General features: G+C 70.7%; 50 protein-coding genes (2 of these 50 running past the window's edge). 29 read left to right on the plus strand and 21 right to left on the minus strand.

Annotation, left to right across the window (positions count from 1 at the left end):
- The 3 genes from hmgA to ACIREI_RS17515 form a co-directional block, all read left to right on the plus strand.
- On the plus strand, window positions 1–1,120 hold the 3' portion of the coding sequence (gene hmgA / locus ACIREI_RS17505; protein WP_403333516.1) for a homogentisate 1,2-dioxygenase. The gene continues 218 nt to the left of window position 1, outside the view; only the last 1,120 of its 1,338 coding nucleotides appear in the window; its start codon lies off the left edge, out of view; it ends in the stop codon at window positions 1,118–1,120.
- Window positions 1,121–1,203: 83 nt separating this feature from the next.
- On the plus strand, window positions 1,204–1,953 hold the full coding sequence (locus ACIREI_RS17510; RefSeq protein WP_403333518.1) for a GntR family transcriptional regulator: 750 nt from the start codon (window positions 1,204–1,206) through the stop codon (window positions 1,951–1,953).
- Between the two features lie 26 nt (window positions 1,954–1,979).
- The gene (locus ACIREI_RS17515; protein ID WP_403333520.1) at window positions 1,980–3,128 is read left to right on the plus strand and encodes a type ISP restriction/modification enzyme; all 1,149 of its coding nucleotides are present in this window, start codon (window positions 1,980–1,982) and stop codon (window positions 3,126–3,128) included.
- Window positions 3,129–3,176: 48 nt separating this feature from the next.
- Here the strand turns inward: ACIREI_RS17515 and ACIREI_RS17520 are convergent, their stop codons facing one another.
- Window positions 3,177–3,890: a TetR/AcrR family transcriptional regulator C-terminal domain-containing protein gene (locus tag ACIREI_RS17520; RefSeq protein ID WP_403333522.1), complete on the minus strand. Its 714-nt coding sequence runs from the start codon at window positions 3,888–3,890 to the stop codon at window positions 3,177–3,179.
- 63 nt (window positions 3,891–3,953) lie between these two features.
- Here ACIREI_RS17520 and ACIREI_RS17525 point away from each other — a divergent pair, with 63 nt between their 5' ends.
- Entirely contained in the window at window positions 3,954–4,934 is a 981-nt protein-coding gene (locus tag ACIREI_RS17525) for an ATP-binding cassette domain-containing protein (protein WP_403333524.1), read from the plus strand.
- Entirely contained in the window at window positions 4,931–5,713 is a 783-nt protein-coding gene (locus ACIREI_RS17530) for an ABC transporter permease (RefSeq protein ID WP_403333526.1), read from the plus strand. The genes ACIREI_RS17525 and ACIREI_RS17530 overlap by 4 nt, the downstream gene beginning before the upstream one ends.
- 179 nt (window positions 5,714–5,892) lie before the next feature.
- Here ACIREI_RS17530 and ACIREI_RS17535 read toward each other — a convergent pair whose 3' ends face one another.
- The 3 genes from ACIREI_RS17535 to ACIREI_RS17545 all read right to left on the minus strand — a co-directional run bounded on the left by ACIREI_RS17535 (window position 5,893) and on the right by ACIREI_RS17545 (window position 7,646).
- Entirely contained in the window at window positions 5,893–6,162 is a 270-nt protein-coding gene (locus ACIREI_RS17535; protein WP_062701605.1) for a hypothetical protein, read from the minus strand.
- A 126-nt stretch (window positions 6,163–6,288) separates the two neighbouring features.
- Window positions 6,289–7,107, minus strand: a complete 819-nt coding sequence (locus ACIREI_RS17540; protein ID WP_403333528.1) for an anti-sigma factor domain-containing protein — start codon at window positions 7,105–7,107, stop codon at window positions 6,289–6,291.
- The gene (locus tag ACIREI_RS17545) at window positions 7,104–7,646 is read right to left on the minus strand and encodes a sigma-70 family RNA polymerase sigma factor (protein ID WP_403333530.1); all 543 of its coding nucleotides are present in this window, start codon (window positions 7,644–7,646) and stop codon (window positions 7,104–7,106) included. The genes ACIREI_RS17540 and ACIREI_RS17545 overlap by 4 nt, the downstream gene beginning before the upstream one ends.
- 229 nt (window positions 7,647–7,875) lie before the next feature.
- Between ACIREI_RS17545 and ACIREI_RS17550 the strand changes: the two genes are divergently transcribed.
- The 4 genes from ACIREI_RS17550 (at window position 7,876) to ACIREI_RS17565 (ending at window position 14,639) form a co-directional block, all read left to right on the plus strand.
- A complete protein-coding gene (locus ACIREI_RS17550) occupies window positions 7,876–9,414 on the plus strand; it encodes a DUF4331 domain-containing protein (protein ID WP_403333532.1) in 1,539 nt (512 codons plus the stop codon).
- Window positions 9,415–9,594: 180 nt separating this feature from the next.
- A complete protein-coding gene (locus ACIREI_RS17555; RefSeq protein WP_403333534.1) occupies window positions 9,595–11,211 on the plus strand; it encodes a tetratricopeptide repeat protein in 1,617 nt (538 codons plus the stop codon).
- Complete coding sequence (locus ACIREI_RS17560) at window positions 11,208–12,947, plus strand: nickel transporter (protein WP_403333536.1); 1,740 nt, start codon at window positions 11,208–11,210, stop codon at window positions 12,945–12,947. The genes ACIREI_RS17555 and ACIREI_RS17560 overlap by 4 nt, the downstream gene beginning before the upstream one ends.
- 63 nt (window positions 12,948–13,010) lie before the next feature.
- A complete protein-coding gene (locus ACIREI_RS17565) occupies window positions 13,011–14,639 on the plus strand; it encodes a protein kinase (protein ID WP_403333538.1) in 1,629 nt (542 codons plus the stop codon).
- 21 nt (window positions 14,640–14,660) lie between these two features.
- Here ACIREI_RS17565 and ACIREI_RS17570 read toward each other — a convergent pair whose 3' ends face one another.
- The gene (locus tag ACIREI_RS17570; RefSeq protein WP_403333540.1) at window positions 14,661–15,470 is read right to left on the minus strand and encodes an SGNH/GDSL hydrolase family protein; all 810 of its coding nucleotides are present in this window, start codon (window positions 15,468–15,470) and stop codon (window positions 14,661–14,663) included.
- Window positions 15,471–15,784: 314 nt separating this feature from the next.
- Between ACIREI_RS17570 and ACIREI_RS17575 the strand changes: the two genes are divergently transcribed.
- The 7 genes from ACIREI_RS17575 (at window position 15,785) to ACIREI_RS17605 (ending at window position 25,568) form a co-directional block, all read left to right on the plus strand.
- Entirely contained in the window at window positions 15,785–16,990 is a 1,206-nt protein-coding gene (locus ACIREI_RS17575; RefSeq protein WP_403333542.1) for a S8 family peptidase, read from the plus strand.
- A 228-nt stretch (window positions 16,991–17,218) separates the two neighbouring features.
- Window positions 17,219–17,596: a hypothetical protein gene (locus ACIREI_RS17580; RefSeq protein WP_403333544.1), complete on the plus strand. Its 378-nt coding sequence runs from the start codon at window positions 17,219–17,221 to the stop codon at window positions 17,594–17,596.
- A gap of 1 nt (window position 17,597) precedes the next feature.
- Entirely contained in the window at window positions 17,598–18,689 is a 1,092-nt protein-coding gene (locus ACIREI_RS17585) for a GNAT family N-acetyltransferase (RefSeq protein ID WP_403333546.1), read from the plus strand.
- Between the two features lie 388 nt (window positions 18,690–19,077).
- Entirely contained in the window at window positions 19,078–19,932 is an 855-nt protein-coding gene (locus ACIREI_RS17590) for a glycosyltransferase family 2 protein (protein ID WP_403333548.1), read from the plus strand.
- Window positions 19,929–20,948: a glycosyltransferase family 2 protein gene (locus ACIREI_RS17595; protein ID WP_403333550.1), complete on the plus strand. Its 1,020-nt coding sequence runs from the start codon at window positions 19,929–19,931 to the stop codon at window positions 20,946–20,948. The genes ACIREI_RS17590 and ACIREI_RS17595 overlap by 4 nt, the downstream gene beginning before the upstream one ends.
- Window positions 20,945–21,745 carry a polysaccharide deacetylase family protein gene (locus tag ACIREI_RS17600; protein WP_403333552.1) on the plus strand — a complete coding sequence of 267 codons (801 nt, stop codon included), beginning with the start codon at window positions 20,945–20,947 and terminating at the stop codon, window positions 21,743–21,745. The genes ACIREI_RS17595 and ACIREI_RS17600 overlap by 4 nt, the downstream gene beginning before the upstream one ends.
- Complete coding sequence (locus ACIREI_RS17605; RefSeq protein WP_403333554.1) at window positions 21,738–25,568, plus strand: lipopolysaccharide biosynthesis protein; 3,831 nt, start codon at window positions 21,738–21,740, stop codon at window positions 25,566–25,568. The genes ACIREI_RS17600 and ACIREI_RS17605 overlap by 8 nt, the downstream gene beginning before the upstream one ends.
- Before the next feature lie 48 nt (window positions 25,569–25,616).
- Here ACIREI_RS17605 and ACIREI_RS17610 read toward each other — a convergent pair whose 3' ends face one another.
- Window positions 25,617–27,038 carry a xylan 1,4-beta-xylosidase gene (locus ACIREI_RS17610; protein ID WP_403333556.1) on the minus strand — a complete coding sequence of 474 codons (1,422 nt, stop codon included), beginning with the start codon at window positions 27,036–27,038 and terminating at the stop codon, window positions 25,617–25,619.
- Between the two features lie 101 nt (window positions 27,039–27,139).
- Between ACIREI_RS17610 and ACIREI_RS17615 the strand changes: the two genes are divergently transcribed.
- Window positions 27,140–28,252: a DUF5925 domain-containing protein gene (locus ACIREI_RS17615; protein ID WP_403333558.1), complete on the plus strand. Its 1,113-nt coding sequence runs from the start codon at window positions 27,140–27,142 to the stop codon at window positions 28,250–28,252.
- A 23-nt stretch (window positions 28,253–28,275) separates the two neighbouring features.
- Complete coding sequence (locus ACIREI_RS17620; RefSeq protein WP_403333559.1) at window positions 28,276–29,046, plus strand: DUF72 domain-containing protein; 771 nt, start codon at window positions 28,276–28,278, stop codon at window positions 29,044–29,046.
- Here the strand turns inward: ACIREI_RS17620 and ACIREI_RS17625 are convergent, their stop codons facing one another.
- Complete coding sequence (locus tag ACIREI_RS17625) at window positions 29,047–29,415, minus strand: GntR family transcriptional regulator (protein ID WP_181449789.1); 369 nt, start codon at window positions 29,413–29,415, stop codon at window positions 29,047–29,049.
- Between the two features lie 71 nt (window positions 29,416–29,486).
- Here ACIREI_RS17625 and ACIREI_RS17630 point away from each other — a divergent pair, with 71 nt between their 5' ends.
- Together ACIREI_RS17630 and ACIREI_RS17635 are read left to right on the plus strand one after the other, a co-directional pair.
- On the plus strand, window positions 29,487–30,416 hold the full coding sequence (locus ACIREI_RS17630; protein WP_403333560.1) for a GNAT family N-acetyltransferase: 930 nt from the start codon (window positions 29,487–29,489) through the stop codon (window positions 30,414–30,416).
- Entirely contained in the window at window positions 30,397–30,897 is a 501-nt protein-coding gene (locus tag ACIREI_RS17635; protein WP_403333562.1) for a DUF402 domain-containing protein, read from the plus strand. The genes ACIREI_RS17630 and ACIREI_RS17635 overlap by 20 nt, the downstream gene beginning before the upstream one ends.
- Before the next feature lie 56 nt (window positions 30,898–30,953).
- Here ACIREI_RS17635 and ACIREI_RS17640 read toward each other — a convergent pair whose 3' ends face one another.
- Complete coding sequence (locus tag ACIREI_RS17640) at window positions 30,954–31,580, minus strand: class I SAM-dependent methyltransferase (RefSeq protein ID WP_403333564.1); 627 nt, start codon at window positions 31,578–31,580, stop codon at window positions 30,954–30,956.
- 138 nt (window positions 31,581–31,718) lie between these two features.
- Between ACIREI_RS17640 and ACIREI_RS17645 the strand changes: the two genes are divergently transcribed.
- The gene (locus ACIREI_RS17645; RefSeq protein ID WP_403333566.1) at window positions 31,719–31,856 is read left to right on the plus strand and encodes a hypothetical protein; all 138 of its coding nucleotides are present in this window, start codon (window positions 31,719–31,721) and stop codon (window positions 31,854–31,856) included.
- A gap of 27 nt (window positions 31,857–31,883) precedes the next feature.
- Here the strand turns inward: ACIREI_RS17645 and ACIREI_RS17650 are convergent, their stop codons facing one another.
- A complete protein-coding gene (locus ACIREI_RS17650) occupies window positions 31,884–32,333 on the minus strand; it encodes a GNAT family N-acetyltransferase (RefSeq protein ID WP_403333568.1) in 450 nt (149 codons plus the stop codon).
- 168 nt (window positions 32,334–32,501) lie between these two features.
- On the opposite strand from ACIREI_RS17650, the gene ACIREI_RS17655 reads away from it, so the two are divergent.
- Window positions 32,502–33,494 carry a lytic polysaccharide monooxygenase gene (locus ACIREI_RS17655; RefSeq protein WP_403333570.1) on the plus strand — a complete coding sequence of 331 codons (993 nt, stop codon included), beginning with the start codon at window positions 32,502–32,504 and terminating at the stop codon, window positions 33,492–33,494.
- A gap of 157 nt (window positions 33,495–33,651) precedes the next feature.
- Here ACIREI_RS17655 and ACIREI_RS17660 read toward each other — a convergent pair whose 3' ends face one another.
- On the minus strand, window positions 33,652–34,521 hold the full coding sequence (locus ACIREI_RS17660) for an esterase/lipase family protein (protein WP_403333572.1): 870 nt from the start codon (window positions 34,519–34,521) through the stop codon (window positions 33,652–33,654).
- 173 nt (window positions 34,522–34,694) lie between these two features.
- Window positions 34,695–35,141 (minus strand): MarR family winged helix-turn-helix transcriptional regulator, encoded by a 447-nt coding sequence (locus ACIREI_RS17665; RefSeq protein ID WP_403333574.1) that lies wholly within the window; start codon window positions 35,139–35,141, stop codon window positions 34,695–34,697.
- Window positions 35,142–35,273: 132 nt separating this feature from the next.
- Between ACIREI_RS17665 and ACIREI_RS17670 the strand changes: the two genes are divergently transcribed.
- A complete protein-coding gene (locus ACIREI_RS17670; RefSeq protein WP_403333576.1) occupies window positions 35,274–35,648 on the plus strand; it encodes a cupin domain-containing protein in 375 nt (124 codons plus the stop codon).
- On the opposite strand, the gene ACIREI_RS17675 is transcribed toward ACIREI_RS17670, so the two are convergent.
- Both ACIREI_RS17675 and ACIREI_RS17680 read right to left on the minus strand, forming a co-directional pair.
- Entirely contained in the window at window positions 35,626–36,630 is a 1,005-nt protein-coding gene (locus tag ACIREI_RS17675) for a DNA polymerase thumb domain-containing protein (RefSeq protein ID WP_403333578.1), read from the minus strand. The two genes, ACIREI_RS17670 and ACIREI_RS17675, sit on opposite strands and share 23 nt — an antisense overlap.
- Entirely contained in the window at window positions 36,627–40,085 is a 3,459-nt protein-coding gene (locus ACIREI_RS17680) for a DNA polymerase III subunit alpha (RefSeq protein WP_403333580.1), read from the minus strand. The genes ACIREI_RS17675 and ACIREI_RS17680 overlap by 4 nt, the downstream gene beginning before the upstream one ends.
- Window positions 40,086–40,262: 177 nt before the next feature.
- Here ACIREI_RS17680 and ACIREI_RS17685 point away from each other — a divergent pair, with 177 nt between their 5' ends.
- Window positions 40,263–41,303 (plus strand): DUF3533 domain-containing protein, encoded by a 1,041-nt coding sequence (locus tag ACIREI_RS17685; RefSeq protein WP_403333582.1) that lies wholly within the window; start codon window positions 40,263–40,265, stop codon window positions 41,301–41,303.
- 363 nt (window positions 41,304–41,666) lie between these two features.
- On the opposite strand, the gene ACIREI_RS17690 is transcribed toward ACIREI_RS17685, so the two are convergent.
- The 3 genes from ACIREI_RS17690 to ACIREI_RS17700 form a co-directional block, all read right to left on the minus strand.
- Window positions 41,667–42,749 carry a S1 family peptidase gene (locus ACIREI_RS17690; protein ID WP_403333584.1) on the minus strand — a complete coding sequence of 361 codons (1,083 nt, stop codon included), beginning with the start codon at window positions 42,747–42,749 and terminating at the stop codon, window positions 41,667–41,669.
- Window positions 42,750–43,323: 574 nt separating this feature from the next.
- On the minus strand, window positions 43,324–44,229 hold the full coding sequence (locus tag ACIREI_RS17695; protein ID WP_403333586.1) for a S1 family peptidase: 906 nt from the start codon (window positions 44,227–44,229) through the stop codon (window positions 43,324–43,326).
- A gap of 424 nt (window positions 44,230–44,653) precedes the next feature.
- Window positions 44,654–45,910: a DUF5685 family protein gene (locus ACIREI_RS17700; RefSeq protein WP_403333588.1), complete on the minus strand. Its 1,257-nt coding sequence runs from the start codon at window positions 45,908–45,910 to the stop codon at window positions 44,654–44,656.
- A 322-nt stretch (window positions 45,911–46,232) separates the two neighbouring features.
- Between ACIREI_RS17700 and ACIREI_RS17705 the strand changes: the two genes are divergently transcribed.
- Entirely contained in the window at window positions 46,233–46,670 is a 438-nt protein-coding gene (locus tag ACIREI_RS17705) for a cell division protein SepF (RefSeq protein WP_062701561.1), read from the plus strand.
- A gap of 37 nt (window positions 46,671–46,707) precedes the next feature.
- Here the strand turns inward: ACIREI_RS17705 and ACIREI_RS17710 are convergent, their stop codons facing one another.
- Both ACIREI_RS17710 and ACIREI_RS17715 read right to left on the minus strand, forming a co-directional pair.
- The gene (locus ACIREI_RS17710) at window positions 46,708–47,898 is read right to left on the minus strand and encodes an acyl-CoA dehydrogenase family protein (protein WP_403333590.1); all 1,191 of its coding nucleotides are present in this window, start codon (window positions 47,896–47,898) and stop codon (window positions 46,708–46,710) included.
- Window positions 47,899–48,401: 503 nt separating this feature from the next.
- On the minus strand, window positions 48,402–50,003 hold the full coding sequence (locus ACIREI_RS17715; RefSeq protein ID WP_403333592.1) for an MFS transporter: 1,602 nt from the start codon (window positions 50,001–50,003) through the stop codon (window positions 48,402–48,404).
- 443 nt (window positions 50,004–50,446) lie between these two features.
- Between ACIREI_RS17715 and ACIREI_RS17720 the strand changes: the two genes are divergently transcribed.
- Window positions 50,447–51,508: a phosphatase PAP2 family protein gene (locus tag ACIREI_RS17720; protein WP_403333594.1), complete on the plus strand. Its 1,062-nt coding sequence runs from the start codon at window positions 50,447–50,449 to the stop codon at window positions 51,506–51,508.
- Between the two features lie 101 nt (window positions 51,509–51,609).
- On the opposite strand, the gene ACIREI_RS17725 is transcribed toward ACIREI_RS17720, so the two are convergent.
- Window positions 51,610–51,825, minus strand: a complete 216-nt coding sequence (locus tag ACIREI_RS17725; protein ID WP_048582474.1) for an I78 family peptidase inhibitor — start codon at window positions 51,823–51,825, stop codon at window positions 51,610–51,612.
- 466 nt (window positions 51,826–52,291) lie between these two features.
- Between ACIREI_RS17725 and ctaD the strand changes: the two genes are divergently transcribed.
- Entirely contained in the window at window positions 52,292–53,971 is a 1,680-nt protein-coding gene (gene ctaD / locus ACIREI_RS17730; RefSeq protein ID WP_403333596.1) for a cytochrome c oxidase subunit I, read from the plus strand.
- Window positions 53,972–54,410: 439 nt separating this feature from the next.
- Here ctaD and ACIREI_RS17735 read toward each other — a convergent pair whose 3' ends face one another.
- Complete coding sequence (locus ACIREI_RS17735) at window positions 54,411–55,706, minus strand: ABC transporter substrate-binding protein (RefSeq protein ID WP_403333598.1); 1,296 nt, start codon at window positions 55,704–55,706, stop codon at window positions 54,411–54,413.
- Entirely contained in the window at window positions 55,681–56,262 is a 582-nt protein-coding gene (locus ACIREI_RS17740) for a hypothetical protein (protein ID WP_403333600.1), read from the minus strand. Before ACIREI_RS17740 ends, ACIREI_RS17735 begins: the two co-directional genes overlap by 26 nt.
- Window positions 56,263–56,416: 154 nt before the next feature.
- On the opposite strand from ACIREI_RS17740, the gene ACIREI_RS17745 reads away from it, so the two are divergent.
- Together ACIREI_RS17745 and ACIREI_RS17750 are read left to right on the plus strand one after the other, a co-directional pair.
- Entirely contained in the window at window positions 56,417–56,893 is a 477-nt protein-coding gene (locus tag ACIREI_RS17745) for a hypothetical protein (RefSeq protein ID WP_403333602.1), read from the plus strand.
- Between the two features lie 12 nt (window positions 56,894–56,905).
- Window positions 56,906–57,179 carry the beginning of an ATP-binding cassette domain-containing protein gene (locus ACIREI_RS17750; RefSeq protein WP_403333604.1) on the plus strand. Its footprint extends 2,462 nt past the window's final position, so the window shows 274 of its 2,736 coding nt (coding positions 1–274); its start codon is at window positions 56,906–56,908; its stop codon lies off the right edge, out of view.

Raw genomic sequence — 57,179 nt, forward strand, 5'->3', positions numbered from 1 at the left:
GGCCGCGCACCCGGCGTTCACCCGCGCGGACAACGGCGCGATCCGTACGGCCCCCTTCACCGAGTCGGTGCCGGACCCGAACCGGCTGCGCTGGAACCCCCTGCCCGAGCCCGGCCCCGGAACCGACTTCCTCGCCGGCCTGTGGACCCTCGGCGGCAACGGCGACGCGACCCAGCGCACGGGCATGGCCGTGCACCTGTATCACGCCAACTCGTCGATGGACCGCGTCTTCAGCGACGCCGACGGCGAGCTGCTGATCGTCCCGGAGCGCGGTGGGCTGCTGCTGCACACGGAGTTCGGGCTGCTGCATGTGGAGCCGGGACATGTGGCGCTGGTTCCACGTGGGGTGCGCTTCCGTGTGGAGCTACTGGATACTGCATCTGACGGCGGGCAGAGCCCGACCGCCCGGGGTTATGTATGCGAGAACTATGGGGCGCCCTTCCACCTCCCCGACCTCGGCCCGATCGGCGCCAACGGCCTGGCGAACGCCCGCGACTTCCGGGCGCCGGTCGCCGCCTACGAGGACACCGAGGGCCCGGTGGAGGTGGTGAACAAGTTCTGCGGCAACCTCTGGACGGCCACCTACGACCACTCCCCCCTCGACGTGGTCGCCTGGCACGGCAACCATGTGCCGTACGTCTACGATCTGCGCCGTTTCAATGTGATCGGCACCATCTCCTACGACCACCCCGACCCGTCGATCTTCACGGTGCTGACGTCCCCGTCGGACACCCCGGGCCTGGCCGGCGTCGACTTCGTGGTCTTCGCGCCGCGCTGGCTGGTGGGCGAGGACACCTTCCGGCCGCCGTACTTCCACCGGAACGTGATGAGCGAGTACACGGGCCTCATCGAGGGCGCCTACGACGCGAAGGCGGAGGGCTTCGTACCCGGCGGCGGCTCGCTGCACAACATGATGTCGGCGCACGGCCCGGACCGGGAGACGTTCGACCGCGCGAGCGCGGCCGAGCTGAAACCGCAGAAGATCGACGACGGCCTCGCGTTCATGTTCGAGACACGGTGGCCGGTGACGCTCACGCCGCAGGCGGCGGGGGCGGAGCACCTGCAACAGCGCTATGACGACGTCTGGCAGGGCCTGGAGCGCCACTTCCGCACGATCTGATGGCCCTTTCGCCTCCGGGGCGCTCTCAGCCCCTACGGCCCACTCGGTTGCAGTAAAGATCCCCGACCGGTACGGATGGCCCCGTGACCTCCTTCGCCCCGGACTCCATCGTCCTGAACCGCAAGCTGCCGCTCTGGTACCAGGTGTCGCAGTCGCTGCGCGCCTCGATACTGGGCCGCCGGCCGCAGGACCCGCTGCGCCTGCCCACCGAGGAGCAACTGGCGGAGCACTACGGCGTGAGCGTGCTGACCATGCGGCAGGCGCTGAAGGAGCTGGAGGACGAGGGCCTGATCACCCGCCACCGCAGACGCGGCACCTTCATCGAGCCGGACGTCCGCCGGGGCACCCCCGTGCGGCTGCTCGGCTCGGTGGACGCGATCGTGGCCCAGCAGTCCGGCATGGCGACCGAGCTGCTGGACCACGGCAAGGCGCCGGTGCCGGCCGAACTCGCCGAGTACTTCCCGGACGTCGACGAGGTGGCGACGTACCACCGCCTGCGCAGCGACGAGAAGACCGGCGAGCCGACCAACCACGCCCGCAACTACGTCCGCCCCGAACTGGCCGCCCGCATCGGCCTCGACGACCTCGTCCGCTGGCCGATGACCAAGGTGCTGCGGGACGTCGTCGGGGCGGACATCAGCCGCATCACGGACACGGTCGAGGCCCGCCTGGCCGACCCGGAGACGGCCCGGCTGCTCCAAGTGCCGCTGCTCAGCCCGATCCTGCACTACACGGGCGTGACGTACGACAAGGACGGGCAGGTGCTGGACGCGGCGGTCATCCACTACCGCGGCGACCGCTTCTCCTTCACGGTGACCCTGGAAGCCACCTGACCCGAGTGTCACGGGCAGGTCGTACGATGCCCAGCGTGACGCACGACGACGCTCCGCTGCTGGCGGACCTCATGCCGTGGTCCGTCGCACCGCCGCGGCTCGGCCGGGGGTGGCCGACGGGCCCTGACGCGGCGTCCCTGAAGGCCCGCTGGGACGCCTTCGCCAAGGCCGAGGGCCCGGACCGGGAAGCCCTGCTGGAGCCGACGCGCTCTCGCGGCCTGCACTCGGCGGTCGGCCAGCTGCCGGGACAGTCCACCGGCACGGAGAAGCTGATCCGCGCGACCGGCCCCTGCGCCGAGCCGGTACGCGTGCTGCACGCCCCCTTCGACGAGCGGTGGCTGATCCCCGACCACCGTCTGATCGACGCGGCCCGCCCCGAGCTGTGGCGGGTGGCGGACGAGCACCAGGTCTTCGTCCTGCAGCAGCCCGACTCCGCCTTGCTGGCGACCTCGCTGCTCCCGCTGCTCCGCCCCGGCCGCATCCACCCCCTCTACCGCCGTCCGGGCGGCACGGAACCCAATCTGGCCCCGGGCCTGCTGACGCACCTGACATCCCGACTCGGCCACTCCCCCTCCCCGGTGGACGTCCTGGCCTGGATCCTGGCCGCCACCCGCCCCGACCTCACCGTCCCCCTCACCGCTGACCCCGAACTCTGGTCGCGCGGCGTCGAGTTGGGCCACCGACTGCTGTGGCTCATGCGCCGCGACGGCGATCGCCCGAAGCTCCCCGGCGGCCGCCGCCCGTACGTCCGCGCCCCACTCCCGTCCCGCCCGCTGACCCTCCACTACGACCGCGACGAGGAGGCCCTCCACCTCGACGACGGCCGCATCTCCCCCGTGCCGCCCGAGGCCTGGGACTTCGAGGTGAGCGGGGTGCGGGTCCTGGAGGAATGGTTCGACGCCCGCACCACCGAGCCGGAACCGGGCACGCTGACGGCGATCCGGCCGGCGACCTGGCCACAAACATGGACGTCGGAGCTCCTGGAGCTGATCACGGTGCTCGCACTGCTCGCGGAACTGGGGCCGCGGCGCGAGGAGTTGACCGTGACGGATCCGATCACGGCGGCGGAGTTGAGGAAGGCGGGCGTGCTCCCGGTGCCGGGAACGGCACGCCGCCCGGCATCGGTCCTGGACCACCACGAGGAAGGCCCAGAAGGCCAATTCGCGTTGCTCTAGTTGCTGGGATCAGCTCGTGGGCTCAGCTCTTGGGTTCAGCCCTTGGGTTCAGCTCTTGGGTTCGAACGCGTCCAGCATCCGGTCCAGCATCAATTCGAAGGCGCCCTCCAGGTCGATCGGCCCCGAATCCTCCGTGAACGCCGCGGCCAGCCTCGGGTAGGCCCCCGTGGCCACCTGACTGCCCAGGTAGGCGATCCGGACCGCGTTCTCCTGCTCCTCCGACCAGGGCAGCGACCGCGTCCGCTCCGCGCCGGCCAGTTCCGTCGCGACGTAGGCCGTCACACAGCCGTTCAGCATCCCGACGAGCTGCATCTTCATGCCGTAGGGCGCGTCCAGCGGATCCAGGCAGGCCAGGCAGTGCTCCAGATAGCGCAGGGCGTTCGGACTGAAGCCGTAGACCGGTGACATCAGGCGCGTCATCCACGGGTGCCGGTGCATCAGCGCCCGGGTCTGGTGGGCGACCCGGCGCATCTCCGCCCGCCAGTCCCGGCCCGGCTCCCACAGTTCGTGCTCCGCGCTGATCGCGTCGACCATCAGCTCGTGCAGGTCCTCCTTGCGGGGGACGTAGTTGTACAGCGACATCGTGCCGCACCCCAACTCGCCGGCCACCCGCCGCATCGACACCGCGTCCAGCCCCTCGGCGTCGGCGATCCGCACCGCCGCCGCCGCGATGTCGGCACGGGTGTACGCCGGTTTCGGCCCGCGCCCCGTCCGTTCGGGCCGGGCCCAGATCACTCCGGGTTCGGCAGCCTTGCCCGCCATCGTTCATCACCTCGGCCACCATCCTAGTTACGTACAGCGTACGTAGTGCGCTATGGTCGTGTCATGACTTCTACGTACGCTGTACTTAGTGAAGGTCTGGAGCGGCGGTTCGGCGAGGTCCACGCCCTGCGCGGACTGGACCTCGCGGTCGCGGAGGGGACGATCTGCGGGGTCCTCGGGCCGAACGGCGCGGGCAAGACGACGGCCGTGCGGCTGCTGACGACGCTGCTGCGCCCGGACGCGGGCTCGGCGCGCATCGCCGGGCACGACCTGGTGCGGGACGCGGCGGCCGTACGGCGCCGGATCGGCGTCACCGGGCAGTACGCCTCGGTCGACGGGGACCTCACCGGCCGCCAGAATCTCCGCCTGTTCGCCCGGCTGCACCGGGTGCGCGGGCCGGCCGGGCGGGCCGGTGAGCTCCTGGACCGCTTCGGGCTGGCCGAGGCGGCCGACCGGCCGGTGTCCACGTACTCGGGCGGGATGCGGCGCCGCCTGGACCTGGCGGCGAGCCTCGTCCGCCGCCCGGACGTCCTCTTCCTCGACGAGCCGACGACCGGACTCGACCCCGCCAGCCGCAACCAGATCTGGGACGCGGTGCGCGAGCTGACCGCCGACGGCGCGACCGTGCTGCTGACCACGCAGTACCTGGAGGAGGCCGACCGCCTCGCCGACGACATCGCCCTCGTGGACCGCGGCCGGGTCGCGCACACGGGCTCACCGGCCCAGTTCAAGGCGCTGATCGGCGCGCACATCGAGGTCGTGGTCACCGACGCCGACGTCATGGTGAAGGCAGCGGCCGTACTCGATCAACTCACCGGCGCCGAGCCGTCGTTCGACCACGAGCGGCGCGCCGTCACCGCGGTCACCCGTGACAACACGCTCACGCTCCCGCGTCTGGTGCGCGAACTCGACGCGGCGGGGGTGCCGTTGATCGACGCGAGCCTCAAGCCACCCACGCTCGACGACGTGTTCCTGCGACTCACCCAAGAAAGCCAAGCACCCCAGGAAGCCCAGGAAACCCAGGAAGAGGAGCGTGCGGCATGAGCGCCTTGGCGTACGACGGCGGCGCGATGCTGAGCCGGCAGCTGCGGCGGATCCGGAACAACCCGGGCCTGCTGGTCCTGACCCAGACCATGCCGATCACGATGCTGCTGTTCTTCGGCTACGTCTTCGGCAGCGCGCTGGCGATGCCCGGCGAGCAGTACCGGTCCTTCCTGGTGCCCGGCCTGCTGGTGGCGACCGCGGCCAACGGGCTCATGACCGGCATGTTCCAGGCCGCCCAGGACACGCACCGGGGCGTGATGGACCGGTTCCGGACGCTGCCCATGAGCCGGGCCGCGGTACCGCTGGGACAGGCGGTCGCGGATCTGGTCGTGACGGCCGCAGGGACGGTGCCGTTCCTGCTGGTCGGACTCGCGGTGGGGTGGCGGATCGAGGGGTCGGCGCTCGAAGCGGCGGGAGCGGTGGGGCTGTTGCTGCTGTTCCGCTTCGCGATGACGTGGATCGGGATCTTCCTCGGCCTGCTCACACGGAACGAGGAGGCCGCCGGTCAGCTGGGCGGGGCGACGTTCGTGCTGCCGCTGCTGTCCAACGCCTACATTCCGACCGAGGGTCTGCCGGGCTGGCTGCGCACGCTCGCCGAGTGGAATCCGATCAGCGCGGTCACGATGGCCCTGCGGGACCTGTTCGGCAACGCGGCCGTGCCGGATGGAGCCGCGTGGCCGGTCGCCCATCCCGTCGCCGGGTCGCTCGCCTGGTGCGCCGTACTGATCGCGGTGTTCACGCCGCTCGCCGTGCGCAGGTACGCGCACGGCGAGCGGTGACGATGAAGCCGGAAGACTGAGCGGGGAGTTGGGGAGTTACGCCCGCGCTCGGCCAGCCCGCCCGGGCGCCGCCGCGTGCCGTGGGGATGGCGGACGGCGGCGACGCGGTACGGCGCCGGAGCGGTGCGGCATGTCGAGCGCGGGCCTTAGAAGACGTTCGCCGGGAACGCCGGTGTGACTCAGCGCCCGCCGAACAGCGAACGGCGCAGCCGACGCAGTGGGGCGAAGAGCGAGACGCGGCGGACCCGCGCACCGCGGTCGCTGCGCTCGTGCGTCTTGTCACGAGTGGTCAGTTCACGCATCAGCGAGGTCGCTTCGGCCGCCTCCGTCTGAGGTACGGCGGGACCCGCCAGCACCGAGAGATGGCGGTCGAGGCGCGAACTGGTCGCGCTGCTCCCGCAGGTGATCGCAGGGACCCTGGCCCTGCTGCGCACTGTTATCTGATCCATGTCACTCCCCACCCGTACGAGTCCACCCGGCCCGGGCAGGTTAACCCTATCGCCCCGGTGGGGCACGCGTGTATCGCGGTCACAGGATTCACCTTCCCCGTAAGGGTGTTGACAACGCATCCCCGATTACTCTCCGAATCCAACCGATTTCAGGGCGAGTTGGACAACCGGCTGGCTGGTAGGTTGCGGTGAGCCGCCGTCAGGCTCGACGGTTACAGCCAGTGACGTCGCGGATTTGTCGAGACCGGCCGCGACCAAGGGCGTGTCGCCGTCGAAGAGCCCCAGAGAGCGCGGTTGCACATCGGGGCGCATCTCCCAGAGCTGGTGCACCCGGCCGCTCGGCAGCTCGCTGTATCCGCTCAGAGTGACGACGGCACGCCCCTCGGATGCGGAGGCGACCACTCCGATTGTCCGCCCCTGTGCGTCCTCGCCGGCGGTGGCTCGGGCGTCGGGAGCCGCGAGAACGTTAGCGATCTCACTTGCCCGAGCCCGCTGGGCGTCCAGCTGATCCTGCGTCCTGTCCGCCTGGACGGCGAAGAGGGAGGCGACGACGAGGGCCGCGGCGGCCGTAGCGGTGGCGAACGGCACCAGCAAGAGGCGCGTCCTGGGCGCACGGGTGCGCGGCGGCGGCTGGGCACCCCACACGTGCGGCGGCAGCTGGGGCGCACGCGCGCGTGCCGACTCCCACCCGGCGGACTCCTGCGGAGTCGTGCGTACGGCGGCCAGGACCCGGTCGCGCATCGCGGCCGGCGGCGGGGCGGCCGTAGACCAGGCGAGGCGTACGGCGTCCTCGGACAGGGCCCGTACCTCGCCCGCGCAGCTGTCGCAGGTCTTGAGGTGTTTCTCGAAGCGGAGGCGCTCGGCGGGTTCCAGGGCGTCGAGGGCGTAGGGGGCGGCGAGGGAGTGCAGGTCCGCGCGCCGCAGCAGTCGGTCGGTGAAGCTCACGCGGCGCCTCCCAGGCACTTGCGCAGCTGGGTGAGTCCGTCGCGCATCCGGGTCTTGACCGTGCCCAGCGGCAGGGAGAGCCGCTCGGCCACCTCACGGTATGTGTAGCCGTCGTAGTAGGCGAGGGTGACGGACTGGCGTTGCAGGGCGGTCAGCCGGTCGAGGCAGCGGCGCACCCACTCACGCTCGAGGCCGGCCTCGACCTCCTCGGCGACGTGGTCGAAGGCCGGGTGGTTCGCGCGCAGCGCCTCACGCTGCTCGCGCTCGCCGGCCGCGCGGGCGCTGCGCACCCGGTCGACGGCGCGGCGGTGGGCGAGGGTGAGGACCCAGGACAGGGCGCTGCCCCGCCCCGGGTCGAACTTCGCGGCGGACCGCCACAGTTCGAGCAACACCTCCTGCGCCACCTCCTCGGACTGGGCGGGATCGCGCACCACACGCCGCACGAGCCCGTACACGGGCCCGGAGACCAGCCCGTACAGCTCCTCGAACGCCTTTTGGTCACCGCCCGCCACGAGCACCAGCAGCTCGTCCGCCTCCAACTCGTCTCCCCCTCCGGCCAGACCGCAGCGCGGCCGTCTCGTCCCACGAGGCATTCGCAACGAACCCACCTCCGGATGGGGTTACGGATCAGCGCGCCGAAAACGCGGGTCGCCCCGGATGAAACAACTTTTCAGTTCCGCCGTAAGAACGCTTGGGATTCGACCAATCCACCCTGGCGACGGCTCCGAATCGGGTTCGTCAGGCAAGTTGGCACTGAGGACGGACGGCATGACACCTATTTCCAGGAGCGGTGCGGGACGCAAGGGCCTCGCGACCCTCGTATGTGGTGCGCTGGCCGCCGGGGGGCTCGCAGCCGCCGGCGTCGCCGCGCTGGGGCCGGGGGCGGCCTACGCCTCCAGCCACCGGGAGGCCCCGCTGATCTCGGGGACGCCGCAGTACGACAACACGGACGTGTACGCGTTCGTCAGCCCGGACAAGCCGGACACGACGACGATCATCGCGAACTGGATCCCGTTCGAGGAGCCGGCCGGCGGCCCGAACTTCTTCACGTTCGCCGAGGACGCCCAGTACGACCTCCACATCGACAACGACGGTGACGCGCAGGGCGACCTGCTCTACCGCTTCACCTTCGACACGCACATCAAGAACAAGAAGACGTTCCTGTACAACACCGGTCCGGTCGAGAGCCTCGACGACAAGGACCTCAACATCACGCAGACGTACGACATCGAGCTGCTGAAGCTCAAGGACCAGCACCTGGTGTCGAAGACGAAGGTCGCCAACGACGTACCGGTGGCGCCCTCGAACGTCGGCAAGGCGTCCATGCCGGACTACGCCAAGCTGCGCGAACAGGCCGTCCACAAGCTGGCCGGGGACGCGACGTCGTTCGCCGGGCAGGCCGACGACCCGTTCTTCCTCGACCTGCGGGTCTTCGACCTCCTCTACGGCGGGAACCTCTCCGAGGTCGGCAACGACACGCTCAAGGGCTACAACGTCAACTCCATCGCCCTGCAGGTCCCGACGCACATGATCGCCGAGTCCGCGGACCAGCCGATCGTCGGCATCTGGTCGACGACCCAGCGCAAGAACGCCAAGGGCTACTTCGAGCAGGTCTCCCGCCTCGGTAACCCGCTCGTGAACGAGGTCGTGAACCCCCTCAAGGACAAGGACAAGTTCAACGCCTCCTCGCCCTGGGACGACGCCCAGTTCCTGAAGAACGTCACCAACCCCGAGCTGCCCAAGCTCATCGAGGCGATCTACAAGATCCCGGCGCCGGACGAGCCGCGCAACGACCTGGTCGACGTCTTCCTCAAGGGCGTGAAGGACCTCAACCAGCCGCCGCACGTGACAGCTTCGGAGATGCTGCGCCTGAACACCTCGATCAAGCCGGCCGCCGAACCCAAGCGGCTCGGCGTCCTCGACGGCGACACCGCCGGCTTCCCGAACGGCCGTCGCCTCACCGACGACGTGATCGACGCCTCGCTCCAGGTCGTCGAGGGTGAACTGCTCGGCGCCAAGAACGACTTGGGTGACGCGGTCGACAAGAACGACAAGGACTTCGAGAAGGCCTTCCCGTACGTGGCCCTGCCGACCGAGGGTTCCCGGGGCCCGCTCGCCAAGGGCACGGACGGCGAGACCGACGTCCGCAGCCAGCTCGGCGACGCCCTCCAGCCGGCCGGCGCGGGTGCCTCCGGCATGGATGACACGACCCTGATCGCCGGGTCGGCGGGCGCCGGCGCGCTGGGGATCCTGCTGATCGGCGGGGCGCTGATGTGGTGGCGCCGGATGCGGGATCGCGCCTACTAGGCCGTCGGTCGTCTGCGGGTCCAGTGTGGCTGGTCGCGCCCACGCGGCGCAGCCGCATATCGACACGGCCCGCGCCCCTTACGGGGCGACCCCCAGCTGGCGCGGCCCGCGCATCCCCCACGGCGCGGGCCGCGCCGCCGCACGCGACAACGACCGTTCCTGGAAAGCCGAGGAGAGGGCATGGCCCCGCGTACGAACGACAGCGCACCGGAGAACAAGGAGCCCAGTGAGCGCGTTGCCGCCGTGCGGCGAATGGCTGCCGCGAGGCGCCGGGGCACGGGGCTCAGCATTCCAGCCCGTCCGGCGTTTGAGGACGAGGCCCCTTCAGGGCCGACGGGGGTCCAGGGGGCGGAGCCCCCTGGCGGGGCCGAAGGGGCGGAGCCCGTTCAGGATGGGACGGGTAGGGGCGGCGGGGGCGAGGAACCCGGCGACCAGCGCGTCACCGCCGTACGCCGCGCCGCCGCGGCCGGACGCCGCCGACGCGCCCTCCACCTCGCCGGCTGCACGGCCCTGTTGGCCATAGCACTCACCGCCGGATCGATCGCGATCGGTGCCGTACGCGACAACGCCCCCGCGACCGTCGCCCCCGCCGCCGCAGCCGTGTCCCCCGGCCTCCTCGCCAGCGGCGACCTGGACGCCGGCATCACCACCCTCCAGGCCCACCTCCGCGCCCAGCCAAGGGACTTCACCGGCTGGTCCACCCTCGGCCTCGCCTACGTCGAACAGGCCCGCACCAAGGGCGACCCCTCCCGCTACCCCCAGGCCGACCGGGCCTTCCGGCGCTCCCTCTCCCTCGAACCCGACAACGACCAGGCCCTCGCCGGCCGAGCCGCCCTCGCCGCGGCCCGGCACGACTTCGAGGACGCCCTGAACTACGCCGACCGGGCCCTGAAGGTGAACCCGTACAGCGAACGCGCCCTGTGCACCCGGGTCGACGCCCTGGTCGAACTCGGCCGCTACCCCGACGCCGCCAAGGCCGCCGACACCGCCGACGACCGCCGCCCGGGCATCCCGGTCTTCACGCGCTACGCGTACGTACACGAACTGCGCGGCGACGTACGGACCGCCGAACGTGTCCTGGAACAGGCGCTCTCCTCCGCCGTCACGCCCGGCGACATCGCGTACGTCGCCACCCAGCTGGGCCAACTCGCCTGGAACCAGGGCGACTACGACACGGCGCTCACCCACTACGCCCGCGCCCTGGCCGCCGACGAGAACTACGTCCCCGCCCTCGAGGGCCGGGCCCGCGCACAGGCGGCGAGCGGCGACAGGACGGGCGCGCTCAAGGGCCTGAAGGACGTCGTCGCCCGCTACCCGCTCCCCGGCCCGCTCGTCGAACTCGGCGAGCTGTACGAGGCGACCGGCGAGAAGGTCAAGGCCGACGACCAGTACGCCCTGGTCGACGCCTGGACGGCCCTCGCCCGCGCCAACGGCGTCAACGCCGACCTCGACACCGCTCTCGCGGCCGCCGACCACGGAGACAAGGCGTCGGCCCTGCGGGCCGCCCGCGCCGAGTGGAAGCGCCGCCAGACCGTGCACACCGCGGACGCCCTCGCCTGGGCGCTGCACGTCAACGGCAAGGACGAGGAAGCCCTCCCCTACGCCCGCAGGGCCACGGCCACCGGCTACCGCAACGCCGCGTTCCTCCACCATCGCGGGATCATCGAGCGCGCCACGGGCCACACCGAGGACGCCCGCGAGCACCTCGAGGCCGCGCTGAAGCTGAACCCCGGATTCTCACCGCTGGGCGCCCGGGAGGCCCGTACGGCGCTCAAGGACCTGGAGGCGGCCAAGTGACCCCTCGTCGGCTGTTCGCCTCGTCCGCCGCCGTGCTCACGGCGGCCTGCGCGCTCGCGCTGCTTTCCTCCCCGCCCGCGAGCGCGCATCCCCTCGGCAACTTCACCGTCAACCGCTACGACGGCCTCGTCGCCGCCCCCGGCGAACTGCGCGTCCACCACGTCGAGGACCTCGCCGAGATCCCGGCGACGCAGGCGAAGCCGGACATCGAGAAGGCGGGCGGCATGACGGCGTGGGCCCGGCAGCGGTGCGCGCGGGCCGCGCGGGGCAGCGAGGTCACCGTGGACGGCCGTACGGTCGATCTGACGCCGAACAGCAGCCACGCGCGCGTGCGGCCCGGTCAGGCGGGGCTGGACACCCTCCGCGTGGAGTGCCGGCTGACGGCACCGCTCCCCGAGGACGCCTCGGTCGCCCTCGGCTTCCGCGGCGCGGGTGCGCAGGCCGGCCCCGGCTGGCGGGAGATCACGGCGCGCGGCGACCGGATGACACTCACCGCCTCGGACGTGCCGAAGGAGTCGGTCTCCCGTGAACTGACCGAGTACCCCGAGGAGTTGCTGTCCTCCCCGGCCGACACCAGGACCGCGTCCGTACGCGTACGCCCCGGCGGACCGGCCCTGGCCCAGGCGGAGCAGGACACCCCCGCCTCCTCCGTCCTGCCGCGTGGCGCCGACCGCTGGACGCGTGCCCTGGACGGCCTGGTCTCCCGCCAGGACCTCACCGTCGGCTTCGCCGCCCTCGCCCTGGTCATCGCGGTCTTCCTCGGCGCGATGCACGCGCTCGCCCCGGGCCACGGCAAGACCCTGATGGCCGCGGTGGCGGCGGCCCGCGGCGGCCGGGCCCGTATGAAGGACGTGCTGCCCCTGGCCGCCTCGGTGACGGTCACGCACACCCTGGGCGTGGTCGCCCTGGGCGTCCTGGTCACGGCCGGCTCGGCGGCGGCCCCCTCGGTGATCACCTGGCTGGGCATCGCGAGCGGCGCCCTGGTGATCGCGGCGGGCGCGACCCTCGTACGGCGGGCCTGGCACGTCCGCAGGCACGGACACCCGGGGATACACGGCCACGCACACGGGCGCGACCATGCGCACGGACACGGGCCCTCCCACGATCACGACGACCACACCCACCCGCACCACCACACGCACCGGCACCACCACGACCACGAGGCCGACCACACCCACGAGCGCCGACCGGTCCTGGTCGCCGCGCGGGGCCACGCCGCCGCGGACGCCCTCGCGCCCACGCCGGGCCACGCCCACGACCACAGCCAGCCTCACGAGCACGACCACCATCAGGCCCAGGAGCACAGGCACGAGCACGGCCACACCGCCACCCGCGCCCACGGCCTCCTCACCCACACCCACGGCGGCTTCACCCACACGCACGCCACCGCCCCCACCCTCCGCGGCACGATCCTCCTCGGCTTCGCCGGGGGACTCGTGCCCAGTCCCTCCGCGGTCGTCGTGCTCGTGGGCGCGGCGGCGCTCGGGAAGGCGTGGTTCGGGCTGCTGCTCGTCGTGGCGTACGGCGTCGGACTCGCGCTCACCCTCACCGCGGCCGGGTTCGCCGTCGTGAGGCTGGGTACGGGAGTGACACGGTTGCTGGACAACCAGCCCCGCTGGACGGCCCACCCCCTGACGGTCTTCGTCCGCAGGATCGCACCACTGGGATCCGCGGTGCTCGTCGTGCTGATCGGGGCCGGATTGGTTCTCCAGGGGGCGGCATCCGCACTCGGCTGAGCTACTTTTGTCTGGAAATCGCTCGGACTGGAGATTTCGCACGGATGCGAATGGGGGACGCCCGTGTCCGAAGAATCGGGCAGTGAACGTCTGATCGCGGGCCGCTACCGCCTCCTGTCCCCGCTCGGCGAGGGCGGCATGGGCACCGTGTGGCGGGCCCGTGACGAGCTGCTGCACCGCGAGGTCGCCGTCAAGGAGGTGCGTGCGCCGCACGGGCTGCCGGCGCCGGAGGTCGAGCGGATGTACGCCCGGCTGGAGCGCGAGGCGTGGGCGGCAGCGCGGGTCGCCAACCGCAATGTCGTCACGGTGTACGACGTGGCCACGCAGGACGGCAGACCCTGGATCGTGATGGAGCTGGTCCGCGGTATCTCGCTGGCCGAGCTGCTGGACGCCGAGGGCCCGCTGAGCCCGCAGCGGGTCGCGCACGTCGGCGCCGAGGTGCTGGCGGCGCTGCGGGCCGCGCACGAGGCGGGGGTGCTGCACCGGGACGTGAAGCCGGCCAACGTGCTGATGTCGAACGACGGCCGGGTCGTCCTGACCGACTTCGGTATCGCCATGGTCGAGGGCAGCTCCGCGCTGACGATGACCGGCGAGGTCATCGGCTCCCCCGAGTTCCTGGCCCCGGAGCGGGCGCTGGGCCGCACGCCCGGCCCGGAGTCCGACCTGTGGTCGCTCGGCGTACTCCTCTACGCGGCCGTGGAGGGCAACTCCCCGTTCCGCCAGGACACCCCGCTGAGCACCCTGCGCGCGATCGTCGACGAGGAGCTCCCGCCGCCCCGCCGGGCCGGCCCGCTCACCCCCGTCATCGAGGGGCTGCTGCGCAAGGACCCGGCCGAGCGGCTGCCGGCCGACCGGGCCGAGCAGGACCTGCGGACCATCGGGGCGGGAGGCACACCTCGCGCGGACACCACGGGGGCAAGCCCCTACACGCCGACCGTCGCGGCCTTCCCCGCACCGGGACGGACCGGCCCGACGGCCCCGGTCCCGCCGCCCGCGCCGACCCGGCCCTTCACCGGCACTCCCACCTCCGCCACGAGGCCCGACGGTCCGGACCGTCCCGACCGCAACCGCCGCGCCGTCGTCGCCCTGATCGCGGGCCTCGCCGCCCTCGCACTGGCTCTGGCGGGGCTGACGTACGCCCTCCTCAACCGCGGGGGCAACGGCGACGAGGCGGGCGGCGACACCACCAGCCAGGAGAATGACGCGACCGCGCCCACCGGGACGGGGGACGAGAACACCTCCGGCGGGGCCGAGAGCCCGACACCGACCCCGAGCAGCAGCCGTACGACCGCTCCGGCGCCGCAGTCCGTGAAGGTGACGCTGACGGGGGCCGACACGGAGTACTCCGGGTCCTGTCCGCCGCCGAGCGGCGAGGCGCCGTCCTTCACGGCCACGTTCACGGTGGGGCGGTTGCCGGCCGAGGTCAGCTATCGCTGGGTGTCCGAGGACGGCGAGGTCATGGATTCGGGCTGGAAGACCCTGTCGTTCCCGGAGGGCGGCGAACGGACCAAGCAGGACCGGGCGTTCGTGACGACGTACGACGAGAGCGGGACGTTCGAGAACGAGATCAGCGTCGAGGTCCGCGATCCGGTGGAGACGAAGTCCGACTCGGTGGCGTTCTCGGTGACGTGTGTGACGGAGACCCCGACGGGCGGGGTCTCGCCATCACCTACGGTGTCGCCGACCTCGTAGGAGAGCCGGCGTCCCAGGAGATCAGGCCGCGCTGTTCAGCACCGGCAGATAACCACCCGACTGGCCCGCGGCCGTCGGGTGGTACGACTCCGGGATGTTGAGCCAGTTCACGGCGTGCATCCACGAGCTGCCTGAGCAGATCTCGTGCCCGGTGAAGGTGGGCCGCACGTCGCCGAAGGTGAATCCGTGGTCCAGGGCTCGCTTCTCGGTCGCGGCGTCGATGTAGTCGGCCGCGTCGTTGAGCGCCCTGCGCTTGGTCTCGGACAGACCGAGGCAGCCCGACGCGCCCAGCTTGTAGAAGCGGGGGTAGCCGAGTACGACCACATGGGCGGACGGGGCCTTGGTCCGGATGGCGGTGTAGACGGTGTCGAGCCGGCCGGGCAGCGTCGAGTCGACGAACGCCTTCGCGGTGTTGATCCGTGAGACGCAGGCGCTGTCGGACTGGAGCACACAGGTCGTCATGATGTCGGCGAAGCCCGCGTCGTTGCCGCCGATCGTGATGGACACGAGCGCGGTGGTGGAGTCGAGCGGGCCGAGCTGACTGGCCGTGACATCACTCGTACGAGCGCCGGAGCAGGCGGTGAAGTCGAACGACGAGGGTGAGTTCGCGGCGGCCCACAGGTACGGGTACGCCTTCGTGCTGCGCTTGCAGTCGCCGCTGGAGCTGATGTAGCTGCCCGCGCCGAGGCCGGAGGAGTAGGAGTCGCCGAGGGCCACATAGCCGCCGGTGGCAGCGGTGTCGGCGGCCTGTGCGGTGGCGGTCCCGGCGAGGGCGGCGCTGACTGCGAGGAGGAGTGAGGCGACGTATGCGGTAAATCGGGAACGTCTCATGGAACCTCCCTATAGCAGGATCTCTGCTGTAACCGTCGTACCAACTACGCGTGTTGACGGGAAGTGTTCATGCCAAGACTTTTCCGGTCATCGCGGGCCGCAACCTATGAGTTGCCCATGAGATTGATTTCGTGTTCATGACAGGCTTGTTGACAGGTCGTCAACTCCCTTGTCCTCCATACCGGGAGCACAGATCCTTTACCTCGGCCCGGAACGGGAACGCGCCGTTCCGGGCCGTGCGTGCGAGGACGCGCGCACCCCCCACATGTGCGCGCACCACCCATGCGCGCCGCCAAGAGGAGGACTCCCTCGTAATGGCACAACTGCGTAGCAAGAAGTTCCGGTTCGCCGCGATAACCAGCCTGGCGACCGCCGCCCTCGTCGGCGGACTCACGTCCCTCCCCGCCCAGGCCGCCCCGGCCGAGGGCAAGATCCTGGCCGCCGGTTCCCCCACGGCGATCAAGGACAGCTACATCGTCACGCTCAAGAAGAGCGCCGGCCTCAAGGCCTCCTCCAGCGCGGGCAAGAGCCTGATCAAGGAGTACGGCGGCTCGGTGAACAAGACGTTCGGCACCGCGCTGAACGGCTATGCCGCCACCCTCTCCGCGGCCGAGGCCAAGAGACTCGCCGCCGACCCGGCGGTGGCGACGGTCGAGCAGAACCAGCGGGTCAAGATGGACGCCACGCAGTCCAGCGCCCCCTGGGGCCTGGACCGCATCGACCAGACCTCGCTTCCGCTCTCCGGCACCTACACCTACCCGGACACCGCGGGCAGCGGCGTGACCGTGTACGTCATCGACACCGGCGTGCGCATCACGCACCAGCAGATCAGCGGCCGTGCCTCCTACGGCTACGACGCCGTCGACGGCGACACCACCGCCTCCGACGGCAACGGCCACGGCACCCATGTGGCCACCACGATCGCGGGTTCCACCTACGGAGTCGCCAAGAAGGCGAACATCGTGGCGGTGCGCGTGCTCGACAACGCCGGCTCCGGCACCACCGCGGGCGTGATCGCGGGCATCGACTGGGTGACGAACAACCACTCCGGTCCCTCGGTCGCCAACATGTCGCTCGGCGGCGGCGCCTCCACCTCGCTGGACACCGCGGTCGCCAACTCGATCGCCAGCGGGGTGACCTACGCGGTGGCGGCGGGCAACAGCAGTGCCAACGCCTCCTCGTACTCCCCGGCCCGCGTCTCGGCGGCGATCACGGTCGGCGCCACCACCAGCTCGGACGCCCGGGCCAGCTACTCGAACTACGGCTCGGTCCTGGACATCTTCGCGCCCGGCTCCTCCATCACGGCGGGCTGGTACACCAGCGACACCGCCACGAACACCATCTCCGGCACGTCGATGGCCACCCCGCACGTCGCGGGTGCGGCCGCCGTCTATCTGGCGGGCCACACCTCGGCCACCCCGGCCGCGGTCGCCTCGGCCCTGACGAGCGGCGCCACCACCAACGCGGTCACCAGCCCCGGCACCGGTTCGCCGAACCGGCTGCTGAAGCTCGTGCCGTAGCGGCTCCCGTGACGACTCCCGTCACAGCACACCGCACAAGCTGAACGAACCGTCCCCCGGAGGCGCCCGCCGTCTCCGGGGGACGTCTTGACGGCCCCCACGGAACTGAGCCACATTGAAGCCCGGCATCCGGCGCTTCGGGGGGCAAAGTCGCCAATGCAGACCTTACGTATCAAGGCACGTATCAAGACAGCTTCATCCAGAGCCGAGGCTCAGGACGGCGGGCGTGTGCGACCAGGACCGGGGAGGGACCTGGCGCCGCTGCTCGCGGGCGCCGCCACGGCGGCGGGGGGATTCGGCGCGGCGCTCGCGCTGGTCGACTCGGGCTCGCCGCTGCGCGGCCCGTTCACGCTGTTCTTCCTGCTCGCCGCACCGGCCGCGGCGATCGCCGCGGCGCTGCGCGGGTTGGAACCCTTCGGCCGGACCGTCGCCTCGGTCGCGGGCGCGGTCGTCGTCAACATGCTGGTGGCGCAGGGCATGCTCGCCGTGCACCGGTGGTCGGTACGCGGCGGGATCGTGGCCGTGACCGCGATCAGCGCCGTCATTCTCCTGCTGGTCCTGGTGCGGCGGCTGCGCGGCCGTACGACGCGAAGGCGGACTGACTGACGTGGACATCAGCGTGTACCGCCCCGGCGAGCTGAGCTCCGCCGACCGGGCGGCGTGGACATCGATGCAGTCCAAGGCCCATCTGCAGGGTTCGCCCGAGCTGGGCAACCCCTTCCTCTCCCCCGAGTTCGTGCTCGCCGTCGGCCGTTGCCGGCGCGGGGTGCGGATCGCGGTCGTACGGGAGGGCGGTGAGCCGGCCGCGTTCTTCCCGTTCCAGCGGACTGCGGCCGGTGTCGGCCGGGCCGTCGGCCTCGGCGTCTCGGACGCCCAGGGGCTGGTGCACCGGCCCGGGTTCACCTGGGACGCCAGGGAGCTGCTGAAGGCGTGCGGGCTCGCCGTATGGGAGTTCGACCACCTGGTGGAGGGCCAGGCGGCGTTCGAGGCGGAGGCGTCCGGCAGGTTCCCGTCCCCGGTCATGGACGTCGACCAGGGGTACGAGGCGTATCTGAGCCAACTCCGCGCGCAGTCACCGAAGTTCACCAAGTCGACGCTCGCCAAGGAGCGCAAGCTGGGCCGGGACCACGAGGGTGTGCGGTATGTGCACGACGAGCGCGATCCGGCCGCGCTGCGCACGCTGATGGCCTGGAAGTCCGCGCAGTACCGCAGGACGGGGCGCAGTGACCGCTTCGCGCACGAGTGGATCACCCGGCTCGTGGATCAGCTGTTCCACACCCGCTCCGAGCCGTTCGCGGGGATCCTGTCGGTGCTGTACGCGGGCGGCAAGCCGATCGCCGCGCACTTCGGGCTGCGCACCGAACGGGTGCTGGCCTGCTGGTTCCCGGCATACGACCCGGCGTTCTCGAAGTACTCGCCGGGGCTGGTCCTGCATCTGCGCATGGCCGAGGCGGCCGCCGCCGACGGCATCGCCTATCTCGATCTCGGCCGGGGCCAGAAGGAATACAAGGACTCCCTGAAGACACGCGAGCTGATGGTGTCGGAGGGGTGGGTGACCCGGCGTCACCCGGTCGCGTTCGGACACCGGGCACGCCGTGCCCCGGTCCGGGCGCTGCGCAACACCGTGCAGACCCGGCCGGAGCTGTTCGAACCGGCGGACCGGCTCCTCAAGCGCATGGGGAGGATCCGCTCCAGGTAGGTAACTCCGGTCAAACCAACAAAAACGTGAGAGCTCGTTCCAGCTCTTGCCATACAGGCTCAATCATCAATACTGTCGTACATCTCACGCGCATCGGACTGTCATCAGCGGCCCAGGGGAGGGCTCAAGGACCGCGACAGTCCCGGCGCGGGGCGCGGTAGGGGGGTGCTCGGTGACGGTGTTCGCATGTGTGACCGAGTCGTGCCGCGCGACCGGCTGCCGTTCAGGCGGCGGTCGGCCAGATTTGCCAGCTCACTTCACGTCCACGGAAAGCCAGTTGGCGCGGAGCCAGTCATCCGTGCCGTGAGTGAGAACCCCCCTTTCGAACCGGACAAGACACCGGGCCGCCCAGGGGCGGGCGGTCCACCGGACGAGAGGGACCAGACTCATGAGTTCTGTTCTGCGCCCGGCGGTTGCGGACCAAGATCTGTCAACAGCCGGCAAGTACCGCCCTGTCTCCTCACACATGGCCATCGCGCCGCCGGTGAGCGTGGTGATTCCGGCCATGAACGAGGCGGAGAATCTCCCGTACGTCTTCAAGACGCTGCCCGACTGGATACACGAAGTCGTCCTGGTGGACGGCAACTCCACCGACGACACCGTCGAAGTGGCCCGTGAGCTGTGGCCGGACGTCAAGGTCGTGCGACAGCTCGGCAAGGGCAAGGGGGATGCCCTGATCACCGGGTTCGAGGCGGCCACCGGCGACATCATCGTGATGGTCGACGCGGACGGCTCGGCCGACGGCCAGGAGATCGTGAGTTACGTCTCCGCGCTCGTCTCGGGCGCGGACTTCGCCAAAGGGTCCCGCTTCGCCAACGGCGGCGGCACGGACGACATGACGCCGATCCGCAAGCTGGGCAACTGGGCGCTGTGCACGGCCGTCAACCGCAAGTTCGGCGCCCGCTACACCGATCTCTGCTATGGATACAACGCGTTCTGGCGGCACTGCCTGGACAAGATCGACCTCGACTGCACCGGCTTCGAGGTGGAGACCCTGATGAACATCCGGGTCGTCAAGGCGGGGCTGAAGGTGCAGGAGATCCCCAGCCACGAGTACCTCCGCATCCACGGCACGAGCAATCTGCGGGCCGTGCGGGACGGGCTGAGGGTGCTCAAGGTGATCCTCAAGGAGCGCTCCAACCGGCGTGCGCTGCGCCGCCGCAGTGCCGCCGCGCACTCCCCGACGCTCGACTCGGTTCGCCCGGTTCACTCGGCTCACTCGGTGCGGGGAGAGGCGTCTTGAGCGGTCCCGACATCTCCGTCGTGATCTGCGTGTACACCGAGGACCGCTGGGGGGACATCCTCGCGGCGGTCTCCTCGGTGCGGGCGCAGGCGTATCCGGCGCTGGAGACGCTGCTGGTCGTCGACCACAACGAGGCGCTCCTGGACCGGCTGACCAAGGAGTACAAGGAAGCGACCGGCATCCGGGTGCTCGCCAACGCGGGCCCGCGCGGCCTGTCCGCCGGCCGCAACACCGGCATCGCCGCCTCGTACGGCGAGGTGATCGCGTTCCTCGACGACGACGCCGTGGCCGAGCGGGACTGGCTGAGGCACTTCGCGGCCGGGTACGCCGACCCGAGCGTCATGGCCGTGGGCGGGCGCACCGAGCCGATCTGGGCGTCGGGGCGGCGGCCGGCCTGGTTCCCGGAGGAGTTCGACTGGGTGGTGGGCTGCACCTACCGGGGCCTGCCGCGCGGGCGGGTGAAGGTGCGCAACGTCCTCGGCGGCAACGCGTCCTTCCGGCGTACGGCGTTCGACTTCGCGGGCGGCTTCGCCTCCGGCATCGGGCGGGACGGCGACCGGCTGCCGCTGGGCGGCGAGGAGACGGAGCTGTGCATCCGGCTGACGCGGGCGCGACCGGACGCGGTGCTGCTGATCGACGACCGTGCGGTGATCCACCACCGGGTGCCCGGAGCGCGCGAGCACTTCCGGTACTTCCGCACGCGTACCTACGCCGAGGGCCTGTCGAAGGCGCTGGTGGCCCGAAGTGTGGGCGCCGGCAAGGGACTTGAGTCCGAGCGCCGGTACACCACCCGGGTGCTGCCGGCCGGCGTGGCGCGCGGGCTGCGGGACGCCGTGCTGGCGCGGCCGGGCGGTGCGGGACGGGCCGGGGCGATCGTCGCGGGGGTGCTGACGGCGGCCGGTGGGTACGTGGTGGGGAGTGTCCGGGCCCGCCGGGGCGGCGTTACGTACTCGGTGGCCGGGACCGAAAGGGAAACCGGCGAGGGGGAAGCCGGCAGCGAGGGGGGCATCAGATGAGCGACGCGCGTGTGCCGATTCTCATGTACCACGCGGTCTCCACCTCGCCGAACGACGCCACCCGCGACCTCTCGGTGGCGCCGGAGGCGTTCGCGGAGCAGATGGCGCTGATCGGCGACCTGGGCCTGACCCCGGTCAGGACGGCCGATCTCGCGGCGCGCTGGCGTTCGGGCGGACCGCTGCCCGAGCGGCCGGTGCTGATCACCTTCGACGACGGCTACGAGGGCGTGCACCGGCATGCCCTGCCGGTCCTCGCCAAGCACGGCTTCCCGGCCACGCTGTTCGTCTCCACGGGCTGGCTGAAGGGCCCGCACGACACCGGCGGCGGCCTGGACACCATGCTCGACTGGGGCCAGGTCCGCGAACTCGCCGAGGCGGACGTCGAGATAGGCGGCCACAGCCACACCCACCCGCAGCTCGACCAGCTCCCGGACGGCAGACTGCGCTCCGAGCTGATCCTCTGCAAGGAGATCATCAGCGACGAACTCGGCACCGTCCCCGCCTCGTTCGCCTACCCGTACGGCTACTCCAGCCGTCGGGTGCGCGAGGCGGTCCAGGAGACGGGGTACGCCCAGGCGCTCGCCGTCAACAACGGGCTCGCGCGGCGGCGACAGGGGCCGTACGCCCTCACCCGCCTGACCGTGCGCCGGGGCACCGGCCTCGAGGAGTTCCGGCGGATGGTCGAGGGCCGTGCGATCACCCGCACCTTCGCCAGGGACCGTGCCCTGACCAAGGGGTACGCCGTGGTCCGCAGAGCCCGACAGGTCCGCCGGAAGGCCATCCGTTCCCGTGTCTGACACGACGACCAAGACCGAGCCCGCGTCGACCGACGCGACGGCGCCCGAGCAGTCGGGGCGCCGGCTTCGCCTGCCCGGCATGGGCGGGCCCTCCGGGGGCAGTCAGCTGTTCCGCAACGCCTACGCCCTGATGATCAACACCGGTGTCTCCGCCGTACTGGGGCTCGGTTTCTGGCTGGCCGCCGCCCGCTACTACTCCGAGTCCGCGGTCGGCCAGGGCTCCGCGGCGATCGCCGCGATGAAGTTCCTCGCGGGTCTGACCGCCGTGGCGCTGACGGGCGCGCTGGCCCGCTTCATCCCGGTGGCGGGCCGCAGGAGCGGTCGGCTCATCTTCCGGACGTACGCGGGCAGTTGCGTGATCGTGGCCCTCGCCGCGGGCGTCTTCCTGCTGACGCTGGATCTGTGGGGGCCGTCGTACCGGTTCCTGGACGGGGCGCGGGGCGGGCTCTTCTTCGTGGTCGCCGTCATCGCCTGGAACCTGCTCACGCTCCAGGACGGCGTGCTGACCGGGTTGCGCAGCGCGGTGTGGGTACCGGTCGGCAACACCGTGTTCTCCGCGGTGAAGCTGGGTCTGCTGGTGGCGTTCGCGGTGGCGATCCCGACCGCCGGTGTCTTCGTGTCATGGGTCGCGGCCATCGCCGTTTCCGTACTGCCGCTCGGCTGGCTGGTGTTCCGGCGGCTGGTGCCGCGCCATGAGGAGGCGACCGAGGAGCATGCCCGTCCGCCGTCCCTGAAGGAGATCGGGAGGTTCCTGGCGGGCGACTACACCGGCTCGCTGTTCTCCCTCGCCGTGGTCTATCTGATCCCCGTGATCGTGGCCGCGCAGGTCTCCGCCGAGGACAACGCGTACTTCTACATCACGGCCACCATCGGCGGCACGGTCAATCTGCTCGCCATCAACATGGGCGCCTCCCTCACGGTCGAGGGCTCGCACGACCCGAGGCGGCTCGCCGCCAACACCCGGGCCGCGTTCCGGCGCATGGCGCGGATCATGGTGCCGGTCGCCGCGATCCTGTTCTTCGGGGCGCCCTGGATCCTGGGCGTCTTCGGCCAGGGTTACGCGGACGCGGCGACCCCGCTGCTGCGCTGGTTCGCGGTCGGCGCGCTGCTGCGGGTCGTGATGGAGACGTACTTCGCGGTCCTGCGCGCCCAGAGCCGCACCGCCGGACTGGCCTGGCTGCAGGGCCTGCTGTGCGCCCTGGTGCTCGGCCTGACGCTGCTGCTGCTTCCGCGCATGGGCCTGACCGGCGCGGGTGTCGCCGAGATCGTCTCCCTCGCGGTGATCGTCGCGATCGCCGCGCCCAGGCTGTACCGGATCGCGCGGGCGACCACGGCCGAGGTCCCGGAGGACGCGGCCCCCGACGGTGACCTCGCCGACCTGGGGGCGCGCGAGGTCTCCGAGGGGGCGCGCAAGCGCATGCCCGCCTGGGCGCTCGACACCGACACCCTCGCTCTCGGTATCCACGTCGACTTCGACCACCTGGAACGCCGACCGGACGTCCGCCCGGGGCCGGGTACGCCGCCCACGGGCACGCCGCCGGTAAGCCTCGAACCCCGGCCGGACCACCGCCCGGCCTGGGCGCGCAAGCCCGAGGTCGGGCTGCCGGTCGAGGTTCGGGAGCCGGGCTCGGAGGCGTCGCTCGGGCCCGCCGAGGTGGACGCGCCGTTCGAGGCCGACTTCGACATGCCGGGCGCGAGCGACGAGGCCGTACCGGAGCGCGAGGAGTCCGCCGTACGGGAAGAGTCGCCCATGCACGAAGAGGCCGTACGACAGCCCGACGCGCCCTCGCTCACCTGGCGTGAGCGTCTGCTGCCCACCCGCCTCGGGGTGGTCCTCGGCTGTCTGCTGATCGCCGCGCTGCTGCTGTACTGGGTACCCGCGCTGCGGCTCGGCGAGGCCGACCTGGACGGGATGGGCGGGCTCGGGCTGATCTCGGTGCTGCCGCTGCCGACACTGGCCGGGGCCGCGCTGCTGGCGGTCGTGTTCGCCTCGCTGCTGTGGCTGGGCCGGGAGCACCGGGCGTTGCTGCTGGTCACCCTGGTCGCGACGGTCGTGTCGCTGCACGCCCTGCCCGCGCTGATCGAGACCGAACCGCGGTTCGCGACGGCGTGGCAGCACCTGGGCTTCCTCGACTACATCGACCGCACCGGATCCGCCGTGCCCGACCTGGACGCCCGCTGGAGCTGGCCGGGCTTCTTCGCGGTGGCCGCCTTCGCCGCGAAGGCGTGCGGGGTGAGCGACCTCACCGAGGTCATCCGCTGGTGGCCGCTGGCCATGCAACTCCTCTACCTGGTCCCGATGTTCCTGCTGGTGCGCTCGATGCGGGCGAGCTGGCGGGCGAAGTGGACCGGCATCTGGATCTTCGTGCTCAGCGGCTGGGTGGGCCAGGACTACTTCTCGCCGCAGGGCTTCACCTATCTGCTGTATCTGGTGTTCGCGGCGATCCTGCTGGTCTGGTTCCGGGCGCCGCACGTGATCTGGACGAAGCGGCGGCCCGGCGAGGTCGAGGTCGAGCCGGCGGACCGGCGGCAGCGGGCCGTGCTCCTGATGGTCGTGACCGGGCTGTTCGCGGCGAGCGTCCCGGCCCACCAGCTCACGCCCTTCGTGATGCTGGGCGTGCTGACGGCGCTCGTCCTGATCGGCAAGTCCGAACTGCGCGGCCTGCCCATCCTGTTCGGCGTCATGGTGACGGTGTGGATCGGCTTCCTGGCCGAGCCGTACTGGTCCGGGCACTTCGACGAACTCTTCGGCGGGGTCGGCGGCGTCGGCAGCAATGTGTCGTCCTCCGTCTCCGGCCGTATCGAGGGCGGCAGCTCCACCCACAAGCTGGTGCTGTACACACGCGTGCTGCTGGCCGGCAGCGTGATGGCGATGGCCTGCTGGGGCTGGTGGCGCCGACGCTTCCACCACTACCGGGAGCGCTCGCTGCTCGTCCTCACCTTCGTGCCGTTCCTGGGCTTCGGCATGCAGTCGTACGGCGGTGAGATGGCGCTGCGGGTCTTCATGTTCGCCCTGCCCGGCGCGGCCCTGCTGGCCGGACTCGCCCTGTTCCCGCGCACCGGCGTCACCGCGAAGGAGCGCGACAAGGACCGGGTGAGCCTCGCCCCGCTGGCCGCGCTGATGGCGGGCCTGGTGCTCATGGGCGGCTTCCTGGTGGCCCGTTGGGGCAACGAGCCGTTCGAGCGGGTGCGGCCCGGCGAGGTCGCCGCCATGGAGTACGTGTACGCCCATGACGATCCGTCCCTGCGGCTGCTGTGGCTGAGCGACGACCCGGTCAACGTGGTGACGCCGTCGATGCCGTGGGGCTCGCGGGACATGGAGAAGGTGGAGTACCTGCCGACCTTGGCGCCGGTCGACCCGGTGCTGGTGTCGGGCCTGGTCAAGTCGCTCAAGGACGCCGGCCCGAACTCGTATCTGATGATCAACCGCGGTCAGGTCACCTATCTCCGGATGGACGTGGGCTATTCGGCGACCTGGGAGTCACGGCTGATCCGGAACCTGGACAAGCGGCAGGAGCTGAAGAAGGTCTTCGCCAACACCGACGTGACGATGTACGCGCTGCGGAAGCAGCCGGCGGGCGAGGTGCCGAAGGCCGATCCCGGTCCGATCGGGCCGCAGGTGACCTGGACGCCGTGGTCGGTGGTCGGGGGCCTGGCCGCTCTCGCGCTGATCGTGCTGCTGATGGCCCGCGAGGTCGTCCGGGTGGCGGTGGCGCCGAGCGTGCGGCAACTGCGGTGGCTGCAGAGCAGCTTCTGGTTCTCGCTGCCGCTGCTGGCGGTGCTGTTGGCTTCGCTCGTGCAGCGGTTCCTGACGATCAAGTAGCCGATCAGGCAGGGGGCGGACAGACGGTTCCGCCGGAGGTCGAGTGGCTCAGCGCTTGAGCCACTTGACCTCGTAGGCCTGCAGCTCGTGCTTCTTGCCGTCGATCTCCGCGCCGGTCTGCCGGTCGAGGGTGTTCACGACGAGGACCGCCTTGTCCGTGGCCAGGACCCGGACGTCGGTCTTGTCGGCGTCGGCGAGGGACACCTTCTCGTACTCGGTGCCGGGCCGGAACTCCTTGCCGAACCGGGAGACCAGGTCGTACATCGGCAGCTTCTCTCCGCCGCCCGCGGTGTCGGTCGGCGTCCACAGACACCCGGCGCACTCGGTGCCCTGCTCCTTCTCCGGGTTCCAGTAGAAGCCGGAAGTGGCACCGCCCTTGGCCATCGCGATCATCCCGGCGGCCTGGACGGCGACGCGGCGGGCCTCGGACCAGCCCTTGCGGTCGTCGTTGCCGTCGGCGGGCTCGACGTAGTACTCGGCCCACCACAGCGGCAGGTCACCGGTCTGCCGCCGCACCCACTGGCCCACGGCCGTGAACTTGTCGGTGGCCGTGAACTCGTCGGGCAGCAGCTCGTCGTCCCGGGTGTAGCTGGAGCCGTCGACGACGACGAAGTCGGCGCCCACCTTGTGCTCGTTCCAGTACGCGAAGGCGTCGACGATGCGCTGGTCCAGGGCGCCCCAACTGCCCTTCAGGGCCGTCGACGCCTCCTCGGCGCGCGGGTCGACGCTGTCCATCACGAGGTACGGCCCGCCGACCATGATGTCGGGGTCGACCTTCTTCAACGCCTTGTGGACGAGGTTGTAGAGCCGGGTGTAGCCCTCGTAGTCCCAGCGGGCCTCGGCGTCGTTCCAGAAGCCCTTGAACTCGTTCCAGACGATGAAGTGCCGTACGTCCGGATAGCGCTTGGCGACGGTCGCGGCCAGCGCGGCGAAGTCGTCGAAGTGCTCGGGCTCGGGCGCCGTCTCCAGGGCGGCCTGGCTCCAGTCGGTGTCGTCGACGCCGGCCTTGCCGCCCTTCATCCAGTCGGGGGCGCAGCACAGGGTGACGACCGGGGTGCTGCCGGAGGCGCGGATGAAGTCGATGCGGCGGTCCATCGCCTCGAAGTCGTAACGCCCCTGGACCGGCTCGGGGTTGTCGGCGCCCCATCCCATGATGTGCTGGATCTGCGGCAGGCCCCCGGCGTCCGCGAGTCGTCCCTCGACGCGCTTCACGGCTGCGGCGGCGCCCTCGTCGGCGCTGTACTGGGTGTGCGTGAACCCCCAGCCGACCTCGGGGTTCGTGGCGTCCGGGGTGGCGGTCGGGTTGCCGTGCACCTTGTCGCCGTCGCGTGTGGTGCCCTCGGTGCTCGCGCCGTTTCCGGGAAGCGTGTTGAGCAGGGTCACCACCAGGGCCAGAGCGGCCACGCCCACACCGAGCAGCGCGGTGAGCCGCCACCGCCGTGCCCCCGAATTCCACCCATGACGTCCCATCAAGGACAACGGTAACGGGGGCGACAGCCGCTCGGGCGGGTTTCGTCACTCTGGACCTTTGGCGGTACGTGCCACGGAAACCGGGTGCACCGGGCCGCCGTGTGACGGATCATGGCCGCATGTCTGCGAACCCACACGACGCTCTGCCGATCCGGCTCAACGTCGACGACAGCGACTCGCCGTCCGACGTCGTCGACGCGCTGTTCCTCGGCCGCTTCGCGACGGGCGAGCAGCCGTACTCGCACGCGGCGAACATCGATCGCGTGCGGTCCGGGGCGACGCTCCTGCCGCCGGGCGCCAAGGTGCTGCGCACCGCCCGCGACGACGACCGCAGCGCGACGCTGGCGGAGGGCGAGGGGTGGACCCTGCTGGTCTCCCGCTGGAACCGGGGCGCCGACGTCACGGTGACGGCGACCAGCGAGGAACTGGCGGCGCGTGTGCTGGGCGAGGCGACGGACGGCGCGGCGGACGAGCCCGAGCCGCAGCCGGAGAACGTGACCATGGGGTTCTGGTACGTCTCCCCCAGGCGCGGCCCGCACCGCACGACCCGGCAGATCTCGGCGGGCACCTGGGACGAGGTGCGGGCCAACTACACCGCGCCGGTCGCGGACGCGATGGACCAGCTGATGAAGACGACCCCGGAGGACATCGCGGGCCGTCTGCTCCTGCTGCACGGCCCGCCGGGCACGGGCAAGACGTCGGCGCTGCGGACGCTGGCCCGCTCCTGGCGGGACTGGTGCCAGGTGGACTGCGTGCTGGACCCGGAGCGGCTCTTCAGTGACGTCGGCTATCTGATGGACATCGCGATCGGCGAGGAGGACGGGACCGGCAAGGGCCGCTGGCGGCTGCTGCTCCTGGAGGACTGCGACGAGCTGATCCGCGGCGAGGCCAAGCACACGGCGGGCCAGGCGCTGTCGCGGCTGCTGAACCTGACGGACGGCCTGCTGGGCCAGGGCCGCAACGTCCTGGTCGGCGTGACGACCAACGAGGACCTGGAGCGGCTCCACCCCGCCGTCGTCCGCCCCGGCCGCTGTCTGGCCCGTATCGAGGTCGGTCCGCTGACGCGCCGGGAGGCGGTGAACTGGCTGGGCACCGACGAGGGGGTCGGCCGGGAGGGGGCCACCCTGGCGGAGCTGTACGCGCTGAAGCGGGGCACCTCCCCGACGTCGCTGCCGGAGCCGCGGGACGGGGCGGACGCGGGGCTGTACCTGTAGCACTCCGGTGCTTTCATGGGTGTATGACCCTGTTCGTCGGCACGTCGGGATGGCAGTACAAGGACTGGCGGGGCGCCTTCTACCCCACCGACGTGCCCCTGCGGCGGTGGCTGGAGGAGTACACGGAGCACTTCGCCACGGTGGAGATCAACAACGCGTTCTACCGGTTGCCGACGCGGGAGAACTTCGAGGCCTGGCGTGACCGGGTGCCGCGGGACTTCGTGGTCGCGGTGAAGGCGAGCCGCTACCTCACCCACATCAAGCGCCTGAAGGAGCCCGAGGAGCCGGTCCACCGTCTGATGTCCCACGCGGCGGGCCTGGGCGACCGCCTGGGACCGGTACTCCTCCAGCTCCCGCCGACCCTGCGCGCCGACCCCGAGCTCCTGGACGCCTGCCTGGCCTGCTTCCCCTCCGGGACACGGATCGCGGTCGAGCCCCGTCACGAGTCCTGGTGGACGCCGGAGATCCGCAAGGTCCTGGAGTCCCGGGAGGCCGCCCTGTGCTGGGCCGACGTCCAGGCCCGCCCGGTGACCCCCTTGTGGCGCACCACGGACTGGGGGTACGTCCGCTTCCACGAGGGCCGCGCCCACCCCTGGCCCCGCTACGGCCGACGCTCCCTGGAGACCTGGGTCGACCGCATCGCGACCACCTGGTCCGACGCCGAGGACATGTACGCGTACTTCAACAACGACCCCGGCGGGGCGGCGGTGCGGGACGCGGTGGTCTTCGGGAGGGCGGCGTCGCGAGCGGGCCGCACGGTCACCCGCACGCCGGAGTTGGCCACCCGTCGCTGACTACTCCCCGTATGCCGCCCGCAGGGCGTCCCGCACGGCCGCCAGCGCGTCCGCCTCGGCGAGCCCAAGCCTGCGAGCCCGCTCCACGTACGCCTGCGCCGCCGACGCCAGCTCACGTTCCGCGGCCGAGCCGGCGGCGGCCACGAACGTGCCGTTGCGCCCGCGCGTCTCGATCACCCCGTCGCTCTCCAGCGCCCGGTACGCCTTCGCGACCGTGTTGGCCGCCAGTCCCAGCGACTCCGCCAGCCCTCGCACGGTCGGCAGCCGGTACCCGACCGGCAGCACCCCCGATCGCGCCTGCTCGGAGATCTGCGCCCGCACCTGCTCGTACGGCGCGGCACTGTCGTCGATGTGGATCTTCAAGGTCACAGGGCGATTGTCCCGTACCCGCCGGAAAATAAGAGGCACCCCGGCTCAACTCCCACGTAGCGTGCGCCGTGATGACCATGACCGTGCGCCCCCTGCGTCCCGAAGTCCGAGCCGATGTCGAGGGATTCGCCCACGTCCGGCGCCTCGCCCTGCCCTTCTTCGTGGTGACCCCGGACTCCATCGCCTACGACGCCACCCACATCCACCCGGATGCCCACTACCGGCCGCTCGTCGCGGAGGAGGACGGCGAGGTGATCGGCACGGCCCAGGTCGGGCTCATCCACGACAGCCCGGAGCCCGGCCAGGCCTACGTCAACGTGTACGTCCACCCGGAGCGCACCCGTCGCGGTGCGGGCACACTCCTGGTCCGCACCGCCGAGGAGTACCTGGCCGAGCGAGGCGCCACCAGACTGTTCGCCTGGATCCTCGACGCGCCGGGCAACCGCGCCTTCGCCGAACGGCGCGGCTACCGCGAGGGCCGCTCGGCACACTTCCTCCGCCTGGATCTGGCGAACGGCACTCTGCCCCCGCTCCAGGCCCCGGCCCCGGGCGTCGAGCTGCGCACGGCAGCAGACTTCGCGGACGATCCGCGCCCGCTGTTCGAGCTGGACGCGGAGACGGTGTCGGACGAACCGAGCGACGTCACCTATGAGTTCACGAACTACGAGGCCTGGCTGGAGGAGACCTGGAACCACCCCGTCCTCAGCCACGACCTGACGTCCGTAGCCGTCGTCGACGGCCGTCCCGCCGCCTTCAGCCTGGCCCACACGGACGGCGGCACCCGGTACGCCAGCGGCATGACCGGCACCGCCCGCGCCTTCCGCGGCCGGGGCCTGGCCAAGCTCGCCAAGAACGACTCCCTGCACCGCGCCCGCGCGGCCGGTCTCACGGAGGCGTTCACGGGCAACGACACCGGCAACGGCCCGATGCTCGCGATCAACAAGTGGTTCGGCTACGAAATCTGTGCGACGGAGGTGCGCTATGTCCGCGAACTCGGCTGACCGGCTCCGCCTGCTGGACGTGGTCCTGGTCAAGGGCGGTCGTACGAAGATCCGTTACAAGGCCGAGCTGCTCTCCGACGACCGCACCCGCATCGCCGTCCGCGCCCCCTGGTCCGGCGCCGGCGTCCGCGACTTCGGCTTCGTCCGCTTCGAGCCGGGCGACGTCTTCACCGAGTACTACTGGCGCGACCGCTGGTACGCCGTGAAGGAGGTCCGCGACGGCACGGGAGCCCTCAAGGGCTGGTACTGCGACATCACCCGCCCGGCCACGCTGTCCGACGCCGAACTGGTCGTCGAGGACCTCGACCTGGACCTGTGGTGCTCCGCCGACGGCACGGACGTGCGTCGCCTGGACGAGGACGAGTTCGCCGAGAGCGGCCTCGGGCGGACGGATCCGCAGGCCGCCGCGGCCGCCGTGTCCGCGCTGGACGCACTGGAGGCGCTGGCGCGCGGGGAGGGCTTCGCAGAGCTGCTGGGATAGCTCCCGAAGGCCGTTGGGCTCCTGGAACAGTTCCCGAAGGCACCACACCCCTTGGGTCAGGCCACCTCCGCCACCACCGCGTACCGCTCGTCGTCCACGCCCTTCCCCCACAGCCGGGCGTCCCCGGACAGTCGCTCCACGCGCACGTCCCCGGCGAGCGGTGCCAGCAGGGCGGCGAGCCGGTCCGCCGGTATACCGACGGCCGGCACAGCCGTCCCCCACACACCCTCGACCAGCACGAACCGCCCACCCGGGCGCAGCAGCCCGCGCCAGTGCCGCAGGGCGCGGCCCGGGTCGGGCAGGGCCCACAGGACATGCCGTACGAGCACCACGTCGAAGCGCTCCTCCCCCACCGGTGGCGCCGCCGCGTCACCGACGAGGAACGCCGCGTCCCGTCCGGCGAGCTTGGCGCGGGCGAGGTCGACCATCGCCGGGGACCGGTCCACCCCGGTGACCCGGTGTCCCTGTTCGGCCGCGAGGAGCGACAGGCTGCCGGTGCCGCAGCCGAGGTCGAGGACGTCGGACGGGCGCCCGGGCAGCCAGGACCGCAGCCGGGAGGCCCAGGCCTGGCGCACGTCGGGGTCGCGCAGGCCGTGATCCGGCTCGTCGTCGAAGGAGACGGCCGCCGCGTCCCAGTCCACGTCCGGACCCGTCCCCGTGATGGCGTGCTCACCGTTCGTCATGGGCCAAGAGTGACACCCGCCACTGACAGTCGGATGGTGACAGCCGCCACTGACAGGACCAGCGGCGATGAGGAACTCTCGCCAAAAGGGTCTACCTCCGTGACAACGCGGAACTCGGTGGCCCTGAAGGAGGCAGCCATGCGCCGTGTAACCGTGCAGAAGCCCCTGAAGAGGAAGACGGATGCCCGTCGGCTCCGGGAGGAGGCCGACGAGTCCCCCTCGGGACGACCCGAGGTCCGCAAGGACATCGCGCGGACCTGGTGGCCGGAAGGCTGAAACGCCCTGCCGGCCGCATGAAACAACTCAGCCGAGCCGCTTGCGGTAGTGGACGCGGTCGTACTGGCCGTCCACGCGGCGCTCGACGAACTCATAGCCGTACTTCGGGTAGATCTTCTGGTTCTCCCACATCAGGGCGTTCGTGTAGAGCCTGATCTCGGGCAGGCCGAGCGCACGCGCGCGTGCGTCCACGAAGTGCAGCAGCCGTCGCCCCACGCCCTTGCCGTGCGCGTCGGGGTGGACGGCGATGCTGTCGAGGAACAGATGGTCCTCGTGCACCTCGAGCACGAGGAGCCCGATCACGGGATCGCCCGTGACGAACACCTTCCCCTCGGCCACGTTCGCGGCGTGGTCCGCCAGCATGGGCACGGGCGCCCGCCCGATGCGCTCGATGTAGCGGTGGTAGGCGGCCTCCGTCACGGCCTTCACCATGCCTACGTCGGCGGCGACCGCCGGCCTGATGTCGTCGTCCGTCATAGCGCGACAGTACCTACCTGATCGCAGTCCGAACACTCCCTTAAGGCGACCCTAAAGATCGCCATCCCCCGCCGCCGACAGGCGATTTCGCGGTTTTCTCGGGCTAGCTTCTGATCGCCCCCACGGGATTCACCCCACGCGTTCAGAGCCCCCTTGAGGAGATCTTCCATGCCCGCACGCCGCAAGGCCGCCGCCGTCGCCGTCCTCGGCCTGACCCCGCTCGCCCTGACCGCGCTCGCCACGGCTCCCGCCTCGGCGCACGGTTCGATGGGCGACCCGGTCAGCCGGGTCTCGCAGTGTTACGCGGAGGGCCCCGAGAGCCCGAAGTCCGCCGCCTGCAAGGCCGCGGTCGCGGCCGGCGGCACCCAGGCCCTCTACGACTGGAACGGCATACGCATCGGCGACGCGGCCGGCCGGCACCAGGAGCTGATCCCGGACGGCAAGCTGTGCAGCGCGAACAGCGAGGCGTTCAAGGGCCTCGACCTGGCCCGCGCCGACTGGCCGGCGACGAGCGTGAGCAGCGGGTCGTACACCTTCAAGTACCGCGTGACCGCCCCACACAAGGGCACCTTCAAGGTCTACCTCACGAAGGCCGGTTACGACCCGACGAAGCCGCTGGCCTGGGACGACCTGGACCTGGCGAACCCGGTGGCGACGGCCACCGATCCGGCGGCCTCGGGCGGCTTCTACACCTTCTCCGGCACCCTGCCCGAGCGCTCCGGCAAGCAGCTGCTGTACGCGGTCTGGCAGCGCTCGGACAGCCCGGAGGCGTTCTACTCCTGCTCGGACGTCACGTTCGGGGGCGGCGCCGGCGATGGCGCCGACGACGGCGAGGCCTCGGCGGCGCCGAGCGCCTCCGCGCCCTCCGAGGAGCAGATCGAGGACGGGGCCGACGAGTCGACGGTCGAGCACCACGGCCACGGTGACCAGGACGCCGGCACGTCGGCGGAGCCGGTCGCGGCGGCCGAGGAGGAGCAGGCCGGCGCCCCGGCCAACCGGCCGAAGGCCGCCGGTGCCCCCGAGAACCTCGCCGAGACGGGTGGGGACAGCAGCACGGCGTATCTCGCGATGGGCGGTGCGGCGACTCTGGCGCTCGGGTCGGCGGTCCTGTTCGCGTCGGTGCGCAGGCGGGCGACGGCCGGCGGGCGCCACGGCAGCTGACGCCACGGAAACCACGGACAACACGGGCACCCCAAGGCTCCGGGGTCTGACCGGCGGCTCAGGCCGGTCAGACTCCGGCGGTGCGTCCCGCACATCCGCACATCCGCACATCCGCACACCCGCCCTCACGTGCTCACGTGCTCACGTGCTCACGTGCTCAACCGATCGCGGACGCACAGGTGGTGGGTGTGGCGCGCGCCGGGTCGAGCGCGTTGGCCACCTCGTGGAAGGCGATCCGGTCGGTCAGACCCAGGAACGCGTGCTCGGATATGTCGACCGCGCACAGGTCCTGGATCAGGACGTTCTTCACACCGGGCCCGTTCAGGAACTGACTCCGGTACGGCGTGACCACCTCGTCGTACTTGGTGGCGATGACCGTGTAGCGGACACCGGGGACGGTGTCACCGCCCTCGTTGAGCTTGGTCATGAAGTCGGATCCGGCAACCTGCTGGGCGAGGGCCGGAGTGGCCGTGGAGAGCAGGTCCTGCGCGCCAGGGAAGTACGGCAGCAGGTTGGTGAGCCCGGCCAGGGTGGTGCCGTGGTTGCTGGGCGCGATGCCCACGAGGGCGTTCACCTTGGCGGCGCCGCCGAGGAATTTGAGGTAGTAGCGGGGCATCATGCCGCCCTGTGAGTGGCCGACGAGGTCGGCCTTGGCGGCGCCGGTGGCGGCCAGCACCTTGTCGACATAGGCGGAGAGTTGCTCGGCCGACTTGTCGATGGGACCGAGGGCGTGGAAGAACGGCACACCCGGCAGCTGCCCGTAGTCGAGGGAGAAGACGCAGTAGCCGCGATTCTCCAGATACGGCGCGAGTCCCAGCCAGTTGTCGACGGAGTTCGCGAAGGTGCCGTGCACGAGGACGACGGGGCGGGGGTGGGCGGCGGACGGTTTGCAGGAGTAGTCGTTCCAGCCACTGTTCGAGGTCGCCGCCTCGGCCGCCTGGGCGGTGGTGGCGGCGGGGACGACGGCGACCGCGGTGGTCAGCAGCAGCGCGGCGAGGGGTCTGAGCGCGCGTTTCCAGGGCAGCATCGTGTGATCTCCTTGCGGCTCAAGGGAGGTGCGATGGCCTTACGCCCTGTGATCCGGATCACGAGGATGCTGTTCACTCATCAAGTTACGAGCGAGTAGTAGACGCGTGAAGTTACGCGTCAGTAAAAACTTCCAGTGGTAGTAAGGGGCGCTTTACAACTACTGATGAACCATCACCAGGCGGGCCTGATGGGCCCATAGGGCGCGATACGCGCCAACTGACCGCGCAACGCCCGCACTTCACCCTCGCCGAGCACATCAGCCCACACCCGTACGGCATCCGCGGCCGCCTCCTCGGCCGCACGGGTACAGGCCCATCCCCGCTCGGTCAGCACGACCAGCCGGGCGCGGGCATCCTCGGGATGCGGCCGGCGCTCGGCGTATCCCTTGCGCACGATCTCGTCGACGAGTTGGCTCGCGGCCTGCTTGGTCACGCCGAGATGGACGGCGAGGTCGGTGACCGTCGCTCCGTCCGGGGCGAGCCGGGCGAACGCGAAACCGTGCGCGGGCCGCAGCCCTTCGAAGCCGCGGGCGACCACGCCGTCATGGATGCGTTGCGTGAGCTCACCGGCGACGGCGAGCAGGGCGGCGGACAGGGCCATGGCTTCGGAGTTCTGCACGGAGGCATTGAAACACCCTTGACGGATTGGTCAAGCAGCTTGACCATGACTTCATATAGTCAAGAAGCTTGACCATCTCGGGCCGCCCGCACGACCCGGCCCACCCACCACCCGTCCCCCCAGGAGGCACCCGTGCCGGTCATCCGCGCATCCGAAGCCGTCACCCACAAAATCCACGGCGCCCGCTTCGTCTCGTACGCCACCCCCCGCACCGGCAGCAAGGAGCTGTGCGCCTGGCGCGGCGAGATCCCGGCAGGGACCAAGGCGCCCGCCCACACCGTCAACCGGGAGGAGATCCTGCACCTGCTCGACGGCGAGCTGCTGATCACGCTCGACGACCGGACCGACCGGATCACGGCGGGCGACACCCTGATCATCAACCCCGGCGCGACCCTGGCCGTGGAGAACCCGACCGACCGGACCGCCGTCACCTGGGTCACCACATCCATCGGCCTGACGGCGGAGCTGGCCGACGGCACACGCATCACGCCGCCGTGGGCCAACTGAGCCCTGAGCGGCGAGCGAGCGCCCCCGGCATCACCGCATGCGGCCCGAACTTCGCTCGCGCGCGGTCCGCGACCTCCTCGATGCGGCGGGCCTTGTCGTCGAGCGGGTCGAAGGAGAGCTGGTGAGAGGCGTGCTCGGCGGGGTCGAGACCCTCGGCGCGCAGGGCGAGGGCACGGACGCGGGCGCGCTGGAGGCCGAGGGCGTCGTACATGCCGTAGGCCGCCCTGGTCAGCGCCGCCGAGTGGGCCGTCGGCTCCTTCAGGGTGCGGCTGCGGGTCGTCGAGGAGCGGTCGGCATAGCGAGCAGTGAGGGTCAGGGTGCGGCAGACCTTGTCCAGGGCGCGCAGCCGGGCGCCCAGTTCCTCGGCGGCGGAGAGCAGGGCGCGGCGGTGCCGGTCGGGGTCCAACTCGTCGCGGGTGAAGGGGCGTTCGGTGGCCAGTGACCGCGACACGGCGTTCGGCACCACCCGCCCGCGGTCGATTCCGCTCGCCTTCTCCCGCAGCTCACGGCCGGCCTTCACGCCGACCAGGCGCTGGAGCGTGGACAGAGGTGCGGCGGCGACCAGACCGAGGGTGTCGAGGCCGTACTCGCACAGGGTGCGGGCGGTCGCGGCGCCGACGCCGGGCAGCGCGCCGACGGGCTGCCCGGCGAGGAACTCCGCGACGGCGTCCGGCTCCTCAGGGACGACGCAGGTCACCCCCGGCCGGGCGTCCCGCAGGGCGACACGGGCCAGCATCGGGCCCGGCCCGGCGCCGATCACGCAGTCGACGCCGTGGTGGGCGAGGGCACGCACCCGGATCACCGAGGCCAGCTCGACCGCGCCGCGCCCGAAGTACCGTTCGGCGCCCCGCAGATCGGCCAGCGCCCCGTCCGGCGGCAGCGCCTGAACGACCGGCGTGAAGTCCTCGAGCAGTCCGAGCAGCCCGGGCAGGGCCGCCTCGTGCATCGGCGGCAGCTGGAAACGTACGCAGAGGATGGTCATCCCGCACTCCCCGGACTCTGGTGCCACAACTTCCGTACCTGTGAAGGCGCTTGACCCGCCGGGCGCAGATCGGCCCACGGGTTGAGTTCGTATCCGGTGGGCAGGTGGATCCGCCGGCCGTGCGCCGGATCCCCGCCGTCCCCGGTCGGCACCGGCACGGGCTCCGCCAGCCGCGCCGCCACCACGTCCAGGCCGCCCTCGTCGCGCAGTTCGATCAGCTCGGCGAGGTTCCAGGCGGCGGCACCCACCACACTCAGACTGCGCGGACCGCGCCGCTGCACGACCCCCCGGACCAGCAGCAGCCAGGAGTGGAAGACGGTGTGGGCGCACGCGTCGTGCGAGTCGTCGAAGAAGGCGAGGTCGACCAGGCCCGTCCCGTCGTCCAGGGTGCTGAAGATGACCCGCTTGCCGGACCGGATCGGCGGCGTCTGGGTGGCCGCCTTGGCGCCGGCGACCAGCACGGTCTCCCCGTGCCGGGCGTCGCGCAGCCGCTTCGCCGAAACGACACCCAGCTCGTCGAGGAAGGCCCGGTGATCGTCCATCAGATTGCGCGAGGCATCCATCGACAGCACACCCAGCTCGGCACTGAGCCGCTCCGCCGAGCTGAGATCGGGCAGCCCGGCCGGCGCCGTCTTCCGCCCCCCGCCCAGGGGCAGTTGGCCCCCGCCGCCACCCCTGGCCCCCCGGTGCAGCTCGGTCAGGTGCAGTTGCAGATCACGCCGGTTGGCCCCGAAGGCGTCCAACGCGCCGACCTGCGCGAGCCTTTGGGCAAGCGGACGACTGGGCCGCCCCCGTTCCCAGAAGTCGAGCAGCGAGGCATACGGCTGCCCCTGCGCGATCCGCGCCGCCTCGGCCTCACTGATGCCGTACACATCGGAGAGGGCGAGCCGCAGCCCCCAGACCTTCCCCGACCCCCCGGATTCAGACACCAGTTCGATGCGGTGTGCGACGCCTGACACATTCACGTCCAACGGCAGGATCGGCACCCCACGCCGCCGTGCGTCCGCCAGCAGCAGCCGCTTCGGATACATCCCGGGGTCATGGGTGAGCAGCCCCGCGTAGAAGGCGGCCGGATGATGGGCCTTCAGCCAGGCCGACTGATACGTCGGCACGGCGAAGGCGACCGCGTGTGCCTTGCAGAAGCCGTACGACCCGAAGGCCTCGACGATCTCCCAGGTCCGCCGAATGGTCTCCGCGTCATACCCCTTGGCCGCCGCGTGCTGCGCGAACCACACCCGGATCCGCCCCTGCGACTCGGGATCCGACAACCCCCGCCGCACCCGATCCGCCTCGTCCCGCCCACACCCGGTCATGATGTGCACGATGTCGATGATCTGCTCATGGAAGACGACGACCCCGTACGTCTCCCGCAGCGGCTCCTCCAGATCCCGGTGCGGATAGCGCACCGGCGCCCGCCCGTGCCGCGCCTCGATGAACGGCCGCACCATGTCGGCGGCGACCGGCCCTGGCCGGAAGAGCGAGATATCGACGACGAGATCATGGAAGGTGGCCGGCTGAAGCCGCCCCACCAGGTCCCGCTGCCCCGGCGACTCGATCTGGAAGCAGCCCAGCGTCTCCGTAGAACGAATGAGCCGGTACGTCTCCGGATCACCCTCCCCCCGCTCGAAGTCGAGCGCGTCCAGATCGATCCGCTCCCCCGTGACCCGCTCCACCTCCGCGACCGCGTGCGCCATCGCCGACTGCATCCGCACGCCCAGCACATCGAGCTTGAGCAGCCCGAGGTCCTCGACGTCGTCCTTGTCGAACTGGGACATGGGGAAGCCCTCACCGCTGGTCGGCATGACGGGCGTACGGGAAAGAAGCGAGGCGTCGGAGAGCAGCACCCCGCACGGATGCATGGCGATGCCCCGCGGAAGGGCGTCAAGAGCCTCCGTCAGCTCCCACAATTTGCCGTACTTCTCCCGCTCCCCCGCCAGTTTCCTGAGCTCGGGCAGTTCATCCAGGGCGGCCCGGGCGTCCCGCGCCCGGATGTGCGGGAAGGACTTGGCGATGCGGTCGATGTCGGCCGGGTCCATGGACAGAGCCGCACCCACATCCCGGATCGCGTGCCGCACCCGATAGGTCTCCGGCATCGATACGGTCGCGACCCGCTCCCTCCCGAACCGGTCGATGATCGCGCGATAGACCTCCAGCCGCCGCGCGGACTCCACATCGACATCGATATCGGGCAGCACCAGCCGCCGCTTGGACAGGAAGCGCTCCATCAACAGCCCGTGCTCCACGGGATCGGCGTGCGCGATGCCGAGCAGATGGTTGACGAGCGACCCCGCCCCGGACCCACGGGCGGCCACCCGAATCCCCATCTTCCGTACGTCATCCACGACTTGAGCAACCGTCAGAAAATAAGAAGCGAACCCGTGATGGGCGATGATGTCCAGCTCCTGATGCATCCGCTCCCAGTACGCGCGCCGCCCGTCATAGCCGCGCAGCACCATGCCCGCCACCGCCCGTGAGGCCAGCGCCCGCTGGGCGGTGCGCTGCCCGGCACCGACGAGATACGGCTCGGGGAAGTGAACGCTGCCGATGCCGAGGTCGTCCTCGGGATCGACGAGACACTCGGCGGCGGCGGCCCCGGTCTGCTCCAGCAGCCGGTACGCGGCATCGCGCCGAAAGCCCGCGGCCTCGACGACCCGCTCGGCGACCCGCACCATCTCCCCCGCACCCTTGAGCCAGGCCTCACCGGAGTCCAGCTCCTTGGTGGAGTCGATGGGCACGAGCCGGCGCGCGGCGTCCAGCACATCGGCGACCGGCCCCAGACCAGGATCCGCGTACCGGACGGCATTGCTCAGCACAGGCCGCACCCGCTGCTCGGCGGCGAAGCCGACGGTACGGGCGGCCAGCCTCAGTGATCCCGGACCGGTGCCCTTACGCCCGTGCCAGACGGCCTCCAGTCGCAGGGAGTCCCCGTAGACCTCCCGCCAGGGACCGAGCAGCCGGGCCGCCCGATCGGGACGACCGGCGGCAAGCGCACGCCCCACATCGGAGTCGGCCCCGAGCAGAACGATCAGACCGTCCCCCCGATTGTCATGCCGAAGCAGCAGCGGCGGCCCTTCACCGGCATGCGCGGCCGAAACGATCCGGCACAGATCAGCCCACCCCCGGGCCCCGTCCCGGGCGAGAAAGGTGACCCGTGGCGTCGACTCATCAACGAAAACACCACCCCGCACCGGAACCCGGCGCCGCCGCCCCACGGACTCCTCCGCCCCCGAGAGTCCGAACTCCTCCACAGCCAGCTCCGCACCGAACAACGGCCGCACCCCCGCCGCCGCACAGGCCTTGGCGAACCGAACCGCACCCCCGAGCGAGTCCCGATCGGTGAGAGCCAGGGCATCCATACCCCGCTCGGAGGCACGCTCGGCCAGCCGCTCCGGGTGCGAGGCGCCGTACCGCAGGGAGAACCCGGAGACGGTGTGCAGATGCGTGAAACCCGGCACACGCACCTCCCGACTCATGAGCCCGATGACCGGTCGAACACCAGCCATCGAACATCAGTTCCCAACTCTCCCACCCCCACCATAGACCATTTCCGGACCGTTTCTCGAACATCCGTACGACATCCGTTCGGCCGCCTCCCACCTGCACAAACACCGCACGGCCCGGACCGTGGGGGCATGACGCAGACCCAGGGCGCCACCCCTCCTCCCAGCTCCTTCATGGCCGAGGTGAAGGACGCCGTCACCCCCCGGGCCACGCTGCTCGTGACCGGCGTGGTCGCCCTCGCCCTGCTCTTCATCGCCTCCTATGTAGGAGCGCTCCACGACCCGAAGCCCAAGGACGTGCCCTTCGGGGTCGTGGCACCCCAAGCCGCCGCCCAGCAGGCGGTGACCCGCCTCGAGAACCTGCCCGGCGATCCCCTGGACCCGCGCGCCGTGGCCGACGAAGCGACGGCCCGCAAGCAGATCCTGAACCGCGACATCGACGGCGCCCTGCTGCTCGACCCGACCGGCACCACCGACACCCTCCTGGTCGCCACCGGAGGCGGAAAGGTACTGGCCACCACCCTGGAGTCCCTGCTCACCACCCTGGAGAAATCCGAGGCTCGCACCCTGCGCACCATCGACGTGGCCCCGGCCGACCGCCACGACGCCAACGGGCTCACGTCCTTCTACGTGACCGTGGGCTGGTGCGTGGGCGGCTACCTCTGCGCCTCGATCATGACGATCAGCTCGGGCGCCGGCCGCCCCACCCCAAGACGCTCGGTGATCCGCCTCATCGCCATGGCCGTGGTCGCCCTGGTCGGCGGCCTCGGCGGCGCCCTGATCGTCGGCCCGATCCTGGGCGCCCTCCCCGGCAGCATCGCCGCACTCTGGGGTGTCGGCGCCCTGATCATCTTCGCGGTGGGCGCGGCCACGCTCGCCTTCCAGGCCATCTTCGGCCTGGCGGGCATCGGCCTGGTCATCCTGATCATCGTCATCCTGGGCAACCCCAGCGCGGGCGGCGCCCTCCCACCCCCACTGCTCCCCCCGTTCTGGAGAGACATCGGCCCGGCCCTGCCACCGGGCGCGGGAACATGGGCCACCCGCTCGATCGCCTACTTCAAGGGCAACGACACAACCGCCTCACTCCTGGTCCTCTCGGCCTGGGCTGCGGCAGGAACCGCGATCACGCTACTGGCGGCACGACTGCGAACGCCCCCGCCCCAGAAGCCGTAGCCGCCCGGCCGAACACACCCGCAGCCGCGTACGGCCGCGAGGGGACGCGTCGGGGGGTGTCCGCCCGCAGAGTCCGGTGTCAAGAAACGGCACCTCCTGGCAGTACGCCCACCACCGGACCGAGGACGGACACCCCCCCCCCCCCCCCCCCCCCCCCCCCCCCCCCCCCCCCCCCCCCCCCCCCCCCCCCCCCCCCCCCCCCCCCCCCCCCCCCCGGCCCCGACCACCCACCACCCTCAGGCGCTACGCGAACCCCCACCGAACCGGCACAGGCGCCGCAGGCACCCGGCACCAAAGCCGCACACCACACGAAAAGTCCCGCCCCTCACACACAGGGGCGGGACTTCACGAAGCGACGAACGATCAGCCGATCTCAGTACCCGTGGCCGACAGCGCCTCCGTCACCGGCTGGAAGAACGTCTCCCCACCGGAGGTGCAGTCACCGCTGCCACCGGACGTGAGCCCGATCGCCTTGTCACCGGAGAACAGCGAGCCACCACTGTCACCGGGCTCGGCGCAGACGTCGGTCTGGATCAGCCCGTTGACGATGTCACCGTTGCCGTAGTTCACGGTGGCGTCCAGGCCGGTGACCTTGCCCTCGTGCACCTGGGTGGTCGAACCGCTCCGCGTGACGGCCATACCGACGGTGGCCTCGGCGGCACCACTGATGGCCTGCGAGGAGCCGTTGTAGAGGTTGACCTCGCTCGGGTGGTCGACCTCGGCGGTGTACTTGACCAGCCCGTAGTCGTTGTCCGGGAAGCTGGAGTCCGCGTTGGTGCCGATCGCGTTGCCGTCCGCGTCCGACCACTCCGTGATGCCCTCGGTGCAGTGCCCGGCGGTCAGGAAGAACGGCTCACCGCCCTTGACGACGTTGAAGCCGAGCGAGCAACGCCCGCTGCCACCGGTGATGGCGTCACCACCCGCGATGAAGGGCTTGAACTCCCCCTTCGTCCGCTTGAGTTCCGCCGTGGCACCCAGCCCGTCGACGACCTTGCCGAGCTTGGCCCACTCGGCGTCGGACACCGTGCGGTCGGCGGTGACGACGACCTTGTTGGTCGCCGGGTCCGTCACCCAGGCGGTGCCGGGAATGGTCGCGTCCTGCTTGAGCGTCGTACGGGCGCTCTTCAGCTCGGCGAGGGAGTTCTCGACGACTCTGGCCTTGGCGCCGGCCGCCTCGACGGCGTCGGCGGCGGCCTCGTCGAGGACGTTCACGACCAGGTTCTTGGTCTGCGCGTCGTAGTAGGTCCCCGCGGCATCGGCGCCGAGGTCCTTCGCCAGCGTCGAGGCGAGCTTTCCGGCCGCGCCGACCGACAGCGTCTTCGGCGTGGACGCCTCAGGCGTCTCGCTGGCGTTCGCAGTCTGCAAGGTCACTCCCGCGGCAACCAGCGCGGCGATGCCCGCACCTGCCACGGCTGCACGCCGCTTGGGTATGCGTCGGTGCTTCAACTTACGTCCTCCTGTGGGGGGTCGGCCCGAGAGGTTGTGGGGACCTCACGAACCGGAAGGCGTACGGCCACGAAGGCGGCTCACAACAAATGCCGCGTCCGGGCCGGTTGAACAACGCTCACTATTCCGATGCCTGCAGGGAGCGCACAAGGTCGACTTCCGGACGCGCGTAGAACACGGTTGCACGCCCCTCGCCACCTTGACCGTGCACAGTCACACCCGCTCTCTTCACTCAGCAAACACCAGGAGCAAGCTACTCATAGGCAGTGCGTAAGGTCTACTCCTGTCTTGAATTCGACCCTCCACATCCCCGAAACCGAAGACCTCGACCCGCGCCCCCTTTTCCATAAACCGCAACAAATCCACCAGAATCGGAAGCACCAACACCGGAATCGGCAGCGTCAACGAGGAGCTCTCCTCGACCATCACGCCCCCAGGTATCCGGCCCGGACACAAGGGTGAGCCCCCGCACGACAGTTGCGTGCGGGGGCTCGAATGCTGCTGGCCGTAGGTCAATCCACGCCGATCAGGCCATACGGATCAGGCCATACGGATACCGGCGTGCGACCGAACGTCAGTAGACGCTGACGCCATAGGCGCTCAGGGCCTCCGTGACCGGCTGGAAGAAGGTCGTGCCACCGGAGGTGCAGTTGCCGCTGCCGCCGGAGGTCAGACCGTACGCGGTGCCGTTGCTGCCGTAGAGCGAACCGCCGGAGTCGCCGGGCTCGGCGCAGACGGTGGTCTGGATCAGACCGCCGACGACGTCGCCGCCGCCGTAGTTGACGGTCGCATTGAGGGCGGTGACCCGGCCGCTGTGCGTACCGGTGGTGGAGCCGTCGCGGATGACGGTGGTGCCCACGGCCGGCGTGGCCGCGCGGGTGATGTCCACGCCGTTCGCGGTGCCGGGCCGGCTGACGGACCCGGAGTAGCGCACGATGCCGTAGTCGTTGCCCGGGAAGCTGGAGCCCGCGGTCGAGCCGATGACCGTGGTGCGGCCGGAGTTGGAGTACCAGGTCCCGGCGCCGTCGGTGCAGTGGCCGGCCGTCAGGAAGTACTGGTTGCCGCTGCTGTCCTGGACGTTGAAGCCGAGCGAGCAGCGCCAGCTACTCGCATAGATGGCGTCGCCGCCCTGGATGAACTTGCTGAACTTGCCGGCGGTGCGCTTGATCGTGAGCGCGTCGGCGTTGCTGCCCGCCCGCTCCTTGATCTTCGCTATCTCCGCCTGGGAGACCGTGCTGTCGACGGTCACCATGACGCGGTTGGTCTTGCTGTCGACCGCCCAGGCGGTGCCCGGGATGTCGGCCTTCAGCACGGAGCCGCTGGCGCTCTTGAGCTCGGCGGCGCTGAAGGTGGTGGGAGAGTCGGCGGCGGTCGCGTTGGGGATCGCGATCGCGGCTGCGGCCACGAGGCCGGAGGAAACGGCGATCAGCCGGGTCCGTCTCGTAATGCCACTGCGGGGGGTGGTGCGCTTGATCCTCACGTTTCGTTCCCTCCAAGGGAAGTCGGGGGCCCGCGTGGGGTGGGGCCCGTGAGGCGCAGTCAGACGGCCGCACGTCCGGATTCCGAACACGCCGTGCCCCTGACAAGCGCTGAGGGGGAGTATTCGGCCGAACAGTGGGTAGCCGCAAGGGCGCCTTTCGGCCGTCAATCTTTGAACGATCTGTGCGAGTTGGCCGTCTCTGCCCCGGTCAGCCCTGCACTCGCCGCAGATCACGCTCCGCCTCGACGGCCGGGTCGAAGTCCCGTTCGCCGCACGCCCCCTCGCACACCAATACAACCGGCCGACGCTCCCGTGGACTACCTGAGCCCAACCCGGGCGCCTCCCCCACCATCGGCCGCCCATACTTCAGGGATGTCCGGAAGTCGCCTCTGCGGACACCCCTCCAGGGACCGCGAGACGGGCCCTAGCAGCCGTCGCAGGGGCAGCAGCAGTCGCAGCCGTCACAGTCGCAGTCACGGCAGCAGCCCTCGCGCTTCTTGCGGGACCACGGCCCCTCGTACTCCTTCGCGCAGCACAGCTTGCAGGTGCAGCACAGCAGCCAGAACATCCCGCAGCCGGCCCAGAATCCCCGCCGCCCCTTCGGCGGCTGAGCGGCAGGCCCACCACCGAACCCACCGAAGTCCCCACCCCCGCCACCACCATGACCCCCATGGCCACCACCACCGGGCACTCCCCCACCGCCCGCGTACGGGTTCCCTCCCGCGTACGGGTTCTGTCCGGCATACGGATTCTGCGGCGCCCCGTACGGTCCCTGCCCCTGCGGTGGCTGCCCGTAGGGCCCAGGCTGATGCGACGCACACATCGGCACCGTGCCGAACGCCCGGTCCACCGACCGCCGCAGCTCGTGCACGAGCAGCAGATGCGCGAGCTTGGCATCGCCGAACTCGACCTCGCGCAGCGCCAGCCGCACCCCCCGTACGGCGTCGTCGGCGAGCCGGCGCGCCTCGGGCAGCGAGGTTCCGGTCGCGGTGAGCGGGTTCCAGGCACCCGACTCGGCGTCGGCCGCCTGGTCCTCCACGGCGTCCAGGAGGTGCGCCAGCCGTCCGAAGAGCCGCCCGGCCTCGGCGAGCGGCTCGGCGTTGTGCGGCCGTCCGGCCAGGATCGCGGTGTGCGCGAAGGCGGCGGCGGTCGCCGTCTCGGTCGGTTCGGTGACGGCGAGGATCGGCGTGCCGGGCCCGGCGAGCGCCTCGATGCCGACCTGCCGGTCCACGGCGTCGACGAGTACGGCGGTGTCGAACCCGACGGCGGACCCGGTACGGGCACCCGCCGCACCCCAGCCGGAGGCCACCCGGCGCGCGGCGAGCGCCACGGGCTTACGGGCCAGCAGCCCGTCCCCGTCGGCCACGTGGTCCCGCACCTTGGCCGAGGCGAGCACCAGCGAGACGGCGGCGGCGAGCCGCGCGCCCTCACCCTGGGCGACGGACGCGGTCCGCATCCCGCGCAACGCGCACGGTCCCGCCGTACGCCGCATTCCACTGTTCTTCTCGGCCTGAGCCTCCGTCAGAACAGAGATGAGAAGGCCGTCGTAGTTCGTGACGATCCGCGCGAACTGACCGTGGTCCCCGCGCAACGAGAGGCACAACCCGCACAAATGCGCCATCCATTCACCGGTGAGCTTCTCCCCGAGCCGATGACGACATGGCCTGACGATTCCGAACACGACGCCCCCCGTGGTTCTTACGACGCTTCTCACTGCCCTGAGCTGCCGCATCGTATCGACCTTGGTACAGATGGCCACGGCAGGCCCGTTCACCCGTACGCACCCAGCGTCACCCATACGCCGTGAAGAATCATATTTCACTCACAGTCAGCAGCCGTACGTGGCATGCCCCTTGGGGGACACGGGCTCTCGACGGATTCGCTGTGCACCAGTACCGTCACAAACCCCCCGCGCGGCGTCTATCCACTTGGCACGACGTCCGCATCATGGATGACCATAGGGATGCGGAATGTAAGAGAGACCGCTGTGAGAGGAGGCGTCCATGGGATCGGTGCGCAAGGCGAGTGCCTGGCTGGGCCTCGTTGACGACAACGATGACGAGCGTTACTACGACGACGACTACTCCGAAGGGACCGAGCCCGGGGACGCCTGGGTCACCGACCCGCGGGTCAAGGTGGCCACGGATGTCGCCGAGGAGAAGGGCCGCCGTATCGGCACGGTCACTCCGGACAGCTTCCGGGACGCCCGCGCCATCGGCGAGCTGTTCCGGGACGGGGTCCCGGTCATCATGAACCTCACGGCCATGGAGCCGGCCGACGCCAAGCGCGTCGTCGACTTCGCGGCGGGGCTCATCTTCGGTCTGCGCGGTTCGATCGACCGCGTGTCCAACCGTGTGTTCCTGCTGACTCCGGCCGACACGGAGATCATCAGCGGGGAGGCGTCGCAGCACCGCACGGACGGCTTCTACAACCAGAGCTGAGGCAGGGCCGCTCGCCGGCCCTGCCCCCTGGTGGGGATCAGCGGAAGGCGTCGAGTCCGGTGAGCGCCTTGCCCAGCACGAGCTGGTGCATCTCGACGGTGCCCTCGTAGGTGAGCACCGATTCGAGGTTGGTCGCGTGCCGCATCACGGGGTATTCGAGCGAGATCCCGTTGGCACCGAGAATCGTCCGGGCCGTACGGCAGATGTCGATGGCCTCGCGGACGTTGTTGAGCTTGCCGAAGCTGACCTGCTCGGGACGCAGGCGGCCGGCGTCCATGCGCCGCCCCAGATGATGGGCGAGCAGAATCCCCTTGTGCAGTTCGAGCGCCATGTCGGCGAGCTTGGCCTGGGTGAGCTGGAAGCCACCGATCGGCCGACCGAACTGCTCCCGCGTCTTCGCGTATTCGACGGCGGCCTCGAAACAGGATCGCGCCGCACCCATGGCACCCCACACGATCCCGTAGCGGGCGTGCGAGAGACAGCTGAGCGGCCCCTTCAGACCGACCACCTCGGGCAGCACGGCCTCAGCGGGCAGCCGTACGTCGTCGAGCACGAGTTCGCTGGTCACGGACGCGCGCAGGGACAGCTTGTGCTTGATCTCCGGCGCGGAGAACCCGGAGATGCCGGCGGGCACGACGAACCCGCGAATCCCTTCCTCCGTCTGCGCCCACACGACGGCGACCCCGGCGACGGACCCGTTGGTGATCCACATCTTGCGCCCGCCCAGCACCCAGTCGGAACCGTCCCGCTTGGCGTAGGTCCGCATCGAGGCGGGGTCGGACCCGTGATCCGGTTCGGTCAGCCCGAAGCACCCGATGACCTCACCGGAAGCCATCCGAGGCAGCCACTCCTGCTTCTGCTCCTCGCTCCCGAACCGGTGAATGGCGTACATGGCGAGGGAGCCCTGCACGGAGACGAGCGACCGGATCCCGGAGTCGGCGGCCTCCAGCTCCAGACAGGCGAGCCCGTACTGCACGGCGGAGGCACCGGCACACCCGTACCCGTCGAGGGACATCCCGAGAGCGCCGATCCCCCCGAGCTCCCGGGCGAGCTCACGAATCCCGGGCAGCTCGCCCTTCTCGTACCACTCGGCGACATACGGCACCACCCGGTCCGCGGCCCATTCCCGCACGGTGCTCCGAATCGCCAGGTCCTCGGGCTCCAGGAGATCGTCGATGCCGAGGGGGTCGGCAGGGTCGAACGGTGGCAACTTCGAGGACGCGGACATGGGACACCCTCCGGCAAGGATTAAAACTAGCGCCGCTAGTTACGACTCTGCGCAGACGCTACGACGCAGTGTCCCGCACGTCCAGTACGACTCCGACGCACCGCGGCGGATTCCCATGCCGCGGCGGTTTCCACATGCCGCGGCCGTTCCCACGAACCGCGGCTCTTCCGCGCATCACGGCTGTTCCACGAACCGCGGCTGCCCCACGCACCGCGACCACCCCACGTAGGTTGCCCCGCGCACCGCGACAGCCTCACGAACCGCGGCCGCCGCACACACCGCGACCACCCCAGGTACCACGGTCGCCCTACGGACCACAGCAGTTCCACGAACCGCGACCGCCCCACGCACGCGCCCCCCACACGCAACGCTCCACACACGCAACCGCTCCACACACGCGACCGCCCACACACCGCAAGCCGCCGACGGCGACCAGCCCCCACAGGAGAGGTCCACCCATCAACGAACTGGAAACGGGTGGTGCGTGGGCGGGAGAAGGTTGGTCACACCGAGACGCGGGACTCCGCGACTTCCCTCTGCGCAGGCAACTCCACGGCAGGCGCCTCACACTGCATGACCCGCGGCAACCGCAACGCCATCACCGCCCCCAGCAGCAACAACCCCGCACTCACCAGCAACGTCACATGCAGCCCGTGCACAAAACAGTCCCGAGCCGCCCGCTGCAGGGCCACCCCCGCAGGCCCGCCCAGCTGCGCAGCAACCTCGTAGGCCTCCCCCAACGAGTGCGAAGCCGCCGCGGAGGCCGACGAAGGAACACCCGACACGCTCGTCAGCCCGGGGGCATACGCCGCGTTCATCACGCTGCCCAGCAGCGCGATGCCGATCCCCGCACCCAGCTGGTACGACGTCTCGCCGATCGCCGCCGCCCCACCGGCCTGCTCGGGCGGAGCCTCGCTCAGCATCGACTCGTACGCCCCGAACAGCGTCGTCTCCAGCCCGAAGCCCAGCAGCACGAACCCGGACAGCAGCAGCGCGGGATTGTCCTCGCCGCCCATGGCCGTCAGCAGCAGCACCGCGACGGCCGTCAGACAGAACCCGGCGCACACCATCCGCCGGGGCCCGAACCGCCGCAGCATCCGCGCCCCCGCGAGGCCGGACGCCATCGCCGCGAACGTCAGCGGCAGCAGCCGTAGCCCCGTCTCCAGCGGCGACAGTCCCAGCACCAGCTGCAGATACTGCGCGGCGATCAGTTCGAGTCCCACGAGCGCGAGCATCGCCAGCACGATGCACCCGACGGACGTACTGAAGGCCGGCCGGGCGAACATCCGCAGGTCCACCAGCGGAAACTCCCGGCGCCGCTGCCGTCGCACGAAGAGAACCAGCAGCACCGCGCCGACGACCAGCGGCGCCACTGTGAACACGCTGGCCACCGCCTCTCCGCCGCCGAGCCGCTTCACGCCCAGGACGACACCGAACAGACCGCCCGCCGCCATCAGCGCGCCGACCACGTCCCAGGGGCCCTTGCCGTCGCCCTTCGACTCGGGCAGCAGCAGTCGTCCCACCGGGAGGCTGATCAGCATCAGCGGGATGTTGACGAGGAAGACCGAGCCCCACCAGAAGTGCTCGAGGAGGAAGCCGCCGAGCAGGGGTCCGACCGCCGCGCCCACCGCGGCCACCGCGCTCCAGATGCCGATCGCGAGGGCCCGCTCACGCCGGTCGGGGAAGACCTGGCGCAGGATCGACAGGGTCGCGGGCATGATCATCGCGCCGCCGACGCCGAGCAGGGCACGGGCCAGGATCAGCACCTGTGGGTCGTGCGCGAGGGACGCGAGGCCGGAGGCGAGGCCGAAGAGGCCGTACCCCAGAAGCAGGACCCGTCTGCGGCCGACGCGGTCACCGAGCGTGCCGAAGAGGATCAGCAGCGAGGCGCAGACCAGCGGGTAGATGTCGACGATCCAGAGCAGTTCTATCGCGCCGGGCCTGAGGTCCTCGGTGACGGCGGGCACCGCCACGTGCAGCACGGTCGCGTCGACGGCGACGAGGAGCAGGCTGACGCACAGGACGACCAGGACGACCCAGCGGTTGGCACCGGCCCCGGCCGCCCGACGGCGCAGCGCAGCGGCGGCCGTGGTCGTCCCGGACATGTACGTACCTCCCAGATGTTCCCTCGCCCCGGCGGGCTCACGGGGTGGGGACTCCCCGTGACTCGGCCGGAGAGGAGCGGTGGTCTCCGGCCCGCGCAACGAAGGCGAGTGACTCGTCAGAGTACGCGAGTCCGCGTCGGCGCCGAGTGGCGGACCTCTCAGACTCCGCACAGAGCGCGTGTGGCGTACGCCACGTCCGACCGCACGGCCGCCCCTCCCGCGGTGAGCTCCAGGGGAATTCCATCCCATCATTCGGTGAACCAATTCATAAGCAGCGAAAAACGAGCTGCCGAAATGATCAAAGGAATTGAAGGATGTAGCGCCCGGCGATTACGGATTCCTTGGAAATAAACCTCCTCCTGAGAGGAATCCCACATCACATCGTCATCACAAAGCCGTGGAATCGCCCTTGAACTGCGCTCACTCGCTGTAACGTCGATTGGGTGCGTACCGAACGAAAGCTGACCCGTCTGGACCGGGTCTTCGCCAGGCTGGACCGGGAGCCGGAACGTCCGGCCCACATCGATGTGCCGCGGATGACGCGGCACAGGATCGTGCTGTTCGCATCGACCCTGGCCTTCTACGGGGCCATCGTGTGGGCCATCGTCATCACCTCCTGGCTGGTCCGGCTCGACTGGCAGGTCATGTTCTTCCGTCCGTACCAGCAGTGGGCGGAGATCCACGCCTTCGTCGACTACTACGTGGTGCTCGGCCAGCGCGGCCCGACCGCAGTGATGGTCGCGGCCTGGCTGGGCTGGCGCTCCTGGCGCCAGCACACGCTGCGGCCGCTGCTCGCGCTCGGCGTCTCGCTGCTGCTGCTGAACGTCACAGTGGGCGCCGCGAAGCTCGGCATGGGCCGCCTCGGACCGCACTACGCAACGACCGTCGGCTCCAACGAGATGTGGCTGGGCGGCGATATATTCCCCAGCGGCCACACCGCCAACGCCGTGGTGACCTGGGGAATCCTGGCGTATCTGGCCTCGACCCCGAGAGCGCGCCGCTGGCTGTCGGCCCTGTCGGCGGTGACCTCGCTGGGCGTCGGCCTGTCCACCGTCTACCTCGGTACGCACTGGCTGAGCGACGTTCTGCTGGGCTGGGCCGCAGGCCTGCTGATCCTCCTCGCCCTGCCGTGGTTCGAGCCGCTGATCGCCCGCTCCGAGAGCTGGATCTTCGACCTGCGCGACCGCTGGCGCGAGCGCCGGGCCGGCGCCACGTCCTCCCCCGCTCCCGAACCGGCTCGCGCGGGGGGACCCCCGTCGGCCACCCCGGTCGCGGCCCCCGTGATGCTCAAGCCGCGCCCCACGACCGCCGACGACGAGGTCGCGGCGTGCGAATCGGCCCCCGTGCCCCGCTCGCCCCGGGCGCCCGTCTATCTGGCGCCCGGCCCGCACACGGCGCGCGCGGAGCGCACTCCGGTCACCCCGATCGGCAGCCGCCGCCCGCCGCACCCGGACCGCGTCACCCGCGGCGCGGCCCCGGCGGCCCGCCCCCTCGCGGGCGGCTGACCTTCCCGGACCGCGGGTTCGGTACGCACGACCACCCCGCGGCGCGACGGCCCCGGTTCCTCGACAGGAACCGGGGCCGTCGCCCTGTGTCAGCCTTTTCGTCAGCCCTTCCAGGCTCGCGCCACCTGGCCGTCCTTGACCTCGAAGTTCAGGCGACCGCTTCGGTATTCCATGGTGATGATCGCCCCCGGCGGCAGCGAACGCACCGTCGACCACCCGCGGTCACGGGCGAGTCGCTCGGCCCGGCCGGCGTCGAGACCGACATATGCGTCCGGGCTGTCCTGGGGTTCGGCAGGGGGTTTCGGAATGGGTGCCATGCCGCCACGCTAGGGCCTGGGCGAAGGATCGGGCCAGTGTGGGCCGGGAACCTTTGTAGCGGCCATCCAGGTCACACATCCCCCTCCGGTCACGCTTTTGTCACAGAATCACGACACGCGTTTCGGCCACGCTTCGTCACACGGACGAGCGGATCCATAGGCCTTCCGCAGGCACTTCCACAGGCATTCGATCGTAATTTCCGCGTGTCGCACCGCCCCGGCCAATAGCCCGCCGGAAAAGTTCCCGGGGAGCTGTCCCCGGAGGCCCTGGCGGACTCCTATTCCCCCGATTCCGCGCGGGCCCCGGGAGGCGGTATCGCACAGAAAGTACATGGTTCCACCACAGGATCTCCGTACGCCCCCTGTCGGAGCGCTGTCGGCGCGAGCATCATGGCGTGAGCTCGCGTCGGCGCGTGCGGCGCGGGCTTTCAGCGGGCCCGGGGCGCTACGAGCGAAGGGGCGAGCGATGGGGACGCAGACCGTACGGGCGACGGCACTGCCCGAGCGGACCAGAGAGCCCGGACGGGTGATCGTCGACTGGTTGACCACCACCGACCACAAGAAGATCGGCCATCTCTACCTGATCACGTCGTTCGGGTTCTTCCTGGCCGGCGGCGTCATGGCCCTGCTGATGCGGGCCGAGCTGGCCCGGCCCGGGACGCAGTTGCTGAGCAACGAGCAGTTCAACCAGCTGTTCACCATGCACGGCACGATCATGCTGCTGCTGTTCGCGACCCCGACCTTCGCGGGCTTCGCCAACGAGCTGATGCCGCTGCAGATCGGCGCCCCGGACGTGGCCTTCCCCCGGCTGAACATGTTCTCGTACTGGCTGTTCCTGTTCGGCGGCCTGATCGTGATGGGCTCGCTGATCGTGCCGAGCGGGCCGGCCTCCTTCGGCTGGTTCGCCTACGCGCCGCTCAACAGCCTGGAGCGCTCGCCCGGCATCGGCGCCGACCTGTGGATCATGGGCCTCGCGCTGGCGGGCTTCGGCACGATCCTCGGCGCGGTCAACTTCATCACCACGATCATCGGGATGCGCGCCCCCGGCATGACGATGTTCCGGATGCCGATCTTCGTGTGGAACACGCTGTTCACGTCGATCCTGATCCTGATGGCGTTCCCGGTGCTGGCGGCGGCGCTGCTGGTGCTGGAGGCGGACCGCCGGTTCGGCTCGGTGGTGTTCGAGGCGGGCAACGGCGGGGCGCTGCTGTGGCAGCACCTGTTCTGGTTCTTCGGCCATCCCGAGGTGTACATCATCGCGCTGCCATTCTTCGGCATCATCAGCGAGATCATCCCGGTCTTCTCGCGCAAGCCGCTGTTCGGCTATCTGACGCTGGTCGCGGCGACGATGGCGATCACCGGTCTGTCGATCGTGGTGTGGGCGCACCACATGTTCGTCACGGGCGCGGTGCTGCTGCCGTTCTTCTCCTTCATGAGCTTCCTGATCGCGGTGCCGACGGGCGTGAAGTTCTTCAACTGGACCGGCACCATGATCAAGGGCTCGCTGTCCTTCGAGACCCCGATGCTGTGGGCGTTGGGCTTCCTGGTGACGTTCCTGTTCGGCGGACTGACCGGGGTGATCCTGGCGTCGCCGCCGATGGACTTCCACGTCTCCGACTCGTACTTCGTCGTCGCCCACTTCCACTACGTCGTCTTCGGCACCGTCGTCTTCGCGATCTTCGCCGGGTTCCACTTCTGGTGGCCCAAGTTCACCGGGAAGATGCTCGACGAGCGACTGGGCAAGATCCACTTCTGGACGCTGTTCGTCGGCTTCCACACGACGTTCCTGGTGCAGCACTGGCTGGGCGCGGAGGGCATGCCCCGCCGTTACGCCGACTATCTCGCCGCCGACGGCTTCACGGCGCTGAACACGGTCTCGACGATCGGCGCGTTCCTGCTCGGTATGTCGACGCTGCCGTTCCTCTACAACGTCTGGAAGACCGCCAAGTACGGCAGGAAGGTCGAGGTCGACGACCCCTGGGGCTACGGCCGCTCCCTGGAGTGGGCGACCTCCTGCCCGCCCCCGCGGCACAACTTCACCGCGCTGCCGCGGATCCGCTCCGAGTCCCCGGCGTTCGATCTGCACCACCCGGCACATGCCCTGGAGGCTCCGCAGCCCGAGCCTGAGAGCGAGCAAGCCCCCTAGCTAAAGGCGTGGCCGGCACCCGGCATTCGACGCTCAGGTTGCCTTGTCGCGTCTCGTAGGGGACTCGGGAAGCGAGGGAGTGCACCTTCATGGCACCCGGAGCCAAGCGATGCGGCTCCCCCTCCGTCACACAGGCGTACGCGTCCCAGTGCCCCTCCGGCAGGGCGACACTGCTCGGCAGGGCGGCGCGCAGGCGGCCCGTCGTGGCCGGGGCCAGGGGCAGGGTGACCTCCTCGTGGCCCTCGCGGTGCCGCAGCACCAGGTGGGCCGCCTCGGTGACCCCGGCCGAGGTGACGTCGAAGGTCAGCCCGCCGGCCGAATCCGCGATGCAGTCGGCACGCAGGGGTACTGCCTGCGACACGGGCGTCATACGCTGCGCTTCCTCCTTCGGCTCTGTGCTCTGTCGGTTGGACCGACGATGCGGCCTTTTGGTTGCCCGTCACGGCTGGTACGACAGTTGCGGGACCTCGAAGCACATGCTGTTCATGTCCCCTTGGGAGACCCAGCCCCTGCCGTCCTCCCAGCGGGCCACGGACAGACAGGTCCGACGGCTCTTCGGCGGCTCGGCCAGCCGCTCGAACCTGACCGGGATCAGCAGGCCGTCGGCGGTGTACCCCTGGCTGCGGTTCATGAAGTCGTCGACACACGCGCGCGTGACGCCCTGTCCGGCACACGACTTCGCCGCGTCCGTGAACCACATCGCCGCGGCCCAGCCCTCCAACTGCCACTGCGAGTGCGCCTGCAGGCCCACGGTGCCGTCCCGGAACTCCCGTACGGCGTCCTGGTCCGTGTCCTCGAAGTTGCGGGACGATCCGGTCGCCCACAGGGCGTTGCGGCAGCGCGGGGAGTCCTTGTACTCCTCGGCCACGGTGGAGGTCCAGTTCTGGACGTTCGTGACCTTGGCGGTGACGTCGGCGCCCACGTCGTCCATCGCCTCGCACAGCCGGGCGTTGCCGTGGCTGTCGATGGCGTCGAAGACGAGGTCGGCACCCTGCTCCTTCAGATCGGCGGCGACCGCCCGGAAGTTGGGCAGCGCGAAGTCGACCTGCTCGGTGACCACCTTGTAGCCCTCGGCCTTCAGCCCCCGCTCGACGAGTCGGGCGTAGGCGGCGGACGCGGGCTGGTTGTAGGAGACGACGGCGGCCGTACGGGCGCCGTGCTCGCGCTTGAAGTAGCGGTAGACCTCCGTGCCGCCGTACTGCTTGCCGTCCCAGCCGGTGGTGCCGTTCCGGGGCGCGAGGCTGCCGTAGATGCCGTACAGGTGCGGATGGGTGTCGTAGGCGGCCCCGATGGGCTGGCCGCCGATGTCGGGCACGCGCGCGCGTGAGACGCGGGAGGCGCCCGCGTAGTCCAGGGCGGTGGTGGCGACCAGAGCGACGACCTTCTCCTCGTCGATCAGCTCGTGCACGCACTCGTTGTTGCCGACGCCGCTGCCGCCGTCGTCGCACTCGCGCACCTCGACCCGGCGCCCGTCGATGCCCCCGCGCGCGTTGAGGCGGTCGAAGAAGGCCTTGGCGCCGTCGCGCGGGCCGGTGAAGGCGCTGCCGCCGACGGGGCTGGTGGCGCTGGTGATGATGCCGACGCGGATCGGGGTGCGGTCCGCCGCGGTCGCCGAGGGCGTGCTCCGGTCGCGGTGCTCGAAGTCGCTCTCCGGCAGCCGGCTGCCGCACGCCGTACTCAGAGTCAGCACCATCACGGCGATCGCCGCCTCAGCACCCCGGGATCGGCGACCCATTGCCGCTCAACTGGACCAGCGCGCACAGCGTCTTGGCGGACACCTTCCAGGTGCCGTCCTGTTCGACCGCGGTCCCGGAGGCGTTCGGCAGGGCGGTCGCGCCCTTCAGGGTGAGGTCGTACGTCACGTTCGCCTCGGTCGGCGAGGTGAACTCGACCTTGGAGACCTTCGCCTGGACCTGTCCGCCGCGCTCGTCACCGCTGAACGCCTGCAGGACCGGCGCCATCCGTTCGCCGTTCTCCAGGACGGTCTGCTTGTCCTCCAGGGACGTCTCCGGGTCGAAGAACTTCTGCCAGTTCTGCTTGATCTCCGTCTCGGCGGCCCCCACGTCGGCGGGCGCCGTCGCGGCCGGCGACTGCTCGGTCGGCTCGGTCCGCTCGACGGTCGGTGTCGGCGGCGTCGCGTTGCCGCCACCTCCCTCGTCGTCGCTGCAGGCCGCGAGGGCCGGGGCGAGGAACAGGAGCAGGGCGGCCGCCACCGCGGTCCCCCGTCCCGCCGCCCGTGGGCGACGCCCCTTGGGGACATTGCTCCGCCTGAGGTCGCTCCCGAGAACCATCTGGCTCACCACCGGGTGTCGATCCGGGCCGTGTGCGCCCGGTGCTTTCAGGGTCAGCTTGCAGGGGGCATAGTGCAAGCCATTGGCTGACATGGACAGGCACAGCGCAGAAACCCGCTGTGCGTGCCCCGAACCCGACGTGTGGGAGCCGGCGATGCGGACAGCCCGACTGCGGACCGTGCACCCCGTCCTGTGGGCCGGCTGGGCCGCGCTCGCGGCGGGCGCGGTGCTGTGCGTCATCGGCTGGTACGGCATCTCCGGCGAGCGGTTCGCCGAGCGGCAGCTGCCGTATCTCGCGTCCTGCACGATTCCCGGCGCCGCGCTGATCATCGCCGGGGCGGTGCTGCTGACCCACGGCCGGGGCGCGCTCGCCGCCGCGCGCGTGGAGGAGCTCTACGGCCTTCTGGTGGCCGCCGAGTCCGCCGACGCCGAGGAGGCCGGGCAGGCGGCCGCGGCGCCGCTCGCGGTCAGCGCGGACCTGCTGATGGTGCCCGGCGGCACCCTCTGGCACCGCGCGGACTGCCCGCTGGTCGCCGGGAAGGCGGAGGCGGTGCCGGTCGATGCGAAGCTGGTGAGGAGCGGCGAACTTGGCCCGTGCCCGATCTGTGAGCCTGCCGAAGCGGATGACTGAAGCGGATGACTGATGTCCTCCCTGACGTACGACCTCACCCTGGCCGGCCTGTCGGTCGGCAGCGCCGCCGCGCTCACCGGGATCGGTCTGGTCGTGACGTACCGCGCGACCGGGGTGCTGAACTTCGCGCACGGGGCGATCGCGATGGTGTGCGCTTATGTGCTGCGGCAGTGCGTGGTGGAGTGGGGCTGGCCCCTGTGGGCGGGCGCGACGGTGACGCTGCTGGTGGTCGCGCCCGGTATCGGGATGGTGCTGGAACGGTTCGTCTTCCGGCCGCTCGCGGTCC

This window comes from Streptomyces sp. NPDC093591 (assembly GCF_044764885.1).
Lineage (GTDB): Bacteria > Actinomycetota > Actinomycetes > Streptomycetales > Streptomycetaceae > Streptomyces.

What these genes read in the sequence shown, in the direction of transcription:
- ACIREI_RS17515 (WP_403333520.1), top strand. Translation starts at nt 1,980, where the DNA reads ATGCCCAGCGTGACGCACGACGACGCTCCGCTGCTGGCGGACCTCATG.
- ACIREI_RS17520 (WP_403333522.1), bottom strand. Translation starts at nt 3,890, where the DNA reads ATGGCGGGCAAGGCTGCCGAACCCGGAGTGATCTGGGCCCGGCCCGAA.
- ACIREI_RS17525 (WP_403333524.1), top strand. Translation starts at nt 3,954, where the DNA reads ATGACTTCTACGTACGCTGTACTTAGTGAAGGTCTGGAGCGGCGGTTC.
- ACIREI_RS17530 (WP_403333526.1), top strand. Translation starts at nt 4,931, where the DNA reads ATGAGCGCCTTGGCGTACGACGGCGGCGCGATGCTGAGCCGGCAGCTG.
- ACIREI_RS17535 (WP_062701605.1), bottom strand. Translation starts at nt 6,162, where the DNA reads ATGGATCAGATAACAGTGCGCAGCAGGGCCAGGGTCCCTGCGATCACC.
- ACIREI_RS17550 (WP_403333532.1), top strand. Translation starts at nt 7,876, where the DNA reads ATGACACCTATTTCCAGGAGCGGTGCGGGACGCAAGGGCCTCGCGACC.
- ACIREI_RS17555 (WP_403333534.1), top strand. Translation starts at nt 9,595, where the DNA reads ATGGCCCCGCGTACGAACGACAGCGCACCGGAGAACAAGGAGCCCAGT.
- ACIREI_RS17570 (WP_403333540.1), bottom strand. Translation starts at nt 15,470, where the DNA reads ATGAGACGTTCCCGATTTACCGCATACGTCGCCTCACTCCTCCTCGCA.
- ACIREI_RS17575 (WP_403333542.1), top strand. Translation starts at nt 15,785, where the DNA reads ATGGCACAACTGCGTAGCAAGAAGTTCCGGTTCGCCGCGATAACCAGC.
- ACIREI_RS17590 (WP_403333548.1), top strand. Translation starts at nt 19,078, where the DNA reads ATGAGTTCTGTTCTGCGCCCGGCGGTTGCGGACCAAGATCTGTCAACA.
- ACIREI_RS17600 (WP_403333552.1), top strand. Translation starts at nt 20,945, where the DNA reads ATGAGCGACGCGCGTGTGCCGATTCTCATGTACCACGCGGTCTCCACC.
- ACIREI_RS17610 (WP_403333556.1), bottom strand. Translation starts at nt 27,038, where the DNA reads ATGGGACGTCATGGGTGGAATTCGGGGGCACGGCGGTGGCGGCTCACC.
- ACIREI_RS17620 (WP_403333559.1), top strand. Translation starts at nt 28,276, where the DNA reads ATGACCCTGTTCGTCGGCACGTCGGGATGGCAGTACAAGGACTGGCGG.
- ACIREI_RS17630 (WP_403333560.1), top strand. Translation starts at nt 29,487, where the DNA reads ATGACCATGACCGTGCGCCCCCTGCGTCCCGAAGTCCGAGCCGATGTC.
- ACIREI_RS17635 (WP_403333562.1), top strand. Translation starts at nt 30,397, where the DNA reads ATGTCCGCGAACTCGGCTGACCGGCTCCGCCTGCTGGACGTGGTCCTG.
- ACIREI_RS17640 (WP_403333564.1), bottom strand. Translation starts at nt 31,580, where the DNA reads ATGACGAACGGTGAGCACGCCATCACGGGGACGGGTCCGGACGTGGAC.
- ACIREI_RS17645 (WP_403333566.1), top strand. Translation starts at nt 31,719, where the DNA reads ATGCGCCGTGTAACCGTGCAGAAGCCCCTGAAGAGGAAGACGGATGCC.
- ACIREI_RS17650 (WP_403333568.1), bottom strand. Translation starts at nt 32,333, where the DNA reads ATGACGGACGACGACATCAGGCCGGCGGTCGCCGCCGACGTAGGCATG.
- ACIREI_RS17655 (WP_403333570.1), top strand. Translation starts at nt 32,502, where the DNA reads ATGCCCGCACGCCGCAAGGCCGCCGCCGTCGCCGTCCTCGGCCTGACC.
- ACIREI_RS17660 (WP_403333572.1), bottom strand. Translation starts at nt 34,521, where the DNA reads ATGCTGCCCTGGAAACGCGCGCTCAGACCCCTCGCCGCGCTGCTGCTG.
- ACIREI_RS17675 (WP_403333578.1), bottom strand. Translation starts at nt 36,630, where the DNA reads ATGACCATCCTCTGCGTACGTTTCCAGCTGCCGCCGATGCACGAGGCG.
- ACIREI_RS17685 (WP_403333582.1), top strand. Translation starts at nt 40,263, where the DNA reads ATGACGCAGACCCAGGGCGCCACCCCTCCTCCCAGCTCCTTCATGGCC.
- ACIREI_RS17705 (WP_062701561.1), top strand. Translation starts at nt 46,233, where the DNA reads ATGGGATCGGTGCGCAAGGCGAGTGCCTGGCTGGGCCTCGTTGACGAC.
- ACIREI_RS17710 (WP_403333590.1), bottom strand. Translation starts at nt 47,898, where the DNA reads ATGTCCGCGTCCTCGAAGTTGCCACCGTTCGACCCTGCCGACCCCCTC.
- ACIREI_RS17715 (WP_403333592.1), bottom strand. Translation starts at nt 50,003, where the DNA reads ATGTCCGGGACGACCACGGCCGCCGCTGCGCTGCGCCGTCGGGCGGCC.
- ACIREI_RS17725 (WP_048582474.1), bottom strand. Translation starts at nt 51,825, where the DNA reads ATGGCACCCATTCCGAAACCCCCTGCCGAACCCCAGGACAGCCCGGAC.
- ctaD (WP_403333596.1), top strand. Translation starts at nt 52,292, where the DNA reads ATGGGGACGCAGACCGTACGGGCGACGGCACTGCCCGAGCGGACCAGA.
- ACIREI_RS17735 (WP_403333598.1), bottom strand. Translation starts at nt 55,706, where the DNA reads ATGGGTCGCCGATCCCGGGGTGCTGAGGCGGCGATCGCCGTGATGGTG.
- ACIREI_RS17740 (WP_403333600.1), bottom strand. Translation starts at nt 56,262, where the DNA reads ATGGTTCTCGGGAGCGACCTCAGGCGGAGCAATGTCCCCAAGGGGCGT.
- ACIREI_RS17745 (WP_403333602.1), top strand. Translation starts at nt 56,417, where the DNA reads ATGCGGACAGCCCGACTGCGGACCGTGCACCCCGTCCTGTGGGCCGGC.